A 57,671-nucleotide genomic window follows, 5' to 3' on the forward strand; every position below is an offset into this window, starting at 1 on the left:
GCGTGCCATCGCCAGAATGGGTGGCGTTTATTCATCAACAGGCGCTTGAAGTGTCTGGAGTCACGGATGTCGTCGATACCGTGAAAGGGGCCGCCGGTTCAGAAGATGCGACGTTGATGATGGCTCGCGTGCAGGAACAAGGCGGTAAAGCGTCTTATATGGTATTCGGCACCGAATTGAGTGCCGGGCATCATAACGAGAAGTTTGATTTTGATGAAAAAGTGATGGAAGTTGCCGTCAGCACTATGGCGCGCCTCGTTCTTAATTTCCCGTGGCAGCGAGGTGTGTAATGCGTTCAATTTATCAGTTTGTTGATGACGCTATTGAAGCGAAGCGTGGCGAGTTTACCGCCATTGCCGATGATATCTGGGATCATCCAGAAACCCGTTTTGAAGAGCACTGGTCTGCGGAACGTCTGGCTTGCGCGCTGGAGGCTGAAGGTTTTAGCGTCGAACGCAATGCAGGGAATATCGAAACCGCATTTGTGGCAAGTTTTGGTTCGGGCAAGCCCGTTATCGCGCTGCTCGGTGAATACGATGCGCTCGCGGGCTTGAGCCAGTGTTCAGGCGAAGCGTCACCTGAGCCGCTGGTTGAAGATGCTAACGGCCACGGCTGCGGCCACAATTTGCTGGGTACGGCGGCCTTTGCCGGCGCGGTAGCGGTGAAAAACTGGCTTGAACAATATGGCTGCGGCGGCACCGTGCGTTTTTACGGCTGCCCAGGCGAAGAAGGCGGTTCCGGCAAAACGTTTATGGTGCGCGAAGGCTTATTTGACGATGTTGACGCTGCCGTCACCTGGCACCCGGAAGCGTACGCCGGAATGTTTAGCACCAGTTCACTGGCCAATATTCAGGTGGCTTATCGCTTCCACGGAATTGCGGCACATGCCGCAAATTCGCCACACCTTGGCCGCAGCGCGTTAGATGCCGTCACGCTGATGACCACCGGCAGCAACTTCCTCAACGAGCACATAATTGAAAAAGCCCGTGTGCATTACGCCATCACTAATACCGGTGGGATTTCGCCAAACGTGGTGCAGGCGCAAGCCGAAGTGCTGTATTTGATTCGCGCCCCGGAAATGGCGCAGGCACAGCATATTTTCGAGCGCATCAATAAAATTGCCGAAGGCGCTGCGCTGATGACGGAAACCACGGTGAATGTGCGCTTTGATAAAGCCTGTTCGAATTACCTGCCCAACCGCCAGCTTGAAAGCGTGATGTATGAGGCGTTACAGGCGCTTGGCGTGCCGCAATGGAGCGAAGAAGAGCTCGCATTCGCTAAAAAAATCCGCGCCACGCTGACTGAAAACGACCTGCAAAATAGCTTAAATAATATTGCTAATACCTCCAATGAAGAGGGAAAAGTCTTTGCGCGTCGCCACCGTGAAACGTTGTTGATTGACGAAATCGCGCCGTATCAGCCCAATGACAAAATCCTGCCCGGTTCAACGGATGTGGGTGATGTGAGCTGGAAAGTGCCGGTCGCACAATGTTTTAGCCCGTGCTTTACCGTTGGCACTCCGCTGCACACCTGGCAGTTGGTGAGCCAGGGGCGCACTTCCATCGCACACAAAGGAATGTTGCACGCAGGCAAAGTCATGGCTGCGACTGCACTGCAATTATTTATCAGTCCACAGACGCTGGAAGCTTGCCAAAGTGAGTTGCACGCACAACTTGCCGAACGCCCGTACCAGTGCCCGATCCCAGCAGGTGTGACGCCGTCACCTTTAAAATAATCTAATAAAAACACAACATCACAACAGATAGAGGCCCGCCCATGAGTCTTTCATCCTTACCGACCCCTTCCGGCTCTGGCAAGCTGTACGGACTGGTAGAAAAAATTGGCAATAAAGTGCCCCATCCTTTTTTGCTGTTCGTGTATTTGATTGTTGTTTTGTCCGTGAGCACCGCCGTGCTTTCTGCGTTTAACGTCAGCGTTCGTAACCCTGCGGACGGCAATCTGGTGCAGGTTAAAAACCTGTTGAGCGCCGAAGGGGTGCACTGGTTTTTGCCTAACGTGATTAAAAACTTCAGTGGATTCGCACCATTAGGGGCCATTCTGGCCCTGGTTTTAGGTGCAGGTCTGGCCGAACGTGTGGGGTTGTTACCGAGTTTGATGGTGAAGATGGCCTCGCATGTTAGCGCGCGTTATGCCAGCTATATGGTGCTGTTTATCGCTTTCTTTAGCCATATTTCGTCTGACGCGGCGTTGGTTATCATGCCGCCGATGGGCGCGTTGATCTTCCTGGCCGTGGGTCGCCATCCGGTAGCCGGTTTGCTGGCAGCGATTGCAGGGGTTGGCTGTGGTTTTACGGCGAATTTACTGATTGTGACGACCGATGTGTTGCTTTCGGGGATCAGTACCGAAGCGGCGCACACCATCGACCCGCTGATGCACGTTAGCGTGATTGATAACTGGTACTTTATGGCGACGTCTGTGATTGTGCTGTCGATTGTTGGCGGGCTGATTACCGATAAAATCGTCGAGCCGCGTCTGGGTACCTGGCAAGGCGAAAACAAAGAAAAGCTGCAACAACTTGATGATGTTCAGCGCTTTGGTTTGCGTGTTACCGGCATTGTGTCGCTGCTGTTTATTGCGGTTATCGCTTTGCTGCTGGTGCCAGAAAACGGCTTACTGCGTGACCCGGTAAAAGGCACGATTATTCCGTCGCCATTTATTAGCGGAATTGTGCCGCTGATTATTCTGTTCTTCTTCGTCATCTCCCTGGCCTATGGCATCGCCACGAAGAAAATACGCAAGCAGGCCGATTTGCCGCAACTGATGATTGAACCGATGAAGGAAATGGCCGGTTTTATCGTGATGGTGTTCCCGTTGGCGCAATTTGTGGCGATGTTCAACTGGAGCAATATGGGCAAGTTTATGGCCGTCGGGCTAACCGATGTGCTGGAAGGTTCCGGGCTGAACGGTATCCCCGCGTTCCTCGGCCTGGCATTGCTTTCGTCATTCCTCTGTATGTTTATTGCCAGCGGCTCGGCCATCTGGTCGATTCTGGCACCGATTTTTGTGCCGATGTTTATGCTGCTGGGTTTCCACCCCGCTTTCGCGCAAATTCTGTTCCGTGTGGCGGATTCTTCCGTGATCCCCCTGGCACCAGTGTCACCGTTTATTCCATTATTCTTAGGCTTCCTGCAACGCTATAAACCTGAGGCTAAATTAGGGACCTATTACTCCTTAGTATTACCTTACCCCCTCATCTTTTTGGGTGTCTGGTTGCTGCTACTGGTGGCGTGGTATCTTGTTGGCTTGCCGATAGGGCCGGGAGTTTACCCGCATCTCTAATTAACCGGAGCGAAGAATGCTGACACTGCTGGAAGACAAGATCGTTACCCCATTAGGGCCGTTATGGATAATTTGCGACGAGCAGTTCCATTTGCGGGCGGTGGAATGGGAAGAACATAGCGACAGAATGGTGCAGTTGTTGGGTCTTCATTACGGTGCTGGCGGCTATCAGCGCGTGGCTTGCGCAAATCCTGACGGGTTAAGTGACAAGCTACGCGATTATTTTGACGGTGATCTGGCCGTGATTGAAACGCTCCCTACCGCCACGGCGGGAACCCCCTTCCAGCGTGAAGTGTGGCAAACCTTGCGCTCTATCCCTTGCGGGCAGGTGATGCATTACGGGCAATTAGCAGACCAACTTGGCAGACCGGGTGCTGCACGTGCAGTCGGTGCCGCCAACGGTTCAAATCCGGTGAGCGTGGTGGTTCCCTGCCACCGCGTGATTGGGCGTAACGGCACGATGACCGGCTATGCGGGCGGCGTGGGACGTAAAGAATGGTTGTTGCGTCACGAAGGATATTTGCTGCTGTAGTTTCTTTATTGCAGAATTTTATTCTTAATTCTTCGTGGAATAATACGCATTAATATACAGTCCCAGTAATTTCAATAGGATAGCTCTATAACCCTGGCGTTATTGTTTGTTTAATTCTGATTGGGCATTCATCATACTTACGTGCTCAAGAAAAAGATGTTAAAATTGACCAATATCAATAACGCCGAGCATATCTATGATCCCTGAAAAGCGAATTATTCGACGCATTCAGTCTGGCGGTTGTGCTATCCATTGCCAGGATTGCAGCATCAGCCAGTTATGCATCCCCTTCACGCTTAACGAGCATGAGCTTGATCAGCTTGATAATATTATTGAGCGTAAAAAGCCTATTCAGAAGGGGCAGACCCTGTTTAAAGCAGGTGATGAGCTGAAGTCGCTGTACGCTATTCGTTCAGGGACCATTAAAAGCTACACCATTACCGAGCAAGGTGATGAGCAAATTACCGGTTTCCATTTAGCGGGTGATTTGGTGGGCTTTGATGCCATCGGCACCGGGATGCACCCAAGTTTCGCGCAAGCGCTCGAAACGTCGATGGTCTGCGAAATCCCATTCGAAACCCTTGATGATTTGTCTGGTAAAATGCCCAATCTGCGCCAGCAGATGATGCGTTTGATGAGCGGCGAAATTAAGGGCGATCAGGATATGATTCTGCTGCTTTCCAAAAAGAATGCAGAAGAGCGCCTGGCCGCATTTATCTATAACCTTTCACGTCGCTTTGCCCAGCGCGGTTTCTCGCCTCGCGAGTTCCGTTTGACCATGACGCGTGGCGATATCGGTAACTATCTGGGTCTGACTGTGGAGACCATCAGCCGTCTGCTCGGTCGTTTCCAGAAAAGCGGTATGTTAGCGGTGAAGGGTAAGTACATCACTATCGAGAATATTGATATTCTTTCTCAACTCGCGGGTCAATCGCGTAACGTTGCCTGATTTCTCTTTACCTATGCCGGATCACTAAATTTTAGTCGTTTATTGATCCGGCAATGGCTTATCACCTGTTTCATTCATCACATATAGGTTAGTCTTAATAAACAGACTGTGGTTAAGCAGTTGTAAGGAGACCTGTATGGCAAAGTATCAAAACATGCTAGTCGCGATAGATCCTAATCAGGACGATCAACCCGCCCTGCGGCGTGCTGTTTATTTGCATCAACGGATTGGTGGCAGGATCAAAGCTTTTCTGCCCATCTATGATTTTTCCTACGAAATGACCACCCTTCTGTCGCCAGATGAACGCACCGCTATGCGCAAAGGTGTGATTAGCCAACGTGCGGCCTGGATTAAAGAACAAGCCCAGTATTACATCGACTCGGGCGTACCGATTGAAATTAAAGTGGTTTGGCATAATCGTCCGTTCGAGGCGATTATTCAGGAAGTGATCGGCAGCGATCATGACTTAGTGCTCAAAATGACGCACCAACATGACAAACTTGAAGCGGTTATTTTCACCCCAACCGACTGGCATCTGCTGCGTAAATGCCCATGCCCGGTGTGGATGGTTAATGAAAAACCGTGGCCTGAAGGCGGTCGAGCTATTGTTGCCGTTAACCTGGCAAGTGAAGAGCAGTACCACAACGCTCTGAATGAAAAGCTGGTTAAAGAGACTATTCGCCTGGCCGACGATGTTAACCACACAGAAGTTCACCTGGTCGGTGCCTACCCTGTCACCCCGATTAATATCGCCATCGAACTTCCTGATTTTGACCCAAGCGTTTATAACGATGCGATTCGCGGCCAGCACCTGGTTGCGATGAAAGCGTTACGTCAAAAATTTGGTATCGATGAAAAAATGACTCACGTTGAAAAAGGATTACCTGAAGAGGTTATTCCCGATCTCGCCGAGCATTTACAGGCCGGTATTGTGGTACTTGGTACGGTGGGCCGTACTGGCCTATCCGCCGCGTTCCTCGGTAACACTGCCGAACAAGTTATCGACCATCTGCGTTGCGATTTGTTGGTCATCAAGCCTGATGAATATCAAACACCGGTAGAACTGGATGACGACGAAGACGATTGATTTGTCGTTCATGTAGTAAAGAAAAGCCCGTTCAAATTAATGAACGGGCTTTTTGTTTGGTGGAGTGCTGAACCTTATGCCAGATTTCCATGAGTGGCGGGAAATACTCCCGCCACTGTCCTCTGAAATTTTGTGCTTACGGCCTGATGCAGGCTAATGATGCCGCCACTTCCATGCCTCCTTTTCGATAGTGGAATTCACACAGTGAATCCCTCAACAGAAAAATAATCATGAGAATTGTCAAACAGATAACTATTACGCTGAACAACCTGTTCTTTGACGACATCTTCGCCTCCTGCGTTGCAAACACAAAATGAAGAGGCTACTATCATGGTGTCTAGCATGAGAGGGCCTCGGGTTGGTTTAACTAACTCGGGGCTTTTTTCTGTCTGCTTTTCACCATTGGGATCGAAGCCTACAGCTTCAGCACCCGGCTATACTTTACTCTTCGCCCTGTCTCTCGCATACATTATTTTTCCATAGATTCAGTGGGTTAAATGTAATATTGCATTCACGTTATTGATGTTCAGACGTAAAAAAACCGCCCCGAGAAGCGGTTTTGGAATACGGCTCGCAATCTTAGCGAACAACTACAGCGCTTTAAGAATCGCTTCCACACTCGCCTTGGCATCGCCAAACAGCATCTGAGTGTTCTCTTTAAAGAACAGCGGGTTCTGCACACCTGCGTAACCGGTGTTCATAGAACGCTTGAACACGATAACGTTCTGCGCTTTCCACACTTCCAGCACTGGCATACCCGCGATTGGGCTGCGAGGATCTTCGAGCGCTGCCGGGTTTACGGTGTCATTCGCACCGATAACCAGAACGGTATCAGTATCAGCGAAGTCATCGTTGATTTCGTCCATTTCCAGAACGACATCGTAAGGCACACGCGCTTCCGCCAGCAGAACGTTCATGTGGCCTGGCAAACGCCCTGCAACCGGGTGAATACCAAAACGAACCTTGATGCCACGTGCACGCAGTTTTTCGGTAATTTCAGCTACCGGATATTGTGCCTGCGCCACCGCCATGCCGTACCCCGGAGTGATGATCACCGAGGTCGAGTTTTTCAGCATATCCGCAGTGTCTTCCGCCGTGATTTCACGGTGTTCACCTGCTTCTTCGTCGTCACCCGTAGAGGAACCGTCGGTACCGAAACCACCAGCGATCACGCTGATAAAGGAGCGGTTCATCGCTTTACACATGATGTAAGACAGGATTGCACCAGAAGAACCCACCAACGCACCGGTGACGATCAGCAGGTCGTTGCTAAGCATAAAGCCCGCCGCTGCCGCTGCCCAACCGGAGTAGGAGTTCAGCATGGAAACAACAACCGGCATGTCTGCGCCGCCAATCGATGCCACCAGGTGCCAGCCGATAACCAGCGCGATGATAGTCATCACCAGCAACGCCAGAACCTGCAAGCCAACGCTTTCGGTACGCACGAAGATGATCAGCATCGCGAAGGAAACCACGATTGCCGCCAGATTCAGTTTATGGCGGTTTGGCAACATCAACGGTTTAGACGAGATTTTGCCGCGCAGTTTGCCAAATGCCACGATGGAACCTGTGAAGGTCACCGCACCGATGAAGATACCGAGGAACACTTCCGTTAAATGGATGTTTTCCATCACCGGCTCCAGACCCGGCGCATGATCCAGATAGCTGTTGAAGCCTACCAGAACCGCAGCCAGACCCACGAAGCTGTGCAGAATTGCCACCAGCTCCGGCATTTCGGTCATTTCAACTTTCTTCGCAAGGTGAATACCGATGGCACCACCAATTACCATTGCGACAATAATCCAGACAACATTGCCGGTTTCAGGCCCGAAAATGGTCGCGACTAACGCGATAGCCATACCCGCCATGCCGAACAAGTTACCTTGTTTAGATGTTTCGTGTTTTGACAGCCCAGCCAGGCTGAAAATAAACAGAATTGCGGCAACAATGTATGCTGCTGTAACTAATCCACCAGACATGTGTTACCCCTTAGTTCTTCCGGAACATTTTCAGCATGCGCTGAGTGACGGTGAAACCACCAAAAATATTGATACTGGCAATCAGCACCGCAATAAAGCTCAGGAAGCTAACCCAGCCACCGTGGCCAATTTGTAATAACGCGCCAACCACAATGATCCCTGAAATGGCGTTCGTGACCGACATCAGTGGCGTATGCAGAGCATGCGAAACGTTCCATACCACGTAGTAACCCACCACGCATGACAGCGCGAATACGGTGAAGTGACCGAGGAACTCTTTTGGAGCCACATCTGCTAGCCAGCCAAAAAGAATAATTGCCAGCGCCATGAACGCGTATTTACGCCATGGAGAAGCAGGCTTTTTCTCTTCTACCGGTGCAGCCACTTTCTTGGCAGCAGCCTGTGGTTGAGCAGACACCTGAATTGGCGGAGCCGGCCAGGTGACTTCGCCATCACGAATGACGGTCACGCCACGCACGACGACATCTTCAAAATCAACTACGGTATTGCCGTCTTTCTCTTTGCAGAGCAATTTGAGCAAGTTAACCAAGTTGGTGCCGTAAAGCTGGGAAGATTGCGTTGGCAGGCGGCCTGGCAAGTCGGTGTAACCGATGACCTTCACGCCGTTTGGCGTAACAGTCACCTGGTCGGCAACGGTATATTCACAGTTCCCGCCGTTTTGCGCGGCCAAATCGACGATCACGCTGCCCGCTTGCATGGAATCCACCATTTCGCGGGTAATAAGTTTTGGCGCAGGCTTGCCGGGGATCAGCGCCGTGGTGACGATGATATCGACTTCTTTTGCTTGTGCTGCGAACAGTTCCATTTCGGCTTTAATGAAGGCTTCGGACATGACTTTGGCATAACCATCACCGCTGCCTGCTTCTTCTTTAAAGTCCAGCTCAAGGAACTCAGCGCCCATACTTTGCACTTGTTCTTTCACTTCCGGACGCGTGTCGAACGCACGCACAATCGCACCAAGGCTGTTCGCCGCACCGATTGCCGCAAGTCCTGCAACACCTGCACCGATAACCATCACTTTTGCCGGAGGTACTTTACCCGCAGCGGTAATTTGCCCGGTAAAGAAACGACCAAATTCATGAGCAGCTTCAACAATTGCGCGATAACCCGCAATGTTTGCCATTGAGCTAAGAGCATCGAGAGACTGAGCACGAGAAATACGCGGCACGGAGTCCATCGCCATCACGGTGACATTTTTGGCAGCCAGTTTTTCGAGTAATTCTGGATTCTGGGCAGGCCAGATAAAACTCACCAGCGTCGAGCCCGCACGCAGCAGTTCGATTTCGCTATCCTGCGGAGCGTTCACTTTCAAAATAATGTCAGATTGCCAGACGTCAGCAGTATCTGAAATGGTTGCCCCAACGTGGACAAACGCCTCGTCATCGAAGCTAGCCAGTTTGCCCGCTCCGCTTTCGACTGCGACGCTGAAACCCAGCTTCAGCAATTGCTCCACTGTTTTTGGCGTGGCAGCCACTCGGGATTCACCCGCCCACCGCTCTTTTGGTACCCCAATACGCATAGTATTCCCTTCCATCTGTTTTTTTGTTGATGGTTTGTCAGACATCGTCCTGGCAATCGGCGTGGCCAAGTCCAAAACAATGAAAAAATACATCTGTAAAACTTTTTATAACCTACTGAAAATAACGCCTGTGATCCAGATCAGGCTCTCAGTATTTGTATCATTATCGTAAAAGTTTAGCGCTAAGCACTTCAGACAGCTATTTCTGACTGATTTTCATCTGTGAGACCTGATAATCCGCTTAAGCGAAGCCGCAATTCACGATTCTGCTCCGGTGCAAATTGCATATTTAACATTGTATTAACTAATTAAGTTGTAAGCTTTACCGCTTTTACTGGTCAAAGCGTTCTTTTATTAACATATAAATTTTAGTTATGAAAAATATCTGCAACCAACCGTTGCAACCCTAAAAATGCCGCAGACAGTTGCAGTGTTCAATGCCATAATCGGCGGCTAGCAAGTAACCCACAGAGAATGCGGTATTTGTATTCATTTTGCGCAAGGCGAAGGATTATTTTTATGAAGCTCAAGAACACCCTTCTGGCGTCAGCACTGATTTCCCTGACTACGCTGTCCGCTCAGGCAGCAACGGAACTGACTCCTGATCAAGCTGCTGCTCTTAAACCATTTGATCGCATTACCATCACTGGCCGTTTTAACTCGATTGGCGAAGCGGTAAATGCCGTGTCCAAACGTGCTGATAAAATTGGCGCAGCTTCTTTCTATGTTCAGGACACCAACGATACTGGCAGCAGCGGTAACTGGCGTGTGGTTGCAGATGTCTATCACGCTGATGCACCTAAGGCTGAAGAAAACACCAATCGCGTGATCAACGGCGTGACTGAGCTACCGAAAGATCAAGCTTATGCTCTTGAGCCGTTCGATACCGTGACAGTCCAGGGTTTTTATCGCAGTCAACCTGATGTTAACGCAGCAATCACCCGCGCAGCTAAAGAGAAAGGTGCAGATTCGTTCTACATCGTGCGCCAGATTGACGCAAACTCAGGTGGCAACCAGCGTATTACGGCTTTCATCTATAAAAAAGACGCCAAGAAACGTGTTCTGCAAAGCCCTGATGCGATCCCTGCGAACTCAGAGGCAGGTAAAGCTGCGCTGGCAGCCGGTGGCGCTGCGGCAGCCACAGTTGAAATCCCAGGCGTTGCAACAACCAGCACCCCAACTTCTGACGTTGGCCGTTTCTTTGAAACGCAAACCACGAAAGGTGGGCGTTACACTGTAACGCTTCCTGATGGCACCAAAATCGAAGAAGTGAATAAAATCACCGCGGCGCAAATGGTTCCGTTCGATAGTGTGAAGTTCACTGGCCACTACGGTAGCAGTACTGAAGTGTCTTACCAGGTGGCGAAACGTGCCGCTAAGAAAGGTGCCAAGTTCTACCACATCACCCGTCAATGGGAAGAGCGTGGCGGCAACCTGACTGTCAGCGCTGATTTGTACAAATAAGTTTTCACATAATCCTAAAAAGGGTGGCATTGCCGCCCTTTTTTTATTCCGCCGAGCATTTTATGGCTCATGTCATTGCAAGCAGCTCTTACACTCCGTAAAATCCCGCGCCTTAGTGTTACCCACCATTTTTATGCACAAAAGCATAATAATTATTCTGGGTTTTTAATTTGAATTTTACGGGACTGCTATGGAAAAGAAGCTTGGCCTCGCTGCGTTAACGGCATTGGTATTGAGTTCCATGCTCGGCGCGGGTGTATTTAGCCTGCCGCAAAATATGGCGAGCGTGGCGAGTCCCGCAGCATTGTTGATTGGCTGGGCGATTACCGGTGCGGGCATTCTGTTATTGGCACTGGCAATGCTGGTGTTAACCCGTCTGCGTCCCGACCTTGACGGCGGCATTTTTACTTATGCACGCGAAGGTTTTGGTGAGCTTATCGGTTTCTTCTCGGCCTGGGGCTACTGGCTTTGTGCCGTTATCGCTAACGTTTCGTACCTGGTGATTGTTTTCTCTGCACTCAGTTTCTTCACTGATACGCCAGAACTGCGCCTGTTTGGCGACGGAAATACCTGGCAGTCGATTGTGGGTGCATCGGTATTGCTATGGATGGTGCACTTTTTGGTGCTTCGCGGCGTGCAAACCGCAGCCAGCATTAATCTGGTCGCCACTCTCGCTAAGCTGCTACCTTTAGGTTTGTTTGTCGTCCTGGCCGCCATGGCTTTCAAACTTTCGACTTTTAGCCTCGATTTCAGCGGCATCGCGCTGGGTATTCCGGTTTGGGAGCAGGTCAAAAACACCATGCTGATTACCCTTTGGGTCTTCATCGGTGTGGAAGGTGCCGTGGTCGTTTCAGCTCGCGCCCGGAATAAAAATGATGTCGGTCGCGCCACCCTTCTGGCGGTCATTGCCGCGTTAGGGGTTTACCTGCTGGTGACATTGCTTTCGTTGGGCGTGCTTGCCCGCCCTGAACTTGCCGGAATGCGCAATCCTTCCATGGCTGGGTTGATGGTCGAAATGATGGGGCCGTGGGGTGAGATAATTATCGCCGCCGGACTGATTGTCTCAGTATGCGGGGCCTATCTGAGCTGGACGATTATGGCCGCCGAAGTGCCCTTTCTTGCCGCCACGCATAAAGCCTTCCCGAAAATTTTTGCGCGCCAAAATGAGAACAATGCGCCTTCGGCTTCTCTTTGGCTCACCAATATTAGTATCCAGATTTGCCTGGTGCTGATCTGGCTGACGGGTTCGGATTACAATACGCTGCTGACGATTGCCTCAGAAATGATACTGGTGCCCTATTTCCTGGTCGGTGCATTTTTGCTGAAAGTTTCGACCCGCCCGTTGCATAAAGCGATTGGATTGGGTGCATGTATTTATGGCTTATGGCTGCTTTATGCGTCAGGCCCAATGCATTTACTTCTTTCAGTGGTACTGTATGCGCCGGGTTTGTTAGTCTTCATGTATACTCGCAGTACGCATAAGCATGACATCAAACTGAATTTAAAGGAAAAATCAGTCATTTTCCTGATGCTGGTGGCAGCGTTCCCTGCAACGTGGATGTTGGTGAAATAAGTACATTAAGGAGTCGTCGATGGAGATTAAAACATCAGCTCGTCCCATTCTGATTACCGGTGCAGGTAAACGGATTGGCCTCGCGTTAGCACGACACTTTTTAGCCCAGCAACAACCTGTGATTATCAGCTACCGCACGCGGTATCCGGCGGTCGCTGAACTGGAACAGGCTGGCGCAATTTGTTTGTTCGGTGACTTTTCTACCAATGCCGGCATCACAAAATTTGCCGCTGAGGTAAAGCAACATTGCGACGGGCTGCGCGCCATTTTACATAATGCCAGCGCCTGGCTTGCGGAGTCACCCGACTTTTCCCCTGCGGAAACCCTGGCCGCCATGCTGCAAATTCACGTCAATGCGCCTTATTTGCTGAACCAATATCTCGAGCCGTTATTGCGCGGCCATGGCCGGGCGGGTTCCGACATTATTCATTTCACCGATTATGTCGTGGAACGTGGAAGCGATAAGCATATTGCTTATGCGGCCAGTAAAGCCGCGCTGGATAATATGACGCGCTCGTTTGCCCGTAAGCTGGCGCCCGAAGTAAAAGTGAATGCCATCGCGCCTGCGATGGTCATGTTTAATGAGCATGACGATGCCGAATACCGCAAGGCAGCGTTGAATAAGTCGCTGATGAAAATCGCGCCGGGCGAGCAGGAAATCATCGGGCTGGTAGAATACCTGTTGAATAGCGAGTATGTGACTGGGCGAACGCACGCCGTAGATGGCGGTCGCCCATTGCGTTAAATCTGTTTACCCATGATTTATGGTGTAAAAACATTTAGCAGTGTATGTTTCCCTTTTGATCTGAAGTGCCGGGCTATGAATAAAATCGTATACGTAGAAGACGATCCAGAAGTAGGAGCGTTGATTGCCGCTTATCTCGGCAAACATGACATTGATGTAATTGTTGAAAGCCGTGGCGACCGCGCCGAGGAGACGATTCAACAACAACGCCCTGACCTTGTGTTGCTGGATGTCATGTTACCCGGCAAAGATGGCATGACGTTGTGCCGCGATCTGCGTCCGCAATGGGATGGCCCGATTGTTCTTCTCACCTCTTTGGACAGCGATATGAACCATATTTTGTCGCTGGAGATGGGGGCTAACGATTATATTCTTAAAACCACTCCGCCTGCTGTTTTGCTGGCGCGTTTACGTCTGCATTTGCGCCAGCGCGTTTCGGCGCAACATACCGTTGAAAGCAATCCCAGCGCACTCAAACCCCACAAAGCCATGCGCTTTGGGACGCTATGTATCGATCCGGTGAACCGCCAGGTCACGCTCGGTGCTGAAAACATTACCCTTTCCACTGCGGATTTTGATTTGTTGTGGGAATTAGCCACTCATGCGGGGCAAATTATGGACCGCGACGCGTTACTTAAAAACCTGCGTGGCGTGACATACGATGGTCTGGATCGCAGCGTCGATGTCGCCATTTCGCGCCTGAGAAAAAAACTCTACGACAGCGCCACCGAACCCTTCCGTATCAAAACTGTGCGTAATAAAGGTTATCTTTTCGCACCTCACGCCTGGGAAAGTGAAGCCTGATGAAAAAGCTGTTTATTCAGTTTTATCTTCTGCTGTTCGTCTGTTTCCTGGTAATGACCATGCTGGTTGGCCTGGTCTATAAATTTACTGCCGAACGCGCGGGTCGCCAGTCACTCGATGATTTAATGAAAAGCTCGCTGTATTTGATGCGCAGCGAATTACGAGAGATCCCGCCACGGGACTGGAACCGCACGATTAAAGATCTCGATCTGAATTTGTCCTTTAAGCTTAATATTGAACCGATTGATAAATTCAAACTCGACGAAATGACCATGCACCATCTGCGTGCCGGGGAAATCGTCGCCCTCGACGATGAATACACCTTTATTCAGCGCATTCCTCGCAGCCATTATGTTCTGGCGGTCGGGCCGATACCGTATTTGTTCTTCCTGCACCAAATGCGGTTGCTGGATGTTGCGCTGATGGCGTTTATTGCGTTTTCTCTCGCCTTCCCGGTGTTTATCTGGATGCGTCCGCACTGGAAAGACATGCTTAAACTGGAAACCGCCGCGCAAAGATTAGGTACAGGCCATCTTGATGAACGCATTCATTTCGACAGTGCTTCAAGTTTTGAACGTTTAGGCGTCGCGTTTAACCAGATGGCTGACAGCATCAACGCGCAAATCGCCAGTAAGAAGCTGCTGATTGACGGTATTGCCCACGAGCTTCGTACACCGCTGGTGCGTTTGCGTTACCGCCTTGAGATGAGCGACAACCTGACCGAAGCCGAATTGCTGGCGCTCAATCGCGACATTGGTCAGCTGGAAGCATTAATTGAAGAGTTACTTACGTACGCCCGACTGGATCGTCCGCAAACCGAGCTACAACTGGCGCACGTGAATGTTCCGCGTTGGCTTGATGAACACATCGCCGATGTCAGAATTATTCATCCGCATCTCGATATTCAGCTTGATACGCCCGCCTCTGGCAATTTTGGCCTGATTGATCTGCGCCTGATGGAACGCGTCACCGATAACCTGATCAATAACGCCCTGCGCTATAGCAAAGAACGGCTTCGCGTGAGCTTGTGGCTGGATGCTGATACCGCGATTTTGCAGGTGGAAGATGACGGACCCGGCATTCCAGCTGAGGAACGGGAACGGGTATTTGAGCCGTTTGTGCGTCTGGACCCAAGTCGAGATCGTGCCACGGGTGGCTGTGGGCTGGGCCTGGCGATCGTTCATTCTGTCGCGACCGCGATGGAAGGCTCCGTGGTCGTCGATAGCGGTTCGCTGGGGGGCGCTCGCTTCCGCTTTAGCTGGCCGATAAAAACTGAATCCCCCTTGCCACTGGCATCCATCACACCTCGCCGCTAGAAATCACATTTTCACCTGCCCGACCAAAAACGGTGCAGGTGGTCAGGCTCTTCTCCCTGTGTTATAAATTATTAGTATGTTGTAACTAATGGAGGGTGAAATGGCAAAGTATGATTTGATTGATCGATTGAACGGTACTTTTCGTGAGCTTGAGCGCGACCTGCACCAGTTGCAGGAACAGCTTGATCGTTATCGTTTATTGGTTGGCCGTGTCTTTCAGTTACCTGCTGTAGATAAAGGTAAAGAGCACGATTCGGTGACTAAAATCGAGGTGACGCAACTGCTCGGTAAAGCGGCGCACCAGGCGACTCTCACCCATTTCACTCGTTTGTTCATTCAGCAACAGTCGGAGAAAACCAGCAGCAAAGCAGCGACTCGCCTGCCGGGAGCTCTTTGTTATCAGGTAGATGAAACCGAACGCAATCAGACTCAGAGGCTAGTTGGGCGGATTAATCAATTAAAACAAGAGCTGGAAAACATTATCAGCGTGGAGTCAGGTTTGCCCAGTGTGCAACGCTTTGAATGGGTTCACCGCCAGCTTCCAGGACTGATTACGCTCAACGCTTATCGCACGATTACGTTACTCGACAACCCTGACACGCTGAATTTTGGCTGGGCGAATAAACAAATCATCAAGAATTACACCCGCCGCGAAGTTATCGACATCCTGGAAAAGAGCCTGAAGGCGAATCGTTCGGTGCCGCCCTACACCCGCGAACAATGGGCTGAGCAAATCACGCGCGAGCTAAATTCAATCACCCGCCTTTCGGATAACGTGCGCCTGAAGATTAAGCGCCCGGTAAAAGTACAGCCCGTCGCCCGCGCCTGGTATCAGGAGCGCAAAAAGCAGGTGCAGCACGCATGCCCATCGCCTTTAATCGTGTTGTGTAACCGGGATAATGGCGAAGTGCCACCAGAGATGGGGGAATTATTGAATTACGATGCGGATAATATTCGCCATCGTTATAAGCCGGATGCACAGCCGCTACAACTGGTGATCCCGCGTCTGCATTTGTATTGCGAGGCATAAACGCAGACGCGGTAAAGTTTACTGCTTCATACTGCCGACCATTTCTTCCGGGCGTACCCACGCATCAAACTCATCCTCGGTGAGATAACCGAGTTTGAGTGCCGAGGCCTTCAACGTCAGCCCCTCTTTGTGGGCTTTCTTGGCAATTTCTGCGGCTTTATCGTAACCAATATGCGTATTAAGTGCCGTCACCAGCATCAGCGACTCATTGAGCAATTGTGTGATGCGATCGCGGTTCGGCTCGATACCCACCGCACAATGCTCATTGAAGCTTTCCATTCCGTCAGCCAGTAAACGCACCGATTGCAGGAAGTTATGAATCACCATCGGGCGATAGACGTTAAGCTCAAAATTGCCCGATGCGCCGCCCATATTGACCGCCACATCGTTGCCCATCACCTGGCAGCACAGCATGGTCATGGCTTCGCACTGCGTCGGATTAACCTTACCTGGCATAATCGAACTCCCCGGCTCGTTCTCAGGAATGGCAATTTCGCCAATCCCGCAGCGTGGCCCGGAAGATAGCCAACGCACATCATTGGCAATTTTCATCAGTGATGCAGCCAGCCCTTTTAATGCACCGTGAGAGTGAACCAGGGCATCACACGTAGCCAGCGCTTCAAATTTATTGGGGGCCGTCACAAACGGCTGGCCAGTAATTTCCGCCAACTCTTTTGCTACACGTACAGCGTATTCCGGGTGCGTATTCAGCCCTGTCCCCACCGCCGTGCCACCTAAGGCGAGTTCGGCAACATGCGGCAGGCTGTGTTCAACATGTTTTAGGCTGTGTTCAAGCATCGCGACCCAGCCTGAAATCTCCTGCCCGAGAGTTAACGGCGTGGCATCTTGCAAGTGGGTGCGGCCAATTTTTACGATGTCTTTGAAAGCCTCTGCTTTACCCTGCAACGTCTCTTTCAGCACGTTTAATTGCGGGATCAGTTGTTCACGCACCGCAATCAGCGCCGCAACGTGCATCGCCGTTGGAAAGACGTCGTTCGAACTTTGGCTCTTGTTCACGTCGTCATTCGGGTGGACTTTACGTTCCATGCCGCGCACCCCGCCGAGGATTTCACTCGCCCGGTTTGCCAGCACTTCGTTCATGTTCATATTGCTCTGGGTACCGGAACCGGTCTGCCAGATTGCCAGCGGGAATTCATCCGGATGTTTACCGGCCAGCACTTCGTCTGCCGCATCGATAATCGCCTTGCCGCGATCGGAAACCAGCAATCCCAGATCCATGTTCACCTTCGCCGCAGCGCGTTTGGTGAGCGCCAGCGCGTGAATCAGCGCGGTGGGCATTTTCTCCGTGGAAATGCGGAAGTGCTCAAGGGAGCGCTGAGTTTGCGCGCCCCACAGTTTATCTGCCGGGACGTCAATTGGGCCCATTGAGTCTTTTTCACTACGAACGGCTACCATTTCATTCTCCTTAGATTTGAGCATCCCCAAAGAATTTGGGGTAAAAAAAACCGCCCTTATGGGCGGCTTGAGTGTCTTACTTCACGCATCGCGTACATTGGGAGGCGTGTATTTTCTGGAAGAAGTCGTTGCCCTTGTCATCGACCAGAATAAAAGCTGGGAAATCTTCGACTTCGATTTTCCAGATGGCTTCCATTCCCAACTCCGCGTATTCGACACAATCCAGGCTCTTGATGCTTTGTTGCGCCAGCACAGCCGCCGGGCCGCCGATACTGCCAAGATAGAACCCGCCGTGTTTATGACAGGCGTCGGTCACTTGCTGGCTACGGTTGCCTTTTGCCAGCATCACCATGCTTCCGCCGTGGGACTGGAGTAAATCCACGTAGGAATCCATACGTCCGGCGGTGGTCGGCCCTAAAGAACCTGATGCATAACCGTCTGGCGTTTTAGCCGGGCCTGCGTAATAAACCGGGTGATCTTTAATGTATTGCGGCAAACCTTCGCCGTTGTCGATACGCTCTTTGAGTTTAGCGTGGGCAATATCACGCGCCACAATAATTGTCCCGCTCAGGGAAAGACGAGTGGAAACCGGGTATTGCGACAACTGTTTGAGGATCTCACTCATCGGACGGTTGAGATCGACTTTTATCGCCTCACCCTCGCCCGCCTGGCGTAATTCCTGCGGAATAAATTTGCCAGGATTGTGCTCAAGTTTCTCGATCCAGATCCCGTCGCGGTTGATCTTGGCTTTGATGTTTCGGTCCGCAGAGCACGATACGCCCATGCCTATCGGGCAAGACGCGCCGTGGCGTGGCAGGCGCACAACACGGATATCGTGAGCAAAATATTTACCGCCAAACTGCGCGCCCAGACCGAGGTTTTGCGCTTCTTTCAGCAACTCTTCTTCCAGCGGAACGTCACGGAACGCCTGGCCATGCTCGTTACCTTCTGTTGGCAGGCCGTCGTAATATTTAGTCGACGCGAGTTTCACGGTTTTTAGCGTTGCTTCGGCAGAAGTTCCACCAATCACAAACGCCACATGATACGGCGGGCAGGCAGCCGTACCGAGGCTGCGCATTTTCTCCACCAGGTATTCTTTCAGACGGCCCGGACTCAACAGCGCCTTCGTTTCCTGGTAGAGGTAAGTTTTGTTCGCTGAACCGCCACCTTTGGCGATACAGAGGAATTTGTATTCAGCGCCATCTACGCTGTAGAGGTCGATTTGCGCAGGCAAGTTAGTGCCTGTATTCACCTCTTTGTACATATCCAGCGCCGCGTTTTGCGAGTAGCGCAGGTTATCTTCAATAAAGGTGTTGTAAACGCCACGGGACAACGCTTCCTCATCACCACCGCCGGTCCAGACGCGTTGGCCTTTTTTACCCATGATGATGGCTGTGCCGGTATCCTGGCAGGTTGGCAAAATGCCCTTTGCAGCAATTTCGGAGTTACGCAGAAACTGGAGCGCGACATACTTATCGTTTTCGCTGGCTTCGGGATCATTGAGGATATCGGCCACCTGCTGCTGATGCGCCGGGCGCAACATAAACGAGGCATCGTGGAAGGCGTGTTGAGTGAGTAACGTGAGGGCTTTAGGGTCAACTTTCAGGACTTCCTGCCCTTCAAACTCTGATACGGAAACATAATCGCTGCTGAGCAGGTAGTATTCGGTTTCGTCTTTTTTTAACGGGAACGGTTCTTGATAATGAAAGTCTTTATTCGGCATTGTTCTCTCACTTACTACGTTAATTATTATCTTTTATACCCTTTAGATTCCAAGCCTGAGCCAACCCCGCTGTGGCTTGAAAGATAACGGGCCTAACATGCTACACAATTTTTTAACAAAAACTGAGACTAAACCGACTTTTTAATCCCCTGGTTACTTCACTGCGGATAATTGGTTTAATAGCAGTAACTTTGTTTAGATTACTATAGGGCTTACTGATGCAAAAACTCATTAACTCAGTGCAAAACTATGCCTGGGGAAGTAAAACTGCGTTAACAGAACTTTATGGTGTGGAAAATCCTGAAAATCTGCCAATGGCAGAACTATGGATGGGTGCACATCCAAAAAGCAGCTCAAAAATTCTTAATAACGGCCAGGTTCAATCGCTACGTGATGTGATTGACGCTGATAAGCCGACACTTTTAGGCAAGGCCGTTGCAGAGCGTTTTGGTGAGTTACCTTTTCTCTTCAAAGTGCTGTGTGCCGATCAACCGCTTTCCATTCAGGTTCATCCTAACAAAAAGGCATCTGAATTAGGCTTTGCCAAAGAAAATGCTGCGGGCATTCCACTGGATGCCGCCGAGCGCAATTATAAAGATCCAAACCACAAGCCAGAGCTGGTGTTTGCGTTAACGCCCTTCCTCGCCATGAACGCCTTCCGCGAGTTCTCCGATATCGTTTCTCTGTTACAGCCAGTTTCCGGCGCGCATCCGGCAATTGCTCATTTCTTGCAAGAGCCGAATGCTGAATGCCTGTCGCAACTTTTCGCCAGCCTGCTGAATATGAAAGGTGAAGAGAAATCGCTCGCACTCGGCGTGTTGAAAGCCGCGCTGAATAATCAGCAAGGCGAACCGTGGGAAACCATTCGCGTCATTTCCGAGTTCTACCCGGATGACAGCGGTTTATTCTCGCCTTTGTTGCTCAATGTGGTGAAATTACAACCAGGCGAAGCGATGTTCCTGTTCGCTGAAACCCCACATGCCTATCTCAAAGGCGTCGCTCTCGAAGTCATGGCGAATTCCGATAACGTACTTCGTGCAGGGTTAACGCCAAAATATATCGATATTCCGGAGCTGGTCGCCAACGTTAAATTCGAGCCAAAGCCAGCCGCAGAATTACTGACTCAACCTGAGAAGCACGCGGGCGAACTCGACTTCCCTATTCCGGTTGATGACTTTGCTTTCTCTTTACACGACCTGAGTACGCAGCAGGCAAGCCTTGCGCAGCCGAGCGCCGCCATTGTGTTCTGTACTGAAGGTGAAGCGGTGTTGAGCAAAGACGGGCAGCAACTGGTGCTTAAACCAGGCGAGTCGGCCTTTATTTCTGCGCAGGAATCTCCGGTTTCAATCAGTGGTGTGGGCCGCGTTGCGCGGGTTTATTCCAAAATCTGAGTTATAAGCAACTTACTGATCTTTTGAAGCAAGATTGCTAAGCTCTAGGATGAGTTTCTTAAATGCCTCTACCCAAGCATCTATACGATGCCGCGTAAAAGGTATTTCTTTCGCCTGCCGGAGGACTCCCGGCAGGTGCACTTAATATGGACTACGACAGAATGAAAAAATCACTGGTTGCTGTAGGTGTTATTGTGGCTCTGGGTGTGGTGTGGACGGGCACAGCCTGGTACACCGGTAAGCAGCTCGAAGGCCGCATGGCTGAAATGGTAAGTAACGCTAACGCCGAATTGAACAAAGCCTCGCCGGAAGCTGGTTTGACGCTGAGCTACCAGGATTATCATCGTGGACTGTTCCATAGTTCCATGCAGTTGGTCGTTAAACCGACCGCCGGGCAGACGAGCGCCATTCTGAAACCTGATCAAAGTATCGTCTTCAACGAAACAATCGATCACGGTCCATTCCCGTTCGCTCAACTGAAAAAATTCAATCTGATTCCTTCGATGGCATCAGTTCACACCACGCTTGTGAATAACCCAACCACTAAGCCTTTGTTTGATATTGCTAAAGGTCAGTCCTTTATTGATGCGCAAACGCGTATTGGCTACAACGGCGACACCTCTTCCGATATCGATTTGCTGCCATTGAATTACGAAAAAGGCGAAGAGAAAGTGGCGTTCAGCGGCGGTCAGTTCAAGGCCGATGTTGATGGTCAGGGTGACAAAATTGCCGTCAGCGGTGAAGCGCAAAGCGGGCTGGTGAATACTGTTAATGAATACGGTCAGCACGTGCAGATGACGTTCAACGGCATCAAAACCGACGGTGAAAGCTCGCGCAGCGAATTTGTCGAACGCATCGGCAGCCAAAAAGCCTCTATCGAGAAGCTCGCGGTGACTGTTGAAGGCAAAGAAATGGCGGTGTTCGAAGGTTTGAATATCAATGCTAAATCTGAGCTTCAGGAAGATAAAAAACATCTTTCAGGGCAAATTGATTACACCCTGAACTCGCTGAAAGTACAGAATAAAGATATTGGTAGCGGCAAGTTAACGATCAAAATCGGCAATCTCGACGGTGCCGCGGTGCATGAGTTCAGCCAGAAATATAACGCTGAATCGCAAAAACTACTGGCCGATCCGAATCTTGCGCAGAATCCAGAAGCTTATCAGCAGCGTATTGTGGAGCTGTTTGCTGCAAACTTGCCGATGTTGCTAAAAGGTGACCCGGTCATTACCGTTGCGCCGTTGAGCTGGAAAAATGCGAAAGGCGAAAGCAGCTTTAATCTTTCCCTGTTCCTGAAAGATCCCGCGCTGGCAACTGGCGAGCCAACCACTCCAGAACAGCAGCTTGATCGCGTCGTAAAATCACTCGACAGCAAACTGGTTATTCCAGTGGATATGGCAACTGAATTGATGACTCAGGTCGCGCAGCTTGAAGGCTACCAGCCGGCTGAAGCCGCAAAACTTGCCGATCAGCAAATCAAAGGCCTGGCAGCGATGGGACAAATGTTCCGCGTGACCACCATGGAAGACAACAAAGTCGTTTCCAGCCTGCAATACTCAAACGGCCAGGTCACACTCAACGGCCAAAAAATGCCTCTGGATCAGCTGTTAGGTATGTTTGGTATGGCGGCCCCTGGCGAACCAGAAGCGGCTCCAGTACCTGAACTGGAAACACCGGTCGTTCCGGCAGTGCCAGCAGTTCCTCAGCAGTAATTATTTGTTTTGCCCGCTGTCTAAAGCCTCCCACGGAGGCTTTTTCGTTTATCGCATCCTTCGATTCACATTCTGGCACTGGCGGTAACGCGCTTTTGTTTCCGTTGATGGGTGCTTTTTTGAAAATCTGTTTAAACGCAATCCCCCCCTCAGTAGCACAAACATAAATTATTTGTATCCTTAAGTGGCGAAATGTAACTCTTTGGTTATATTTAAAAAACGAAAATGCTTAGCAGTGATTCTTATCACTTGAGCGACCAAATAATTTCGAGATGTGATTACTCGAAGAAGCTGAGTAGTTAGAAGGTTTTAACATGAGGGATACAAATGAGACTTACGTTGATCGTCAAAAGTCTTGCACTGGCGGGGTTACTTTCCTCCACTGCACTGACACCTTTGTTCGCGCAGGAAGCACCCAAAGGTGCCACAGCGTCAACAAAGCAAGCTAACGATGCACTTTATAACCAGCTTCCTTTCTCCGATAACACCGATTTCACGAATGCCCACAAAGGCTTTATCGCCGCTTTACCTCAGGAGGTGATTAAAGGCGAGCAGGGAAATGTTATCTGGAACCCGCAACAGTATGCATTTATCAAAGAAGGGGAAAAATCCCCTGACACCGTAAACCCGAGCCTTTGGCGACAGTCTCAGTTGATCAACATTAGCGGTCTGTTTGAAGTGACTGAGGGCGTTTACCAGATCCGTAACCTCGATTTATCCAACATGACTATCATAGAGGGTAAAGAAGGGATTACCGTCGTTGACCCGCTGGTTTCAGCAGAAACAGCAAAAGTCGGCATGGATTTGTACTTCAAAAATCGCGGCAATAAACCTGTCGTCGCCATCATTTATACCCATAGCCACGTTGACCACTATGGCGGCGTGCGTGGTGTGGTTGATGAAGCGGATGTGAAATCCGGGAAGGTAAAAGTTTATGCGCCAGCAGGCTTCATGGAAGCAGCGGTCGCGGAAAACATTATGGCGGGCAATGTCATGAGCCGCCGTGCCAGCTATATGTATGGCAACCTCCTGAAACCTGAAGCCACCGGCCAGGTCGGCGCGGGTCTGGGCACCACCACCTCAGCGGGTACCGTGACGCTGATTGCCCCAACGAACATCATCGAGAAAGATGGCCAGAAGGAAGTCATTGATGGTCTGACTTATGACTTCATGCTGGCACCGGGTTCAGAAGCCCCGTCTGAAATGCTGTGGTATATCGAAGAGAAGAAACTCATCGAAGCCGCAGAGGATGTGACTCACACTCTGCACAATACTTACTCCCTGCGCGGCGCGAAAATTCGTGAACCGCTGCCATGGTCGAAATACATCAACGAAGCCATTGTGCGTTGGGGTGACAAAGCCGAAATCATTATGGCTCAGCACCACTGGCCGACCTGGGGTAACGAAAACGTGGTTGGCCTGCTGAAAAGCCAGCGTGACCTGTATCGTTATATCAACGACCAGACCCTGCGCATGGCCAACGAAGGCCTGACACGCGATGAAATTGCTGCCAACTTCAAACTGCCAGACAGCCTGGCGAAAACCTGGGCTAACCGCGGCTATTACGGCTCCATCAGCCATGACGTGAAAGCGACCTATGTGCTGTATCTCGGCTGGTACGATGGCAACCCGGCAACGCTTGATGAATTACCGCCGGAAGAAGCGGCTAAGAAATTTGTTGAATACATGGGCGGTGCCGATGCGATTCTTCAGAAAGCGAAAACCGACTTTGACCAGGGTAACTACCGTTGGGTTGCTCAGGTGGTAAGTAAGGTGGTGTTTGCCGATCCAAATAACCAGAATGCGCGTAACCTGGAAGCGGACGCACTGGAGCAACTGGGTTATCAGGCTGAGTCCGGCCCATGGCGTAACTTCTACCTGACCGGTGCTCAGGAGCTGCGCAATGGTGTGGTTAAAGGCCCGACGCCGAATACTGCAAGCCCGGATACCGTTCGTGCGATGACGCCTGAAATGTTCTTCGATTTCCTGGCGGTACATATCAACGGTGAAAAAGCCGGCAATGCCAAAGCGGTATTTAATATCGATCTCGGCAGCGACGGCGGCAAGTACAAGCTGGAGCTGGAAAACGGCGTGCTAAACCACACGCCTAATGCAGAAGCGAAAGATGCGGATGCCACGATTGCTCTGAACCGTGACACGCTGAATAAAATCATCCTGAAAGAAGAAACCCTGAAGCAGGCTGAAGATAAAGGCGAGGTTAAGGTCACAGGGAATGGTGCGAAGCTCGATGAGATGTTGGGCTATATGGACAAGTTTGAGTTCTGGTTCAATATCGTTACACCATAAATGAACACCCTGCGGCAGCGATGCCGCAGGGTGTTTACATCAGGGATATTAATTTAGTTTTTACGTATCACCAATCTCGCCGGCATAATCTGACTACGAGCTTCTTCGTTATCGTTTTGCACTCGTTTGACAATCCGCTGCCCGGCACTGCGCCCGATTTCTCGAGCCGGTGTTGACACCCAGGTTAAGGGCAAATCATCCAGTTCGTCGTCCATCACTTCCGCGAAAGCGGCCAGCGCCACGTGCCTGTCGTAGTAACTGTCGATACTTCCCTCGCCGCTTTGCCGCCCCGCTCGCAGTAAACCAAACCATGCGCCCATTGCCACAATGCTGTTATGGCAAAGCACGGCGGTAATGGTCGGGTTATGCTGCAACAACGTGGTAATGGCGTCTGCTGCCTTTTTCTGGCTCGGTTCGCATTCAATAATCCACTCGCTGTGGAATGGCAAACCGTATTGCAGCAGTGTGGCGCAGTAACCGCCGACGCGTTCGGCGCGAGTTAATGACGAACCGTCGCCACCCAGCCACGCAATCCGCTGGTGCCCGCGTTTGATTAAATGCTCCGTCACCAGCTGTGCGGCCTGCATGTTATCAGGCCTGATGATATCGGCTTCGTCGAGATAACTGGCGCGGGAGGCAAACACCAGCGGCAGGTTTTTTTGTTCGGCAATGGCGCGCATATCTGCACCCTGTCCTGCCGCGCCTGCCACAATAATCCCGTCCACGCCCTGCGCCACCAGCATGTCAAAGCAACGCTGCATATGCTGCCCTTGCGCACCGCTTTGCGTCAGAAACAACAGTTTGCCCTGCTTCTCCAGTTCATCCGTCAGGCCCGCAGTCAGTTCCGCATAGAAAGGGTTACAAAGATCGCGCACGATCAAACCAATCACACCGCTTTGACCGCCACGCAATGAAACGGCTTGCCGGTTACGCACAAATCCTAATTTTTCGATGGCTTCATTCACGCGTATCCCGGTCGCCGGAGAAATGCGACCTTTGCCGCTAAGCACCAGTGAAACTGTCGTGACAGAAACCCCTGCGGCTTCAGCGACTTCGTGAATGGTTATTTTCTTTTCTTGAATCGTCATTAGTCAGACGAATCCTCCATGAAGCAAATTGGGTGATAAAACGTTTAACCCGTATGAGCATATTAGGCACTGTACTGCGCTTTGGATCTGTGAACTAACACGCAATAAAGCTTGGTAAAACGTTTTATCATCCGTCTCGTTTTGTACCACTACTCATTTATTAACCAGGGTTAAAGGAGTCGTTATGGCGGCTAATACACCACAAAAAATTACGCTTTGGGAGTTTTTTCAAAACCTTGGCAAAACGTTTATGTTGCCAGTGGCATTGTTGTCATTCTGCGGCATCATGCTCGGTATCGGCAGTTCACTAAGTAGTCACGATGTTGTTACATTACTTCCGACATTAGGTAATCCCGTTTTACAACTGATTTTCACCTGGATGGGCAAAGTCGGTTCGTTTGCATTTAGTTTCCTGCCAATCATGTTTTGTATCGCCATCCCACTTGGCCTTGCACGTGAAAACAAAGGTGTTGCAGCGTTTGCCGGTTTTGTCGGTTACGCGGTAATGAACCTGGCGGTGAACTTCTGGCTAACCGCCAAAGGCATTCTGCCTACCACTGACGCAGCAATCCTGAAAGCGAACAACATTCAAAATATCCTGGGTATTCAGTCTATTGATACCGGTATTTTGGGTGCGGTCATTGTCGGGATCATCGTTTTCCTGCTTCACGAACGTTTCCACAATGTACGCCTGCCAGATGCTTTAGCCTTCTTCGGCGGTACGCGCTTTGTGCCAATCATTACTACCGTCGTTATGGGGCTGGTAGGTCTGGTTATCCCGTTGATTTGGCCTGTTTTTGCAGCCGGGATCAACGCACTGGGCAATATGATCAACAGCGCAGGCATGTTTGGACCGATGATCTTCGGGACGGGCGAGCGTTTATTACTGCCATTTGGCTTGCACCACATCCTTGTTGCGCTGATTCGCTTTACGGATGCTGGCGGCACGATGGATGTTTGTGGTCACAGCGTCAGCGGCGCATTGACCATCTTCCAGGCGCAGTTGAGTTGCCCGAGTGTTCATGGGTTCTCCGAAAGTGCGACCCGCTTCCTTTCTCAGGGTAAAATGCCTGCCTTCCTCGGGGGTTTGCCTGGTGCTGCACTGGCGATGTATCACTGTGCTCGCCCGGAAAACCGTCATAAAATTAAAGGCCTGCTGATTTCTGGTGTGATCGCTTGTGTGATTGGCGGCACCACTGAACCGCTTGAGTTCCTGTTCTTGTTCGTGGCTCCGGTTCTGTATGTTATCCACGCGTTATTGACCGGCCTTGGCTTTACCATCATGGCTGTTCTTGGCGTGACAATCGGCAATACCGATGGCAACGTTATCGACTTTGTGGTGTTTGGTATCCTGCACGGTCTGGCAACGAAATGGTATCTGGTGCCAGTGGTTGCAGCTATCTGGTTTGCGGCGTACTACGCCATCTTCCGCTTCGCCATTACTCGCTTCAATATCAAAACGCCAGGCCGCGATATTGATACCACCACCAGCGCTGAAAAAGCCATCGCCGGTCAGGTCGGTAAATCTGGCTACAATGTCCCAGCGATGTTGGCTGCCCTCGGCGGCGCGGATAATATTGTCTCACTCGACAACTGCATCACTCGTCTGCGTATGTCGGTGAAAGATATGGCTTTGGTGGACAGTGCTGCATTGAAAAATCTGCGCGCAATTGGTGTCGTGCAACTCAACCAGCATAATCTGCAAGTGGTGATTGGGCCGCAGGTCCAGTCGGTGAAAGATGAAATGGCGCATCTGATGCAAACAGCTCAGGCGTAAATCACAATGGGCGCTGCGGCGCCCTTTGTTGCAAGATGATATTGTTGCGAGGTGATATGTTCGATTTCTCCACCCCCGTTGACCGTCACGGAACCTGGTGTACCCAGTGGGATTATGTCGCAGACCGTTTCGGTGCCGCCGATCTCCTGCCCTTCACTATCTCCGATATGGATTTCCCTACCGCTCCGGTCATTCTCGACGCTCTGCAAAAACGGTTGTCTCACGGCGTCTTAGGCTATAGCCGCTGGAAGAATGAAGAGTTCCTCGGGGCGATTGCGCACTGGTACAGCGTCCGTTTTAACAGCGTCATTGATAAAGAATCGGTGGTGTACGGCCCGTCAGTGATTTATATGGTTTCACAGTTGATTCGCCAGTGGTCAGAACCAGGCGACGCCGTGCTTATCCACACTCCGGCCTACGACGCATTTTATAAAGCCATCGAGGGTAACAAGCGCCAGGTGTTTAGCGCGCCGCTGCATAAAACCGAAAGCGGCTGGATGTGCGACATGGCAGCGCTTGAAGCACAACTGGCAAAGCCTGAATGCAAAATCATGCTGCTGTGCAGCCCACAAAACCCAACCGGTAAAGTCTGGACGCGCGCGGAACTCGATACCATGGCAACGCTTTGCGAACGCCACGATGTGCGCGTCATTAGCGATGAAATCCATATGGATATGGTGTGGGAAGGCCACCGTCATACCCCGTGGAATGAAGTCGGGAAAGGCCAGTGGGCTCTGTTCACTTCGGGTTCCAAAAGCTTCAACATTCCGGCGTTAACGGGGGCATATGGCCTGATTAATGACGCCGATGAACGTCAAAAATACCTGAGTGTGCTGAAAGGCCAGGACGGTCTATCCTCACCCGCCATTCTTGCGGTGATTGCCCATATTGCGGCTTATCAGGAAGGCGCGGCATGGCTGGATGAACTGCGGACTTACCTGCAAAGTAATCTGCGTTTTGTGGCCGATGCGCTCAACAGTGAGTTTGCGCAACTGAACTGGCAACCGCCAGAGTCAACGTATCTGGCGTGGATTGATTTACGCCCGCTGGGTATTGATGACAATGCGCTGCAAACGGCGTTAATTGAGCAACAAAAAGTCGCCATCATGCCGGGATATACCTACGGCGAGGAAGGGAAAGGCTTCGTGCGCCTGAATGCCGGTTGCCCGCGAGTGAAGCTTGAAGAGGGCGTGAAACGCCTGATTGCGGCGATTAAGTCACTGCAATAGCATTACTTAGAAAATAAGGGGAGGAAACTCCCCTGGCTCTGCGTAGGTCGGATAAGCGATAGCGCCATCCGACAACACTGGCGAAAATGGTGGATGATGCTATCGCTTATCCCTCCTACAAAACCCGTTTATCACCTTTGTCAGCAATCAGCTAGGAGGCCACTTCCCTTTTAACGTGCGCAACATAGCTTTTTGGACGCATTTGTTTTTATAATTCCACACACCTACTTTTAATACAGTAACTTACCGTAGCGGACCGCACTCATACGCCACATGCTGCTTAAAGTCACCCCGAGTCATGCCTACCTTGCCGCACGTCGCTTGGCACAAAAATGTCACACCATTGCCACCACGCAATTAAATCTGTAGTGGGCAAGAAAACTAACCACGACATTAGCCGTAATATCTGACAGTTAACTTTGCTCCAGGCGTAAATTATCCCCACAGGCAAGCTGCGGTAAGTTTTTGATCACATAGCAAAATGGTACTATTGCTGGTTCGTAATGTAGGTTTTACGATGCCAGTCCGCACACGAAGGAGAAATCAGTAATGCCATATAAAGAGTAAGAATCTCAGTTCCATTTGCGATTACCTTACGAAGTACACGCAAAGAGCAACGATGTATAACCGCTCACTAAACGCCGAAATTCTGGCGACTAATGAAGACTCACTGGCAAGACCTTCTCCTGTGCTTGGGTATAGCGATGACGCAGAGCGCCTAGTAGATGTATAATCCGAGTCTGTGAAGAAAATGATTTTTAAAGCACCTACAGAAATTTATAGCAAGGATAAGAAATGAAAGCTCTTGTTGCTCTAGTTTTAATTTTCTCATCAGCATTTGTGCATGCAACTATGCGAGAAATGCAAACTGGAAACGATATGCTTTACAATATTAATCAAGCAAAGAAAGGCGATAGTTTTACTTCTATGTATATATCTGGATACATGAGAGGTATTTCTGATTACGCTCTGATTATTGGGGGTATATGCCCTCCTGATGGAGTTGATATGGACCAATACATCGACATAGTTGCCGATTATTTGAACAAAAATCCAATTAACCGTAACGAGCCATCTTCTATATTGGCGGCTGTAGCTATGGGAAAAGCTTTCCCATGTAAGAAAAAATAACAGGTCACTGACCTGGCATCGCATTTGCCTATTGGGGATATAATGAAGAAGATTTTACTAATTTCCGCCGCCATATTTGCTTTGGCTGCATGCACTACTACGACTGAGATAAATCGTGGCGAAGGTAAGAAACAATTCTTGATTGCTTGTGGAGCATCGACTCCCTGGAGCACCTGCTACGACAAGGCCAATGAGGTTTGTCCGTCTGGTTATAACGATGTCTCTAAATCTGGTGGCTTTAACCGCAAAGAATTAACAGTAGAATGCATGAAATAACTTCAATTTTAAAATGCAGGTGATAGGCATGAAGAAGATTTTAATCGTTGCAACTTTCTACCTTCCGGTGGCAGTTTCAGCAGCATCTATTGCTGAGTATCAAAACAAATGCGAGCAGCAGTTTAATAAGTTCCCCGAGATGGTTTCATGCCTGACCAGTAACATCAAATCAGATAGCTTCTATGCAACAGATCCGGACGCGAAGCTGTATGCTGCTCAGGCAAATAGCCTGGCTGGAAAGGTGAAGCGAAAATCCATGTACGAAGAAGATGCAGTGCTTGAGCTGCAACAGGACTACACGGACATGAATAATCGCTATCAGGCGAAACAGAGCGCAGAGCCAAAGGACAATTCATTTATCTCAATCATTAAAGACAGATTGCATAATGGAAATGCTCCGCGCCAAAATCAAACCACGATTATAAATACTCAATAGCCGTCCATGGCTTCATGTATTCATTGCTGAGATGCTTGGTTAGATATTAGTGGCCTCACCATTGTTGAAACCTGATTTAGCGCCTTTTCGTATGCTGGCTTGCTTTCATATACCCGCATCGTGAGTCAGTAGGCATACTTGGCACCCAACCACTTACCGGAACACTCAAAGAAAATTGACTCTATTTTTTCAACTAATGGAACAGAAATGTCCCATGCAGCAGACGTGCTGAAAATATCAGGAAGTTAACTTATTGTTGCATAGGTTGAATATGATGTTTTTACATCATGAGTGCGTAGCATTTATAATCTAACGCACTTTAATCAAAAAAAGAGTGCGACCATGATTGATACCACCCTGCCGCTAACTGATTTGCACCGCCACCTTGATGGCAATATTCGTGCACAAACCATTCTCGATTTCGGACGCCAGTTTAATTTGCCGCTGCCGGCGGATTCCCTTGAAGCCCTTCGTCCTCACGTACAAGTCGTGGAGACTGCGCCTGACCTGGTGAGTTTCCTGCAAAAACTGGACTGGGGCGTGAAAGTCCTGGCCGATCTTGATGCCTGTCGCCGTGTGGCGTGGGAAAATATTGAAGATGCCGCGCGTAACGGCTTGCATTATGTTGAACTGCGTTTTTCACCGGGCTACATGGCGATGACGCATAACCTGCCGGTTGCGGGTGTGGTGGAAGCCGTTATTGAAGGCGTGCACCAGGGCTGCCGCGATTTTGGTGTTGAGGCCCGTTTGATTGGCATTATGAGCCGTACTTTCGGTGAAGCTGCATGCCTTGCTGAACTCGAAGCGCTGTTGGCGCATCGCGATAGCATTACTGCTCTTGACCTGGCGGGTGATGAGTTAGGTTTCCCAGGAAGCCTGTTCCTGAACCATTTCAACCGCGCGCGTGACGCAGGCTGGCATATCACCGTTCATGCGGGTGAAGCCGCAGGCCCGGAAAGTATCTGGCAGGCGATTCGTGAACTGGGTGCCGAGCGTATCGGTCACGGTGTGAAAGCCATCGAAGATCCCGCATTAATGGATTTCCTGGCCGAACACGGTATTGGTATTGAGTCTTGCCTGACGTCGAATATCCAGACCAGCACCATCGCGTCGTTGGATAAGCATCCGTTAGTCACCTTCCTCGAGAAAGGCGTACTGGCGACGATTAATACCGATGATCCTGCGGTTCAGGGCATCGATATTATTCATGAATACACGGTTGCCGCACCGCAGGCGGGATTGAGTGCGGCGCAGATTCGCACCGCACAAGAGAATGGTTTGAAAATTGCTTTCTTGTCCGATGCAGAAAAGCAGGCGCTGATCGCTAAAGTTCGCGCGGCTTAAACCTGTTAAAGCTTGGGTCAGGAAACTGACTCAAGCTCTCTTTTTTCCTTCGCCGTTTTTTTCGCGTAGCGTTGTGCAAGCACCGCACAAACCATCAATTGCACCTGGTGGAAGATCATCAGCGGCAGCACCATCATCCCCACGGCACTCGCCGGGAACAGCACGTTTGCCATGGGCACGCCATTGGCCAGGCTTTTCTTCGAGCCACAAAACACAATGGTAATTTCGTCTGCCGTGTTGAACCCCATCAAGCGTGCTACCCAGGTGTTGATCACCAGCACAATCGCCAGCAACACGATGGAACAACCGAGCACGCCGAGCAGCGCGGTGCCATTTACCTGCTGCCAGATGCCTTCCACCACCGCTTCGCTAAATGCCACATACACCACCAGCAAAATGGATGAGCGGTCTGTCAGGCTTATCAATTTCTTATGTTTATCGACCCAGCGGCCAATCAACGGGCGCGACAAATGCCCCACCACAAACGGCACCATCAATTGTAGGACGATTTTCCCAATCGCATGCAGCGTGTCAGTGCTTCCTTCCTGAGTATTCATCAGCGCGCCGACTAAAACGGGCGACAGGAAAATCCCCAGAATGCTTGAAGCCGATGCGCTACACACCGCCGCCGCAACGTTGCCGCCCGCGACTGAAGTAAATGCAATGGCCGACTGCACCGTGGCAGGTAGCGCACAAAGATAGAGGAAGCCCATATACAGCGGCTGATTAAGAATGGCGGGCGAGAGAAAACCCATCGCCAGGCCTAATAATGGAAACAGCGCGAAGGTGCTGAGAAACACGACAAGATGTAATTTCCAGTGCCCCATTCCCGCCACAACGGCGTCGCGCGAAAGTTTGGCTCCGTGCATGAAAAACAGCAGCGCAATCGCGGCGGTTGTCAGATATTCGAACACCGTTTTGATGGTCCCTTCGCAGGGGAAGAGTGAAGCCACCACGACCACACCAATCATAATCAGCAAAAACGGGTCAATTTTCAGACGCTGCAACAAATTCATCCGGCTTCCTTAAAGCAAGTTTTACCCAGAGTATTAATAGTAATTGATACTGTTTTTGATGGTGTAACTTTCAACCTTTGGCGGTTCGACACTTTCGTCGGTAATGCGCAACACACATTCCAGCGGGTTGAAATGGCCATCGTAATCGCAGGTTTGCTTAACCACCGCAATCGCTTTGCCGTTGAGTGTACTTTCGGAGGTGTAATCGAGTTTTTTCTTATCGTCATTACCGGCTTTCGCGGTGATGGCGAGAGTGTCGGTTTTTGCCGTGGTCGTTTTACCTAAAGGATAGCCCTGCGCATCATATTGATAAGTAATGGCGGTGCCTTCGCCATGAGCCGCGACCACAAAGCCGTTATCGTCCGTCACATACGTTACGGCAGCGCCGGGTAATTCAGCCAGTTGGCATTTTCCTTGCAGCTTGACTCGCCTTTCCCGACTCACAGAATCAAGATAATAATTAGCGTCGAGCACCAGCGTGGCTCCGGTATTATTTTCCAGATCGTGAAATTCGAGTTCGTTGAAACACCCTTCCTCTGACACCAAACCCACCACGCGTTTAATCACTTCGCCCTTTTCATTGATGAGCGTTTGGCTGAAATCTTTAACCGGCCCGCGCAACGGATCGAAATCAAATTCATTGGAGAAACTCGCCATTTCAGGCGTGTAGGAAAGGGTACTGTTCTGATTGTCGCACCCGGCAATAGACCCCGCCAGGGCACAGAGGATAATGATTTTCTTCACGTAAATCCTGTCATCGACTTGATAGGTAACAATCATGATATAAGCAAATACAGCGATTTACACTAAAGCGACTATTCTTTAATAGCACTCTCAACATAAGGAAGAGATCATGAAACACTCGATTTGGCTGGGTGTATGTCTGTTAATCGCGACCACTCCAGTGTTAGCCGCGCAGACATCATGCGATAAAGTTAAGGCCGACATTCAGCAAAAGATTATTAATAACGGTGTCCCTGAGTCGGGATTTAGTTTGACGATTGTCCCTAACGACCAGGCCGACCAACCCGATGCGCAGGTCGTTGGGCATTGCGCGAATGATACGCAGAAAATCTTATATACGCGTACCAGCAGTGGGAACAATCCGGCAAGTGGCAGCACCACTCAGGATGGAACACAAACCGAGCCGCAGTAACCTCTTAAACCGGGGCATCACCGCCCCGTTCTTTTCCCCGCACCATACAAGTCAACTTTCATTCAAAACTCCGCACTAACTTTGACCCGTGTTAACAAACGCTACTCCTAAATGAGTAAAACTCATTCCTGACGAAAATATTCGCCTGATAAGCAATTTTTCGCGCCGCTGTCATTACACCTAAAACTACAAAAACAATGACATCCCGACCTGAGATAAAATGTCATGGAGTGAGCTATGTCGAACCAAAGTTGCCCTGATGGAATTACCCGTCGAAGCCTGGTGAAAACCAGCGCCATTGGTGGGCTTGCCCTTGCGGTTAGTGGTATATCCCTGCCCTTTGGCTTGCGGGCCGCAGCCACGGCTGTTGGCGCCGCGGTAAACCAAAATACTGAAGATAAAGTGGTCTGGGGCGCATGTTCTGTGAACTGCGGAAGTCGCTGCGCCCTGCGTTTGCACGTCAGCGATAATGAAGTCACCTGGGTTGAAACCGATAACACCGGGCATGACGTGTATGGCGATCATCAGGTACGCGCTTGTCTGCGTGGACGCTCGATTCGTCGCCGTATCAATCACCCGGAACGCCTGAACTACCCGATGAAGCGCGTAGGTAAACGCGGCGAAGGGAAGTTCGAACGCATCTCCTGGGATGAAGCGCTGGACACCATCACCAAAAGCCTGAAAGGCACGGTGGAAAAGTACGGCAACGAAGCGGTTTATATCAACTACACCTCAGGTGTCGTCGGCGGAAACATTACCCGCTCTTCGCCTTACGCCTCACTGGTTGCCCGCCTGATGAACAGCTACGGCGGATTTCTCAGCCATTACGGTACTTACAGTACCGCACAAATTGCTTGCGCGATGCCTTACACCTATGGCGGTAACGACGGCAACAGCACGTCTGATATTGAAAACAGCAAACTGGTGGTGTTGTTCGGTAATAATCCTGCCGAAACGCGCATGAGCGGCGGCGGCATTACCTGGTATCTTGAGCAGGCTCGCGAGCGCTCCAACGCACGCATGATCGTTATCGATCCGCGCTACACAGACACCGCAGCCGGGCGCGAAGATGAATGGCTGCCGATTCGTCCGGGTACGGATGCCGCCCTGGTTGCCGGTATTGCTCACGTTTTGATTCGCGAAAACCTCGTCGACCAACCTTTCCTCGATAAATACTGCGTGGGTTACGATGAGAAAACCCTGCCGGAAGACGCGCCCGCCAACTCGCATTACAAAGCCTATATTCTCGGTCAGGGCGACGACGGCGTAGAAAAATCCCCGCAATGGGCGTCGGCGATTACCGGTATTCCGGTAGATAAAATCATCAAACTGGCCCGTGAAATTGGCAGTACCAAACCGGCGTATATCGCGCAGGGTTGGGGGCCGCAACGTCAGGCCAACGGCGAATTAACCTCACGAGCCATCGCTATGCTGCCGATTCTGACCGGCAACGTGGGTATCAATGGCGGTAACAGCGGCGCACGCGAGTCCACCTACACCATCACCATTGAACGCATGCCGGTGTTGACGAACCCGGTGAAAACGCAGATTTCCTGCTTTAGCTGGACTGATGCCATCGCTCGCGGGCCAGAAATGACCGCCAAACGTGACGGTGTGCGTGGCAAAGATAAGCTCGATGTGCCCATCAAATTCATCTGGAACTACGCCGGTAACACCATTACTAACCAGCATTCCGACATCAATAAAACCCACGATATTCTGCAAGATGACAGCCAATGCGAAATGATTGTGGTCATCGAAAACTTTATGACTTCATCGGCGAAATATGCCGACATCCTGCTGCCCGATTTAATGACTGTCGAACAACAAGACATTATCCCGAACGATTACGCCGGGAATATGGGCTATCTGATCTTCATCCAACCGGCGACGGAACCGAAGTTTGAACGCAAGCCGATTTACTGGATTACAAGCGAAGTCGCCCGTCGCCTCGGGCCGGATATCTACCAGAAGTTTACCGAGGGGCGCACCCAGGAAGAGTGGCTGAAATATCTCTACGCGAAGATGCTGGCAACTGACCCTGCACTGCCGTCGTATGAAGAACTGCGCGCAATGGGAATATATAAGCGTAAAGATCCGAACGGGCATTTCGTCGCTTATAAAGATTTCCGCACAGATCCAGATGCTAATCCGTTAAAAACGCCGTCCGGTAAAATCGAAATCTACTCCAGCCAGCTTGCGAAAATCGCCGCCAGTTGGGAGTTGGAAAAAGACGAAACCATCAGTCCACTGCCCATTTACGCCTCCACTTTTGACGGCTGGGACGCCCCTGAACGCAGCACTTACCCGCTGCAACTTTTCGGCTTCCACTATAAAGCCCGCACCCATTCAAGCTACGGCAACATTGATGTCCTCAAAGCCGCATGTCGCCAGGAAGTGTGGATTAACCCGATTGATGCACAGGCTCGCGGTATTGCCAGTGGCGATATGGTGCGCGTGTTTAACAGTCGGGGTGAGTTGCGGATCCCGGCGAAAGTCACGCCTCGCATCATGCCGGGAGTGACCGCCATGGGCCAGGGCGCCTGGCACGAAGCCAATATGACCGGCGACCGCATTGACCACGGTTCGTGCATTAATACGCTGACCTCGCAGCGCCCTTCACCGCTGGCGAAAGGCAATCCACAACATACCAATCTCGTTGATATCCAGAAGGCGTAAGGAATAGCGAATGACAACCCAATACGGATTTTACATAGATTCCAGCCGCTGCACCGGATGTAAAACTTGCGAGCTGGCTTGCAAGGATTACAAAAACTTAGGCCCGGATGTCAGTTTCCGCCGCATTTATGAATATGCGGGCGGCGACTGGCAGCAAGACAATGGTGTCTGGCAGCAAAACGTGTTTGCTTATTACCTGTCGATCGCCTGCAACCACTGCGAAGACCCGGCGTGTACCAAGGTTTGTCCGAGCGGCGCGATGCACAAGCGTGAAGATGGTTTTGTGGTGGTGAATGAAGAAGTTTGCATTGGCTGCCGCTACTGCCACATGGCCTGCCCGTACGGTGCGCCGCAATACAATGCGGAGAAAGGCCATATGACCAAATGCGATGGCTGCTATTCACGCATCGCGGAAGGCAAGAAACCTGTTTGCGTCGAATCCTGCCCGCTTCGTGCTCTGGATATGGCTCCGATTGCTGAACTGCGTCAAAAATATGGCAACCAGGCGGCAATCGCGCCACTGCCTTCTGCACATTTCACCAAACCCAATATTGTTATTAAACCCAACGCCAACAGCCGCCCTTGTGGGGATAAAACCGGTTATCTGGCCAATCCTCTGGAGGTCTAAGATGGGAAGCGGATGGCATGAATGGCCGTTAGTGTTATTTACCGTACTGGGCCAGTGCGTGGTGGGAGCCGTCATTGTGATGGGGCTGGCGTGGAACTCGGCGAGTAATAATAGCGAGTTACAGCAAAAAATGGTTCGCTCCATGTTCTTTATCTGGGTGCTGATGGGCATTGCGTTTCTGGCATCGGTCATGCACCTCGGTTCTCCGCTACGGGCGTTTAATTCGCTCAATCGCGTTGGACAGTCGGCTCTGAGCAATGAAATTGCCAGCGGTTCCGTGTTCTTCGCGGTGGGCGGTTTCTGGTGGCTGATAGCCGTACTGAAGAAAATGCCGCTGGCGATTGGCCGGATATGGCTTGCCGCAACGATGGTTTTGGGGCTGGTTTTTGTCTGGGCGATGACTCGCGTTTACCAGATTGACACCGTTCCGACCTGGCACAATAGCTATACCACGCTGAGTTTCTTTACCACCGTGGTGCTGGGTGGCCCGCTGCTTGGGACTTTGCTGTTACGCGCCGTCGATTATTCCTTCCACCCCATAAAACTCGCTGCGCTGAGCGTGCTGGCGTTATTTGTGGCGGTGGCGATTATCGTCCTGCAAGGCAGTGAACTCTCGGCGATTCAAAGTTCCGTTCAGCATGCCAGCGCCCTGGTTCCTGATTACGCCTCGCTTCAGGTCTGGCGCATCGCACTGTTAGCGCTCGGTTTAGGCTGCTGGATTTGCCCGCTTTTACGCCGTGTTCAGCCTAAAACTCCTGGCTTGTTGATAGGGTTTATCCTCATCGTTGTCGGTGAATGTATTGGTCGCGGGATTTTTTATGGCCTGCATATGACCGTCGGCATGGCGGTGGCTGGTTAATTGGTACAAAATGCGCGGGAAAACCCGCGCAATTAAGGAAGAAAAGAATGTCTAAAAGTACGTCGGCAACAACACAACGCCTGGCGACCATCGCCCTGACAGGCAGAGTCCTGGGTGCGCTTTATTATCAAGAACCAAAAAGCCGGGACGTCGCCTCGCTATACGCCTCACTGGCTGACCCGAAATGGGCCGAGCAATGGCCAGTGCAGCACGATGAACTGGCAGCGATTGCACAACGCATGACCGACGGGTTGGATTATTCGAAAGAATCACTTAGCGAAGCCTGGCAACGCCTGTTTATTGGCCCTTACGCATTGCCTGCCTCCCCGTGGGGTTCGGTTTATCTCGATAAAGAAAGTGTCTTGTTTGGCGATTCAATGCTGGAACTGCGCCGCTGGATGCGCAAAAACGATATTTCCAATGAGCAAGAGAGCAATGAACCGGAAGATCACATTGGTTTGTTATTGATGCTGGCGGCCTGGCTTGCTGAAGAAGGCTTGCAGCAGAAAGTCGATGAACTGCTGGCGTGGCACATTCTGCCGTGGAGCGGGCGTTTTCTGGAGCTGTTTATCGCCCATGCCGAACACCCGTTTTATCAGGCATTAGGTGAGCTAACCCAAATCACCCTTGCTGACTGGCGCACAGACCTGCTGATTCCGGTCGCAACCAAAGAACTACACGCCTAAGAATCTGAGAAGCGGTGGATGTCATCCACCCTCTAAAATCATCTCTCGTAGGTCGGATTAGCGTAGCGACATCCGACACTTACCAAAACAATCAAAGTTACACCGTAACTTCTATCAATCCATTTTAAGACAATTCTTTACCTTCCTCCTCAAGCGAGGCGGCACAAGGCCAAACCTGTTATTCCCCCAGAAATCATAAGCCTGCTAAATTCCACATAAACTGGAATCATTCCCGTCACGTTGCTATAGGTCAAAACACCCTGCCGACACAAGGCATAACAACAGGCGACCCGCGCGGTGGCTATAACACGTGCAACAGGGAGACACACTGCAATGCAAAATTCATCACTCGTTAAACGCGCCTTCGCAGGTGCATTGGCACTGATCGTCGTGCTCGGGCTGCTCGTCTGGGGAATTGGCCCGGAGACGATCAAAGCCCGTCAGGTCGATTTGCTCTATCTTGGGCAACAGCACCTGATTTTAGTGTTTAGCTCGATGGCGCTGGCGCTGTTAGTCGGTGTCCCGAGCGGCATTCTGCTCAGTCGCCCTGCCGCCCGCCGCTGGGCCGAATACGTGATGCAAATATTTAACGTCGGTAATACGCTGCCCCCGCTAGCCGTGCTGGCGCTGGCGATGGTGTTCATCGGAATTGGTGACAAACCGGCGATCATCGCGCTGTTCCTCGCCTCACTTCTGCCAATTGTTCGTAATACCTATTCGGGTTTATGCGGCGTTCCGGCTTCGCTCATTGAAGCCGCCAACGGTATCGGCATGACGAAATGGCAGCGTCTGCGCCAGGTCGAGTTACCCAACGCCTGGCCTGTCATTCTGTCGGGGATCCGTATTGCGACGGCAATTAATGTGGGCACCGCGCCACTGGCATTTTTGATTGGTGCCAGCAGTTACGGCGAACTGATTTTCCCGGGGATATATCTTAACGATTTCCCGACCCTGATATTAGGTGCCGCCGCCACAGCCCTGTTTGCCCTGATTCTTGATATTGCACTTGCGGGCTTAGGTCGTGTTTTAAGTCCCCACACAGCGAAATAACAACAATAAAAAGGAGCAAATAATGACATCCATTAAACCCCTGATTGCGGGACTGGCCGCAACGCTACTCCTGGCTGGCACAGCCAAAGCAGAGCCGATTGTGCTGGCGACGAAAAGCTTTACCGAGCAGCATATTTTGTCGGCAATGACCACGCAGTACCTGCGTAAAAAAGGCTTCCAGGTGACTCCGCAAACCAACATCGCCACGGTGATTTCGCGTAACGCGATGATTAACAAACAGGTCGATATGACCTGGGAATACACCGGCACCTCGCTGATTATTTTTAACCACATCAACAAACGTATGAGTCCGCAGGAATCCTACGACACGGTTAAAAAGCTTGATGCGAAACTGGGACTGGTGTGGCTAAAACCGGCAGATATGAACAACACCTACGCTTTTGCGATGCAGCGTAAACGCGCTGAAGAAGAGAACATTAACACCATGTCGGAGCTGGTAGCCAAAGTAGAACAGGTTCGCAAAACTGACCCGAATAACAACTGGATGCTCGGCCTTGACCTGGAATTCGCCGGGCGTAGCGACGGTATGAAACCGTTACAGCAAGCTTATAGCATGCCGCTCGATCGCCCGCAGATTCGCCAGATGGACCCAGGTCTTGTGTATAACGCGGTGCGCGATGGCTTCGTTGACGCGGGTCTGATTTACACCACCGATGGCCGCGTAAAAGGCTTCGATTTGAAAGTGTTGAAAGATGATAAAGGTTTCTTCCCAAGTTACGCCGTCACGCCTGTGGTGCGCAAAGAGACGCTGGCAGCCAATCCTGGTCTTGAAGATGCCCTGGACACCCTCTCCGGCCTGCTCAACAACGACGTGATCTCCACCCTGAATGCCAAAGTGGATATCGACCATGAAACCCCACAAAAAGTGGCGCAAGAGTTCCTGCAACAGAAAGGTTTGCTCTAAGGAGGCATCATGGAAACGTTGAATTATATGATGGATAACGCAGGGTATCTGGGCAGTTTAACGCTGCAACACCTGTGGTTAGTGCTTTTAGCTGTCGGACTGGCGATTGTGATTGGCGTGCCGCTGGGCATTTTAATCGTGCGCCACAAATGGCTCGCCACACCCGTGTTGGGTATTGCGACTATTGTGCTGACCATCCCTTCTATCGCCCTGTTCGGGCTGATGATCCCGCTGTTTTCCATGGTTGGGCAAGGGATTGGCGTGTTGCCTGCGATCACGGCCGTTTTCCTCTATTCATTGCTGCCGATTGTCCGTAACACGCACACCGCCCTCGACAGTCTGCCGCCAGGTTTGCGTGAAGCCGGACGCGGTATCGGCATGACGTTCTGGCAACGCCTGCGCTGGGTCGAAATCCCAATGGCTCTGCCGGTGATTTTTGGCGGTATCCGAACCGCCGTGGTCATGAACATTGGCGTAATGGCCATCGCTGCCGTTATCGGCGCAGGCGGTTTGGGTTTGTTACTGCTTAACGGCATCGGAAGTAGCGACATTCGCATGTTGATTGCTGGTGCCGTCATGATTTGTGTTTTGGCTATTGTGCTTGATTGGTTATTGCACCGTTTACAGCTGGTGCTGACTCCTAAGGGGATTCGATAATGATTAAACTAGAAAACCTCACGAAACAGTTTGTTCAGAAGAACGGTCAGACTTTTAACGCTGTGGATAATGTCAGCCTGAATGTGCCGGAAGGCGAAATGTGCGTGCTGCTCGGCCCATCCGGCTGCGGCAAAACCACCACGCTGAAAATGATCAACCGCCTGATTGCCCCGACCGGCGGCAATATTCTGATTAACGGTAAAAATACCAACGAGCTGGATACCGTGACGCTGCGCCGCAATATTGGCTATGTAATTCAGCAAATCGGCCTGTTCCCGAACATGACGATTGAAGAGAACATTACCGTGGTGCCGCGCATGTTGGGTTGGGATAAAGCCCGATGTAAAGAGCGTGCCAGCGAATTAATGAGCATGGTGGCGCTCGACCCGAGCAAGTTCCTGAACCGTTATCCACGTGAAATGTCAGGCGGCCAGCAACAGCGTATCGGCGTGATTCGGGCACTTGCGGCTGATCCTCCGGTGCTGCTGATGGATGAGCCTTTTGGCGCCGTCGACCCGATCAACCGCGAAACGATTCAGAATGAATTTCTGGAAATGCAGCGCCAGTTGAAGAAAACCGTCATGCTGGTCAGCCACGATATCGACGAAGCGCTGAAATTAGGCGACCGTATTGCCGTGTTCCGCCAGGGCAAAATCGTGCAGTGCGCCAGCCCCGATGAGCTGCTTGCTAAACCGGCCAATGAATTTGTTGGCTCGTTTGTCGGCCAGGACCGCACGTTAAAACGCCTGCTGCTGGTTCAGGCCGGGGATGTGACGGACCAACAGCCGACTATTACCGCTCGCGAATCCACGCCGCTGCCGGAAGCGTTCGCCACCATGGATGACAACGATATGCGTTCGATTACCGTGGTGGACAGCGAAGGCAAACCGTTAGGTTTCGTGAAACGCCGGGAAGCGCGTGGCGCAACCGGAGCATGTGCCGATATCCTGCACCCGTTCCGCATTACCGGATGCGCCGAAGATAACCTGCGTATCGTGCTTTCGAAACTCTATGAGCACAACATGGTGTGGATGCCCATTACTGACGAAGATGGCCGTTACAGTGGCGAGATTTCGCAGGATTATATTGCCGATTATCTCAGTTCAGGCCGAACGCGTCGGGCGTTAAATATTTATCAGCCATAATTCATCGTTGTCGGATGGTGTAAATGGTGGATGACGCTTGCGCTTATCCGCCCTACAATGCTTGCTATGCACCGCTTACACCACTTCCCCGACATGAAAGGCATGTTACGACGGCTTATTTTTGCCGTCTGGATTGGCATCGCCTCAGCGGTGGTGGTCTGGCTTTTCCGCCAGTCGATGTATCTCCTTGAAGGCCTGTTTTTGGGCGACCACAGTGGAAGCCTGGTCGCCGCTGCCGCGGCGTTACCCTCATGGCGACGTTTACTGACACCGGCACTCGGCGGTTTACTGGCTGGGACATTACTCTGGAGTTGGCAACGCGCCACACGTCAGCGTCCCTGCGCCCCCACCGATTATATGGAGGCCATTGAAACGGGCGACGGTCGGTTAGATGTTTCCGCAAGCCTGGTCAAATCGGCGGCGTCGCTGATTGTGGTGGCCAGCGGAAGCGCCATTGGCCGTGAAGGTGCAATGGTGCTGCTGGCAACCGTTTTTGCTTCGGTATTCGCCCAGCGATGTTCAAACAAAGATGAATGGAAATTATGGGTGGCCTGCGGTGCCGCCGCCGGGATGGCAAGCGCCTATCACGCGCCGCTGGCGGGCAGTTTGTTTATCGCAGAGATTCTGTTTGGCACCTTGATGCTCGCCTCACTCGGCCCGGTGGTTATTGCCGCCGTCAGCGCTTTGCTGGTTACTCATTTATTGAATGACCAACAAGCGCTGTTATATGTGGTCCGCACGTTAAACGCTCCGCAGCCCATCCAATATTTGCTGATGGCGACATTCGGTTTAATAGCCGGGATTGCTGGGCCACTGTTCCTGTGGTTGATGTCGAAAAGTAGTCAATTTTTCCAGCGTTTGCACTTAACGCCGCCATTACAACTGGCGCTGGGCGGATTGCTGGTCGGGCTGCTTTCATTGATCACGCCGCTGGTTTGGGGAAATGGCTACAGCGTAGTGCAGTCGTTTCTTTCGCAGCCTCCGGCATTGCTCTTCGTTGCCGGGATTCTGGTTTACAAACTGGCTGCGGTGCTGGCAAGTAGCGGTTCGGGTGCGCCAGGCGGCGTATTTACCCCGACGCTATTCGTCGGTGCTGCACTGGGAATGGTCGTGGGTCAATGGTTTGGGATCTGGACGTGGAGCGGTGACAACGTGGCGATATTGCTGGCTTTAACCGGTATGGCAACCCTTCTGGCGGCTACTACTCATGCCCCGATTATGTCAACGCTGATGGTGTGTGAAATGACCGGGGAGTTTTCATTGCTCCCCGGATTACTGCTGGCATGCGTGATTGCTTCAGCACTTTCGCGCTGGTTACGCCCGCAAACGGTCTACCATCAAAGCGCCGCTAAGGCGGGATAAATCGATGTAGTGCGCCAGTTCGCGCTGCTCTGCACGTGGCAAGTAAGGCAACTCACCCACCAGCGGCGCTGGCAATTTTTTGCTTAAGACGTCGATGATTTCGGCGTAATGTGCCAGACCCGGATTGATACGGTTAGCGACCCAGCCCATCAACGGCAGGCCGTCATTGGCGATGGCCTGCGCCGTCAGTAAAGCGTGGTTAATACAGCCTTCCTGAATGCCCACCACCATCAACACCGGTAATTGCTCCTGAACCACCCATTCAGATAATGGGCGTAAATCATTCATCAGGCTACGCCAGCCGCCCGTACCTTCGACCACAACGTGATCCGCTTGCGCAGTTAAGCGTTGTAGCCCATCAGACAGCAGCGAATAGTTAATCTGACAATTGTGGCTAACGCTGCTCTCTTCTTCGCTCAGCGCGATAGGATTGATGGCTTCGTAAGGCACGTCGACAGTGGAAACACTTTGCAGGACTAACGCATCTTTATTGCGAAGTCCCTCTGGCGTCTCTTTACTGCCTTTGGCTACCGGCTTAAAGCCGACGACGCTTTTGCCGCTGGCTGCAAGAGCCTGCAACAAAGCGCGAGAAACCACAGTCTTCCCGACTGCGGTATCGGTACCCGTTATAAAGAAACGCGTAAGCATGACGAACTCCCGAGGTAATGCTCAAAGTGATTAAAAATTGAATAATTCAGGAGTGAAAGTCTAAAAGAATAGTGATTTGACCAGTTTGAGATAGCGCAATTTTTAGTGGATAAGCCTTCGACATTAGCCTTGCAGCAGACGAATTAATAACGAACCGTTATACATTGCGTCTTTTACCAGCGCTGCCCCCGCCATGGTTCCACGGTGATTGTACTGTGTGCTTTCGACGTAAGTATGTTCGCTATAGGCGGGCAACGCCTGCTGGCGAATACAGTCTGTAATAGCCGGATGCAGAATATCCGCGGCCCGGTTAAACGGCGAACCAATCAGGATTTTTTGTGGATGGAACAAATTGACCATGATCGCCAGAATTCGGCCGACGTTGGTTCCGATACCCAGAATGATATCTTTCGCTAATAAGTCGCCGTTTAAAGCGGCATCGCACAGTGACTCAACCGTTAGCGGCTGTTTATGCAGCATAGAACCCATAGACTGACTCATACGAAGCTGCGCCAGCTCCAGCACGCTGTCGACACTGGCGATAGTTTCCAGGCAACCATGGTTGCCGCAATAACAGCGCTTTCCGTAAGGGTCAACCTGCGTATGTCCGATTTCGACCAGGCTGCTGCTCCCGGCATGAAGCAAACGCCCGTCGGTAATCACACCTGCGCCGACGTTATCATCAATCACCACCTGAATGACGTCTCGCGCCCCTTTTGAGGCACCAAACAGCCCTTCTGCCATCGTCCATGCGCTGATGTCGTGTTGGATATAAACCGGCACCCCGGTGTAATTTTCCAGAATCTCGCCCAGCGGCATATCGCAAACTTCGTAGAACGGCATACGGTGCACAATGCCGCGCTTGGTATCAATAATCCCAGGCATGGTGATGGCAATGGCGGTGAGGCGTTCGAGTTTATGTTGATGGCGGATAAAGAATTGATCGATTTGCGCGATGATGCGCTCGACCAGCGGTTGTGTGTCTTCCACCGCCAGCACGACGGTGTCTTCGACAATCAACTTGCTGCTTAAATCATGCAGGCCGAGTGAGATTTCCCCGCGACTAATACGCACAGATAAATAGTGCCATGCTTCCGTTTCCAGCATCAGCCCCACAGCAGGACGCCCCCGGCTACCCGGGTCCTGAATTTCCGTCTCTTGCACCAGGTGGGCTTCAATCATCTCACGAACAATTTTCGTGATGCTGGCTGGAGCCAGTTGCGCCAGGCGAGAAAGATCGATGCGCGACACCGGCCCATGGGTATCAATCAAGCGATAAACTACGCCAGCGTTAGTTTGCTTGATCTGATCAATATGGCCCGGTTGGCTATCAGCAACCACTTGCGACTCCCTTTATTTTCGCGCTGCGAAATAAACTTTGGGCTATGGTGAAACACTTCAAGTGAAGGAGTCAAATATTTACCCAGGGTTGTGATTTACCGCACATATTCCGCCGATTTACGGCTCTTTTAACGCCGTAATTGACTCAGTTAACAAGGCGGAGATCCGAAGTGCGGCGGCAGAAAGCTCGCGATGTTTCGGCCAGACCAGCCACATTTCCGATTGCGCTTCGGCCTCCTTCAACGGCAGCCATACTACTTCGGATAAACGCACCCGTTTAAATGACGCCGGAAGTATCGAAACGCCCAATCCTGCGGACACCAGGCCAATAATCGTCATCGCCTCGCCCACTTCCTGGGTGATGTAGGGCGAAATCCCATGGCGTTGCAGCAGACCGAGAATATCGTCATACAGGCCCGTTCCCACATGCGGGTCAAAAAAGACAAACGGCTCCTGCGCCAGTTGTTGCAGGGAAATGGCTGAACACGCCGCCAGAGGATGATCACGATGTACCATCGCCATCAGCGGTTCACGCAATACCACACTCCAGGCGAGCGTGTCCGGAAGGCGCGTGTTGCGCATCAAACCCAGCTCCAGCTCACCGTCATTTAATGGCGCGATTTGCTCACGAGTATTTATTTCCCTCATCTGGAGATGAATATCCGGGTAAGTACGACGAAAAGTCGACAGGCTATCGGACACCGTCTTAATAAAAGGTGCCGATGAAGTGAAACCGATACGCAGTTCCCCCGTTTCGCCCTGATGCAATCTCGCGGCGCGCCCTGCTGCTGCATCCACCTGGTTTAAAATCTGCCGCGAATCGAGCAAAAACTGACTGCCCGCCGCCGTCAGGCTAACGCTACGGTTGGTGCGCGCCAGTAAACGCGCGCCGATTTGCTGTTCAAGGATTTGAATTTGCTGGCTAAGAGGAGGCTGGGAGATACGCAAGCGTGCGGCAGCACGGCCAAAATGTAGCTCTTCAGCAACGGCAATAAAGTAGCGCAGATGACGCAGTTCGATATTCATACTTTAAACATATCAATTGAGATTATTAATATATTAGACAGAACATTCATGTTTTTCTACTCTGAGAATGAGACCACACCTGCACAATAAGGACCCATTTTGAGTCGTACAACCGTCGTCAACACCGCCCCGGCACAGGACGTTGACGAAAGAGTTTTGCCCCAGCCGACAAGCTTTATCAAACGTGGTTCACCTCAGTTTATGCGCGTCACACTGGCGCTATTTTCTGCCGGACTCGCCACCTTCGCTCTGCTTTATTGCGTCCAACCCATTTTGCCGGTTTTATCGCATGAATTTGGTGTATCCCCTGCCAGCAGCAGTATTTCGTTATCCGTTTCTACCGCGATGTTAGCCATCGGCCTGCTGTTTACCGGGCCACTTTCCGATGCAATAGGTCGTAAACCCGTGATGGTAACAGCGCTTTTGCTGGCATCAATTTGCACGCTCCTTTCGACCATGATGACCAGCTGGCACGGCATTTTAATCATGCGGGCGCTGATTGGGTTGTCGCTCAGCGGTGTGGCGGCAGTCGGCATGACCTATCTGAGCGAAGAGATTCACCCAAGCGTGGTGGCCTTTTCGATGGGGTTGTATATCAGTGGGAACTCCATCGGCGGCATGAGCGGACGCTTGCTGAGCGGTGTGATTACCGATTTCTTTAACTGGCGCATTGCCGTCGCCGCGATTGGCTGTTTCGCACTCGCCTCCGCGTTAATGTTCTGGAAGATTTTGCCCGCCTCAAAGCATTTCCGCCCTTCTTCTTTGCGGCCAAAAACACTGTTTATCAACTTCCGCCTGCACTGGCGTGACAAGGGTTTGCCGCTGCTGTTTGCCCAAGGTTTTCTGCTGATGGGGGCGTTCGTGACGCTGTTTAATTACATCGGTTATCGACTGATGCAAGGGCCATGGTATTTAAGCCAGGCGGTGGTGGGATTGCTATCGGTGGCTTATTTAACCGGCACCTGGAGTTCCCCAAAAGCGGGCGCGATGACGGCTAAATTGGGTCGCGGTCCGGTGATGATTTTCTCCACCGCCATCATGCTGACTGGCCTGTTGCTAACGGTGTTTTCCCCCCTGCCGGTTATTTTTACGGGAATGCTGCTCTTTTCAGCAGGATTCTTCGCTGCGCACTCGGTCGCCAGCGGCTGGATTGGCCCACGGGCTAAACGCGCAAAAGGCCAGGCTTCTTCCCTGTATTTATTCAGTTATTACCTGGGTTCAAGCCTTGCCGGGACACTCGGCGGCGTGTTCTGGCACCAGTTTGGTTGGGCAGGTGTGGCGAGTTTTATCGGCTCGCTGTTGGTCTTGTCATTACTGGTGGGGGCGCGTTTGCATCATCGCGCACAATAAGCGGCTGACAGCCTCGTTTTAGTGGATGCTTTTTGCTATTTTCACAGGCGAAAATCATCTCTTCTCGAGGCCATATGGAAAAGCAAAATTACAACCACCTCACCCGCACCTTCCAGCGTCTTTCAAGATTTGAGCATCTTTCAGCCATCGCTGGCTGGGATATGTTCACCAACATGCCTCCCAATGGTAGTGCCGCGCGAGGCGAGGCTTTGGCTGAACTCAGCGTTTTGCGCCACCAGATCCTGACGGATAAAAAAATTGCCACGCTGTTGCAGGCGGCCGTTCAAGAAAACCTGAATGATGTTGAGCGTGCTAACTTGCGTGAAATGACGCGCCAGTACCAGGAGGCCATTTTACTGCCTGCATCCCTGGTGGAAGAGAAATCACTGGTCGGCACACGCTGTGAACATGGCTGGCGTACCCAACGCCCGGCCAACGACTGGCAGGGTTTTTCGACCAATCTGAAAGAAGTGGTACGCGTCAGCCGCGAAGAAGCAAAACTGCGTGCCGATGCGAAAGGGAAATCCTGCTACGACGCGTTGTTAGATATCTACGAACCCGGCATGACCAGCGCTAAACTCGATGTGTTGTTCGGAGATTTACGCACCTGGCTACCCGAGCTGCTGCAAAAAGTGGTTGATAAACAAGCGAAAGAAACAGTTGTTACGCCGACTGGCCCGTTTGCCACCCAGGACCAACGCGAGCTGGGTCTGGAAACCATGAAGCTGTTGGGTTTTGATTTTAACGGCGGCCGGCTCGATGTCAGTGCGCATCCCTTCTGCGGCGGCGTGCCACAAGATGTGCGTATCACCACGCGCTATGATGAATCTGACCTGGTTAGCGCCCTGTTTGGCGTAATCCACGAAACGGGTCACGCGCGTTACGAACAAAACTTGCCGCGGGAATGGCTCGGCCAACCCGTCGCACTGGCGCGTTCCACGGCTATCCACGAATCACAAAGTCTGTTCTTCGAAATGCAGTTGGGCCGCAGTAAAGAGTTCCTGAAACTGTTGCTGCCGATGGTCACTACTCGCTTTGGCAAACAACCTGCGTTTGAAGCCGCTAACTTTATTGCCGTTAATCAACGCGTTGAACGTGGATTTATTCGCGTCGATGCCGATGAAGTCAGCTATCCGGCTCATGTCGTTTTACGATATGAAATCGAACGTGCGCTGATTGATGGCGATATCGAAGTGGAAGATATCCCGGCATTGTGGGATGAGAAAATGCAGCATTGGCTGGGGCTTTCGACCAAAGATAACTTCCGCAACGGCTGTATGCAGGATATTCACTGGACGGACGGCGCGTTTGGCTATTTCCCGTCGTACACGCTGGGTGCGATGTATGCCGCGCAATTGTTCAATTCCGCAAAACTGGCCCTCCCGCAGCTTGAAAGCGATATCGCAGAAGGTAACTTCACCGCGCTGTTCGACTGGTTACGCCAGAATATCTGGCAGCACGGCAGCCGATTCACCACTTCAGAGTTGATTACCAATGCAACCGGCGAAGATCTTAACCCGTTGTATTTCCGTAAACATTTAGAAGCGCGTTACCTTTAGTGTTCCCCGCCTTTCCGCGCCCCAAATAATTTGGATTGTAGAAAGGCGGCAAGCGCATCAACCATTCAAAGTATGACGGGCGCAGTGTACAAACCGTTACACGCCGATACCAATCACTCACTGAAGCCTTTGATCCACAAGTCTATAGTTCATCTCAACGGCCCCGCAGTGGGGTTCAAACATTGACCCAAAGTAATTCGAGTTGCAGGAAGGCGGCAAGTGATCGAGTCCCGATGAGCTTACTCTGGTAAGTGATTCGGGTGAGTAAATGAAGCCAACACACCAGCAACTTGAAGAACGAAGGGCATAAACAAATTCGAGGATGTCGAGATGAATAAAGTATTAGCTCTGGTGGTTGCCGCTGCAATGGGTCTGTCTTCTGCTGCTTTCGCTGCTGAAACTACAGCCGCTCCGGCTCCTGCAGCAACTTCTTCTGCTGCTCATGCTCCAGCTGCAAAAACCACTCACCACAAAAAACACAAAAAAGCTGCTACCGAGCAAAAAGCTCAGGCCGCTAAAAAACACAAAAAAGAAGTGAAGAAAACTGAAGCAGCTAAACCTGCACAAACCGAGCAGAAAGCTCAAGCGGCTAAAAAGCACCACAAAAAAGCAACGACCAAAACTGAAGCAACAAAACCAGCTGCTCAGAAAGCGCAAGCTGCTAAAAAACACCACAAAAAACCAGTAGCTAAAACTGAAGCAGCCAAACCTGCAACTCAGCCAGCTGCATAAGGTTATCGGGGTTAACCCGTAGGCTAAAAACACCCGGTTCGCCGGGTGTTTACTTCCGGAGTCTGGATGATGTTGCGACGCTATAGTTTTGAAATCATCCTCACGCTGCTCATTCTTTGCGGCATTATTACGCTAAGCTTCTGGCTTTAATGACTTTTCACTCCCACTTTTTGTGCGACCCGTCTATAGTTAGACCATTCATCTCGTTTCTATAAAAATCAAAATTAATCGCCCCATCAGAGAGTGATATGCGCAAAAAAGTTGTGATGTTGTTAGGAGTGCTGTGTTTTTTACCCGCCCTTTCCCATGCCGATGACGATAGCGCGGCCGACGTCAAAACGCTTTTTTTTGGTAAGGATGACCGTACACACGTTAATGACCCTGCAACACCGCCCTGGGATGCCATTGGTCAGCTCGAAACGGCCAGCGGTAATTTGTGTACCGCGACTTTAATTTCCCCTCATCTGGCGCTGACTGCCGGACACTGTTTGCTGCAACCGCCTCGCGGCAAGCCTGATAAAGCCATTGCATTGCGTTTTGTCTCTAATAAAGGCAAATGGCGTTATGAAATTCATGATATTGAAGGCAGAGTTGAATCGACCCTTGGCCGTCGCCTGAAACCGGATGGGGAGGGTTGGATTGTGCCGTCGGGTGCCGCACCTCATGATTTTGGCCTGATTATTTTGCATAACCCGCCTTCAGGAATTACCCCGTTGCCACTGTTTGAAGGGGATCGCGACGCACTCACTGAAGCGCTTAAAAGTCAGAGCCGCAAAGTCACGCAGTCAGGTTATCCGGAAGATCATCTTGACGACCTGTATACCCACAGCGATTGCCTGGTTACAGGTTGGGCGCAAAAAACCGTGCTTTCGCATCAGTGCGATACATTGCCGGGAGATAGCGGTTCGCCATTGATGTTAAAAACAGAAAGTGGCTGGAAGTTGATTGCGGTACAAAGCTCCGCACCTGCCGCCAAAGACCGTTACCGTGCCGATAACCGGGCGATTTCAGTGACAGGTTTTCGTGACCAGCTACAAGTTTTAGCCAATCAGTAATTCCACCGCCCGGCCAATATGCCGGGCGGTTTTGCTTTTATGCCAGTTTGATGAGCACCATTCCCACCAGCAATAAAACCAGCCCAATCCATCCCTTACGATTTAGCCGTTGGCCGAACAAAATCCAACCCGCTGCCACGGTAGCCATGATGCCGAAACCGCCCCACAGGGCGTAAGCCACCGAAAGTTCGATACCTTTTACCGCCTGCGCCAGCGCGCTAAAAGCGGCCAGCACCGCACACAGCGACAACACACCGTAGCCAAAACGACGGAAACCATCAGAGTGCTTTAAGAGGATGTTAGCGACAATTTCCAACACGATTGCCAGCAGTAACCACAACGCGTGAATCCATTCAAACGACGGCATGTTCCCTCTCCTTCGCAGGTTTTGGGGTGCGTGGTTTTTTGGTGCTGGTGCCTGATTTAATCAGTGCAATCCCGACCACCAGCGTCGTCAATCCCATTATTTTAAGCGGTGAGATTGACTCATCAAACAATAAGACGCTGAACAGGGTGATGAATAAAATGCCGATCCCTTCCCACATCGCGTAAGCCACGCCAAGTGCGATTTTTTTAACCGAAAATGAAAGTAAAATATAAGACAGCGCGATCATTAACAGCATGAAAATATAACCGAGATTATCATCGCTGACGCTCGACCATTTCATGGATAATGTGCCGGTAATTTCAGCAGCGATAGCAAGCGCTAATAAAATCCAATAGATCATGATTTCTCTCCTGACAGAGAAAATAGCCTAACCACAGCTTGCAAATGTGCTTAATAAAGCCTGCAAGCCAAATAAAATAAGTGTGATTTTTATCCCGAAATTATTCGAGATACTGCCAGGCAAAGGGATCTATAGCGCGTTGCGCCAGTGTTGTTCACCGGATAGGGAGAAAGCAGAAGAGAAAGATGGGGCTTGATGGGTCAGTAACGTTCTGAACAGCTTGTTCGTAAGCATAATGTCCATAATTTTCACAACATATCCGCGGTGTTGCTTCTCATCAGTTGCGGATAGTAAATTGTCCTCAGTAGTCAAACACCCTGAATTTGTACCATATTTCAGGATGTGCCGCTTTCCCTTTTCAATTCTTTACGCTCAGGATCAGGGAAAATAAGTGTATACCCCTTCTTTTCTCGCCCGTATTATAAGCTCCATTAAGGAACATTCTATTCAGACGGGATCATCAATAATGGCAAAACCCATTATTACACTCAGCGGTTTAAAAGCCGTCATTATGTTCGGGATGATTGTCATCATTCTGGTGGGCATAAAAATAGCCGCAGAGATTATCGTGCCATTTATTCTGGCGCTGTTTATTGCCATTATCCTCAATCCGATGATTCGCCGTCTGGAGCGTGTCCGTGTGCCGCGCGTGATGGCGATTGTGCTCGTCATTTCAGTGATCGTTTGTTTTGTGGTGCTTTTACTCGCCTATCTTGGCACCACGCTGAATGAACTCACGCGCACTCTGCCGCAATATCGCTCGTCGTTAATTTCTCCGCTGCAAACGCTGGAACCCTGGTTACAACGTGCAGGGATTTCCGTTTCGGTCGATGAACTGGTGAAATACATCGATCCGAATGCCGCGATGACGCTCGTCACCAGCCTGATTACCCAGCTTTCTAACGCCATGACATCCATATTTTTGCTGCTGCTCACCGTGGTGTTTATGCTGACCGAAGTGCCGCAGTTGCCGATAAAACTTCAGCAATTGATGTCGCGCCCGGCGGAAGGTATGGGAGCGATTCAACGTGCGCTGGATAGCGTCAGTCGCTATCTGGTGCTAAAAACCGCCATCAGTCTGGTCACCGGTTTGGTGGTGTGGATCATGCTCGCGATGCTCGATGTGCGTTTTGCCTTTGTCTGGGCGCTGCTCGCCTTCTCGCTTAATTACATTCCCAATATCGGTTCCGTTCTGGCCGCAATCCCGCCTGTCGCGCAGGTTCTGGTATTCAGTGGGTTATATGAAGCGTTGCTGGTGGTGGCGGGTTATCTGGCGATAAACCTGGTATTCGGCAATATCATTGAGCCACGTATGATGGGACGCGGGTTGGGTTTATCAACACTGGTGGTGTTTTTGTCGTTGATATTTTGGGGCTGGCTGCTGGGACCTGTGGGCATGTTGCTTTCGGTTCCGCTGACTATCGCGGTGAAAATTGCACTGGAGCAAAACGAAGGTGGCAAAAGCATTGCGGTGCTGCTCAGTGATGTGACCAAAAACTAAGAATGCGGAGCCGTTCGCTTTATTGAGAGCGGCTCCAACATGAGATTAGAGGCTGTAACCCGGTTTTTTGGCGAGAGTGTCTAGCTGTGGAGCAATCTCTTTATCGTAGACCTCTTCCTTCCAGCGATCTTTCTCGATTGGCGTTAACGCCACGGAAAGCGATTCATCCGTTGAACTGAAATGCTTCTTAAGCACGTCACAAATATCGTTAGCCAGTGCGTGTTTTTGCTCGTCAGTCAGTTCACGTGGAAAGTGTTTTACAGTGATATGCGGCACAATAATTCTCCTGGTTAATCTATTTTCATTTACGGTAAACGTTAAAACCGACACGCGGCCGCAAACTCTTCGCGGCTGAAACCGTGGCGTTTATCGTCAACGCGCAGCCCGAATTTGTCCATCAGCAATTGATATAATTCATCAGCCTGTTCAATGATTCGCGGTTCGCCTTCGTTAAATTGCCAGTCGATTTGTGTCAACATCGTTCCATCGACATTTTTCAAACACAGCATTAAATGATGACGAAAATGGGACGCAGGCCAGGTCGATACATAGTGATTGCCGGCCTCGTGATCCGAGGGATACTGGAAACTCAAATCGAAACGGTACAGCGGCTGCCATTCGTCTTTATGTTGGATACTGAGTAAATAATCGTTTTCGACAAGAGTTAAGCGATATACGCCGTGCGGAGTGGTTTGGGCGATGTCCGCTTCGAGGCGCACTGGAGCCGTTAAAGATTTGCCACCAAACCCAACATCGGCAATAAAACGCTGCTGGTTTATCGTCACTAGCAACAGGCGATGGGTGCGCGACGGCATTTCTGGGGGCAGAGACATCAGCACTCGCGCCCCTAAATCCTCGACTTCAAAGCCGATGTCTTCAAGGGCTGCACGCAATAAACCATTTTGCTCGAAGCAATAACCGCCACGGCCCGCCACCACTAGTTTATTGAATATGTCATCAATCCCCAGGTTAATTTTGCGCCCGAGCAGGACATCTAAATTTTCAAACGCAATCGTGGAAATATGAAGTAAATGAATACGTTGCAGCGTTTCTAAATCAGGCGTTGCGACGCCATCGAAACCAATGCGTGTAAAATAGGCCTGTCGGTCAAAAGTCATCATCTCAATACCTTGAAAGCGAATGTCTTCACTATAATGCGTTTTTTGGGCGGCAAATGATCGATAATGCCTTCCCTACACCGGAACATCAGCGCCAGAAGGAAGCCGCCATGAAAACTAAATCGATGACACTTTACGATGTGGCGAAACACGCAAACGTCTCTTATCAGACCGTGTCGCGAGTCATTAATCAGGCGGAACATGTATCGGAAAAAACACGGCGTAAAGTAGAAACCGCCATGCAGGAACTCAATTACGTTCCTAATCGCGTCGCGCAGCAACTGGCCGGGAAACTGAGCCATACCCTCGGGCTGGTCACCAGTAATTTGTCTTTGCATGCCCCTTCGCAAATTGCCGCGGCGATTAAATCTCAGGCCAGCAAACTTCACTTTAACGTGGTGATGTCGATGATTGAGCAGCCCGATTTAAATGCCTGTAAAAGTGCGGTGAACGGTTTGCTTTCCCAGCGAGTCGATGGACTGATCGTTAACATCCCGCTGGAAGATGAGCAGGCAAAAGCTATCCGCGCGATGTGCGGCACTGTTCCGGTGTTGTTCGTGGATGTTTCCCCTGAACTGGCAACCCACAGTATTACGTTTGATGCCGTCACGGGTGCGCATTTGGCGGTGGAACATCTCGTTGTGCAGGGTCACAAGCAGGTCGCCTTACTTTGCGGCCCGCAGGATTCGGTATCCGCTCGTCTGCGTCAGCAAGGCTGGCAACAGGCGCTGGCGAAACATCACCTGAACGCGGTGGCACAGCTGCAAGGCGACTGGAGTTCGTTGTCCGGTTATCTGCAAACACTGGCGCTAATCAGTCTCAATACTCCATTCACCGCCCTGCTGGTCGCCAACGACCAAATGGCGTTGGGTGCGTTGCGTGCGCTCAATGAGTCGGGTTTGTCCGTCCCGAAGCACGTTTCGGTCGTCGGTTATGATGATACCGAAGACAGCGCCTGTTTTATCCCGCCGCTCACCACCATCAAGCAGGACTTTAAAGCGCTGGGCTCTGCCAGTGTCGACCGACTGATTGCCCTGATTCACAACGGCGACCTTCCCTTGCAGGCGACAGTGCTGCCGGTGACGCTTATCAAACGCAAGACCACCGCTGCTCCCCACTCGGAAACCGAGTCACCGCAAGCGTTAGCCGACGCGTTGACGGCTCTTGCCCGCCAGGTTGCACGCCTGAAATGATTTTGTGAATCGACTCACCTGACCGTGTTTTGCTGCTTTACATCTGTGTGAGTAAAAACCATATTAATGATAATTGTGAGCGCATCACAAATATGCAAAGGAACATTCGATATGACGATAAAATCGGCAACCGTCGCGGCTTCACTGGCTGCAATTCTTGGGCGACGTGACTGGGAAAACCCGGCGGTGACGCAAGTAAACCGCCTGCCTGCACATCCCCCTTTTGCCAGCTGGCGTTGTGAACAGGCGGCGCGGAAAGACACGGTTTCTGAAAGTACCGTTAGCCTCAACGGGAACTGGAAATTTAGCTATTTCACTCAGCCAGAGCGTGTTCCGCAGAGTTGGATTGCCGCCGATTTGCCCGATGTGCAGACTTTACCCGTCCCCTCAAACTGGCAAATGCACGGCTTTGATGCGCCCATTTACACCAATGTGAACTATCCGATCCCCGTCACCCCGCCGCTGGTTCCTGAAGAGAACCCAACCGGTTGTTACTCGCTCACATTTAATATGAATGAAGCGTGGATCGAGAGCGGCAAGACGCGCATTATTTTCGACGGCGTCAATTCTGCCTTTCATCTGTGGTGCAACGGGGCCTGGATTGGCTACGGCCAGGACAGCCGCTTGCCTTCTGAATTTGATTTAAGCGATGTGCTGCATGCAGGAGAGAACCGGATCGCCGTGATGGTATTGCGCTGGTGCGATGGCAGTTATCTGGAAGATCAGGACATGTGGCGCATGAGCGGGATTTTCCGCGATGTCACGCTGTTGCACAAACCGGCCACTCATCTGAGCAATGTGCGAGTGAGTACGCATCTTAATGAAGATTTCAGCCATGCAGTGCTGGAAACGCAGGTCACAGTCCAGGGCGAAAATACAGACTCGGTGCAGGTTTCAGTGCAGTTGTGGCGCGGCGAGCATTGTGTTGGCGAAAGGCAGCAGAAACTCGGCAGTGAGATTATTGATGAACGTGGTGCATATCACGACCGCACGACGCTGAAACTCCTGGTCGCCAATCCGCTTTTGTGGAGTGCCGAACTTCCGCATTTGTATCGCGTGGTGGTGGTGTTACGGGATGGCGCGGGCGGCATCATTGAAGCGGAAGCCT

General features: G+C 51.1%; 56 protein-coding genes (2 of these 56 cut by a window edge). 40 read left to right on the top strand and 16 right to left on the bottom strand.

Annotation, left to right across the window (positions count from 1 at the left end; all coding sequences use genetic code 11):
* The 6 genes from DY231_RS13130 to uspE all read left to right on the top strand — a co-directional run.
* Positions 1-290 carry the end of a M20 family metallo-hydrolase gene (locus tag DY231_RS13130; RefSeq protein WP_115628910.1) on the top strand. The gene continues 1,021 nt to the left of window position 1, outside the view, so only the last 290 of its 1,311 coding nucleotides appear in the window; its start codon lies off the left edge, out of view; it ends in the stop codon at positions 288-290.
* Positions 290-1,735: a M20 family metallopeptidase gene (locus tag DY231_RS13135; RefSeq protein WP_115628912.1), complete on the top strand. Its 1,446-nt coding sequence runs from the start codon at positions 290-292 to the stop codon at positions 1,733-1,735. Before DY231_RS13130 ends, DY231_RS13135 begins: the two co-directional genes overlap by 1 nt.
* A 41-nt stretch (positions 1,736-1,776) precedes the next feature.
* Positions 1,777-3,300 (top strand): p-aminobenzoyl-glutamate transporter, encoded by a 1,524-nt coding sequence (gene abgT / locus DY231_RS13140; protein ID WP_115628914.1) that lies wholly within the window; start codon positions 1,777-1,779, stop codon positions 3,298-3,300.
* A gap of 16 nt (positions 3,301-3,316) precedes the next feature.
* Positions 3,317-3,832, top strand: a complete 516-nt coding sequence (gene ogt, locus DY231_RS13145) for a methylated-DNA--[protein]-cysteine S-methyltransferase (RefSeq protein WP_115628916.1) — start codon at positions 3,317-3,319, stop codon at positions 3,830-3,832.
* A gap of 196 nt (positions 3,833-4,028) precedes the next feature.
* Positions 4,029-4,781 (top strand): fumarate/nitrate reduction transcriptional regulator Fnr, encoded by a 753-nt coding sequence (fnr, locus tag DY231_RS13150; RefSeq protein WP_034495059.1) that lies wholly within the window; start codon positions 4,029-4,031, stop codon positions 4,779-4,781.
* A 136-nt stretch (positions 4,782-4,917) separates the two neighbouring features.
* Positions 4,918-5,868 carry a universal stress protein UspE gene (uspE, locus tag DY231_RS13155; RefSeq protein ID WP_115628918.1) on the top strand — a complete coding sequence of 317 codons (951 nt, stop codon included), beginning with the start codon at positions 4,918-4,920 and terminating at the stop codon, positions 5,866-5,868.
* Positions 5,869-6,004: 136 nt separating this feature from the next.
* On the opposite strand, the gene DY231_RS13160 is transcribed toward uspE, so the two are convergent.
* From DY231_RS13160 to pntA, 3 genes are all read right to left on the bottom strand, one after another.
* A complete protein-coding gene (locus tag DY231_RS13160) occupies positions 6,005-6,154 on the bottom strand; it encodes a Hok/Gef family protein (protein WP_072011160.1) in 150 nt (49 codons plus the stop codon).
* 304 nt (positions 6,155-6,458) lie between these two features.
* Positions 6,459-7,847: a Re/Si-specific NAD(P)(+) transhydrogenase subunit beta gene (gene pntB, locus DY231_RS13165; protein WP_034495055.1), complete on the bottom strand. Its 1,389-nt coding sequence runs from the start codon at positions 7,845-7,847 to the stop codon at positions 6,459-6,461.
* A 10-nt stretch (positions 7,848-7,857) separates the two neighbouring features.
* Positions 7,858-9,387 (bottom strand): Re/Si-specific NAD(P)(+) transhydrogenase subunit alpha, encoded by a 1,530-nt coding sequence (gene pntA, locus DY231_RS13170; RefSeq protein ID WP_115631839.1) that lies wholly within the window; start codon positions 9,385-9,387, stop codon positions 7,858-7,860.
* A gap of 519 nt (positions 9,388-9,906) precedes the next feature.
* Here pntA and ydgH point away from each other — a divergent pair.
* The 6 genes from ydgH to tus all read left to right on the top strand — a co-directional run bounded on the left by ydgH (position 9,907) and on the right by tus (position 16,319).
* A complete protein-coding gene (ydgH, locus tag DY231_RS13175; RefSeq protein WP_115628920.1) occupies positions 9,907-10,851 on the top strand; it encodes a DUF1471 family protein YdgH in 945 nt (314 codons plus the stop codon).
* 190 nt (positions 10,852-11,041) lie between these two features.
* Entirely contained in the window at positions 11,042-12,424 is a 1,383-nt protein-coding gene (locus DY231_RS13185) for an amino acid permease (protein WP_115628922.1), read from the top strand.
* Between the two features lie 19 nt (positions 12,425-12,443).
* Positions 12,444-13,169 (top strand): dihydromonapterin reductase, encoded by a 726-nt coding sequence (folM, locus tag DY231_RS13190; RefSeq protein ID WP_115628924.1) that lies wholly within the window; start codon positions 12,444-12,446, stop codon positions 13,167-13,169.
* Between the two features lie 75 nt (positions 13,170-13,244).
* Positions 13,245-13,973: a two-component system response regulator RstA gene (gene rstA, locus DY231_RS13195; protein ID WP_115628926.1), complete on the top strand. Its 729-nt coding sequence runs from the start codon at positions 13,245-13,247 to the stop codon at positions 13,971-13,973.
* Positions 13,973-15,289, top strand: a complete 1,317-nt coding sequence (rstB, locus tag DY231_RS13200) for a two-component system sensor histidine kinase RstB (protein WP_115628928.1) — start codon at positions 13,973-13,975, stop codon at positions 15,287-15,289. The genes rstA and rstB overlap by 1 nt, the downstream gene beginning before the upstream one ends.
* Before the next feature lie 100 nt (positions 15,290-15,389).
* The gene (gene tus / locus DY231_RS13205; protein ID WP_115628930.1) at positions 15,390-16,319 is read left to right on the top strand and encodes a DNA replication terminus site-binding protein; all 930 of its coding nucleotides are present in this window, start codon (positions 15,390-15,392) and stop codon (positions 16,317-16,319) included.
* Positions 16,320-16,337: 18 nt separating this feature from the next.
* On the opposite strand, the gene fumC is transcribed toward tus, so the two are convergent.
* On the bottom strand, positions 16,338-17,735 hold the full coding sequence (gene fumC / locus DY231_RS13210; protein WP_115628932.1) for a class II fumarate hydratase: 1,398 nt from the start codon (positions 17,733-17,735) through the stop codon (positions 16,338-16,340).
* 76 nt (positions 17,736-17,811) lie between these two features.
* Positions 17,812-19,458, bottom strand: coding sequence for a class I fumarate hydratase FumA (gene fumA / locus DY231_RS13215; protein ID WP_115628934.1), 1,647 nt, complete (start codon positions 19,456-19,458; stop codon positions 17,812-17,814).
* A 218-nt stretch (positions 19,459-19,676) separates the two neighbouring features.
* On the opposite strand from fumA, the gene manA reads away from it, so the two are divergent.
* The 3 genes from manA to DY231_RS13230 all read left to right on the top strand — a co-directional run bounded on the left by manA (position 19,677) and on the right by DY231_RS13230 (position 24,868).
* Complete coding sequence (gene manA / locus DY231_RS13220) at positions 19,677-20,849, top strand: mannose-6-phosphate isomerase (RefSeq protein WP_115628936.1); 1,173 nt, start codon at positions 19,677-19,679, stop codon at positions 20,847-20,849.
* Between the two features lie 161 nt (positions 20,850-21,010).
* Positions 21,011-22,561: a YdgA family protein gene (locus DY231_RS13225; protein WP_115631841.1), complete on the top strand. Its 1,551-nt coding sequence runs from the start codon at positions 21,011-21,013 to the stop codon at positions 22,559-22,561.
* Between the two features lie 327 nt (positions 22,562-22,888).
* Entirely contained in the window at positions 22,889-24,868 is a 1,980-nt protein-coding gene (locus DY231_RS13230; protein ID WP_034495040.1) for an alkyl/aryl-sulfatase, read from the top strand.
* A gap of 53 nt (positions 24,869-24,921) precedes the next feature.
* Here DY231_RS13230 and DY231_RS13235 read toward each other — a convergent pair whose 3' ends face one another.
* A complete protein-coding gene (locus DY231_RS13235; RefSeq protein ID WP_115628938.1) occupies positions 24,922-25,956 on the bottom strand; it encodes a Mal regulon transcriptional regulator MalI in 1,035 nt (344 codons plus the stop codon).
* 184 nt (positions 25,957-26,140) lie between these two features.
* Here DY231_RS13235 and malX point away from each other — a divergent pair, with 184 nt between their 5' ends.
* From malX to add, 7 genes are all read left to right on the top strand, one after another.
* Positions 26,141-27,733, top strand: a complete 1,593-nt coding sequence (gene malX / locus DY231_RS13240; RefSeq protein WP_115628940.1) for a maltose/glucose-specific PTS transporter subunit IIBC — start codon at positions 26,141-26,143, stop codon at positions 27,731-27,733.
* A gap of 56 nt (positions 27,734-27,789) precedes the next feature.
* Complete coding sequence (locus tag DY231_RS13245) at positions 27,790-28,962, top strand: MalY/PatB family protein (protein WP_115628942.1); 1,173 nt, start codon at positions 27,790-27,792, stop codon at positions 28,960-28,962.
* Between the two features lie 619 nt (positions 28,963-29,581).
* Positions 29,582-29,695: an Arc family DNA-binding protein gene (locus tag DY231_RS13250; RefSeq protein WP_115628944.1), complete on the top strand. Its 114-nt coding sequence runs from the start codon at positions 29,582-29,584 to the stop codon at positions 29,693-29,695.
* 62 nt (positions 29,696-29,757) lie between these two features.
* Positions 29,758-30,093 (top strand): Rap1a/Tai family immunity protein, encoded by a 336-nt coding sequence (locus tag DY231_RS13255; RefSeq protein WP_115628946.1) that lies wholly within the window; start codon positions 29,758-29,760, stop codon positions 30,091-30,093.
* 42 nt (positions 30,094-30,135) lie between these two features.
* Positions 30,136-30,369: a hypothetical protein gene (locus tag DY231_RS13260; protein WP_115631842.1), complete on the top strand. Its 234-nt coding sequence runs from the start codon at positions 30,136-30,138 to the stop codon at positions 30,367-30,369.
* Between the two features lie 28 nt (positions 30,370-30,397).
* A complete protein-coding gene (locus DY231_RS13265; RefSeq protein ID WP_115628948.1) occupies positions 30,398-30,805 on the top strand; it encodes a hypothetical protein in 408 nt (135 codons plus the stop codon).
* A gap of 342 nt (positions 30,806-31,147) precedes the next feature.
* Positions 31,148-32,149, top strand: coding sequence for an adenosine deaminase (gene add, locus DY231_RS13270; RefSeq protein WP_115628950.1), 1,002 nt, complete (start codon positions 31,148-31,150; stop codon positions 32,147-32,149).
* A gap of 17 nt (positions 32,150-32,166) precedes the next feature.
* Here add and DY231_RS13275 read toward each other — a convergent pair whose 3' ends face one another.
* Entirely contained in the window at positions 32,167-33,165 is a 999-nt protein-coding gene (locus DY231_RS13275) for a bile acid:sodium symporter family protein (RefSeq protein WP_115628952.1), read from the bottom strand.
* A gap of 33 nt (positions 33,166-33,198) precedes the next feature.
* The gene (locus DY231_RS13280; RefSeq protein WP_172588692.1) at positions 33,199-33,909 is read right to left on the bottom strand and encodes a YnfC family lipoprotein; all 711 of its coding nucleotides are present in this window, start codon (positions 33,907-33,909) and stop codon (positions 33,199-33,201) included.
* 109 nt (positions 33,910-34,018) lie between these two features.
* Between DY231_RS13280 and DY231_RS13285 the strand changes: the two genes are divergently transcribed.
* The 10 genes from DY231_RS13285 (at position 34,019) to clcB (ending at position 44,312) form a co-directional block, all read left to right on the top strand.
* On the top strand, positions 34,019-34,321 hold the full coding sequence (locus DY231_RS13285; protein ID WP_034495027.1) for a DUF1161 domain-containing protein: 303 nt from the start codon (positions 34,019-34,021) through the stop codon (positions 34,319-34,321).
* A 237-nt stretch (positions 34,322-34,558) separates the two neighbouring features.
* Positions 34,559-37,000 carry a selenate/tellurate reductase subunit YnfE gene (gene ynfE, locus DY231_RS13290; RefSeq protein ID WP_115628956.1) on the top strand — a complete coding sequence of 814 codons (2,442 nt, stop codon included), beginning with the start codon at positions 34,559-34,561 and terminating at the stop codon, positions 36,998-37,000.
* A 10-nt stretch (positions 37,001-37,010) separates the two neighbouring features.
* Positions 37,011-37,628 (top strand): DMSO/selenate family reductase complex B subunit, encoded by a 618-nt coding sequence (locus DY231_RS13295; protein ID WP_034495025.1) that lies wholly within the window; start codon positions 37,011-37,013, stop codon positions 37,626-37,628.
* A gap of 1 nt (position 37,629) precedes the next feature.
* Positions 37,630-38,487: a dimethyl sulfoxide reductase anchor subunit family protein gene (locus DY231_RS13300; protein WP_115628958.1), complete on the top strand. Its 858-nt coding sequence runs from the start codon at positions 37,630-37,632 to the stop codon at positions 38,485-38,487.
* A 47-nt stretch (positions 38,488-38,534) separates the two neighbouring features.
* The gene (gene dmsD, locus DY231_RS13305; protein WP_115628960.1) at positions 38,535-39,173 is read left to right on the top strand and encodes a Tat proofreading chaperone DmsD; all 639 of its coding nucleotides are present in this window, start codon (positions 38,535-38,537) and stop codon (positions 39,171-39,173) included.
* 333 nt (positions 39,174-39,506) lie between these two features.
* Positions 39,507-40,223: an osmoprotectant ABC transporter permease OsmY gene (gene osmY, locus DY231_RS13310; protein ID WP_115628962.1), complete on the top strand. Its 717-nt coding sequence runs from the start codon at positions 39,507-39,509 to the stop codon at positions 40,221-40,223.
* 22 nt (positions 40,224-40,245) lie between these two features.
* Positions 40,246-41,148, top strand: coding sequence for an osmoprotectant ABC transporter substrate-binding protein OsmX (gene osmX, locus DY231_RS13315; RefSeq protein ID WP_115628964.1), 903 nt, complete (start codon positions 40,246-40,248; stop codon positions 41,146-41,148).
* Positions 41,149-41,157: 9 nt separating this feature from the next.
* Positions 41,158-41,805 (top strand): osmoprotectant ABC transporter permease OsmW, encoded by a 648-nt coding sequence (gene osmW / locus DY231_RS13320; RefSeq protein ID WP_034495020.1) that lies wholly within the window; start codon positions 41,158-41,160, stop codon positions 41,803-41,805.
* Positions 41,805-42,950: an osmoprotectant ABC transporter ATP-binding protein OsmV gene (osmV, locus tag DY231_RS13325; protein WP_115628966.1), complete on the top strand. Its 1,146-nt coding sequence runs from the start codon at positions 41,805-41,807 to the stop codon at positions 42,948-42,950. Before osmW ends, osmV begins: the two co-directional genes overlap by 1 nt.
* A gap of 66 nt (positions 42,951-43,016) precedes the next feature.
* Entirely contained in the window at positions 43,017-44,312 is a 1,296-nt protein-coding gene (clcB, locus tag DY231_RS13330) for a voltage-gated ClC-type chloride channel ClcB (RefSeq protein ID WP_115631843.1), read from the top strand.
* Here the strand turns inward: clcB and bioD are convergent.
* From bioD to ynfL, 3 genes are all read right to left on the bottom strand, one after another.
* Positions 44,265-44,960, bottom strand: a complete 696-nt coding sequence (gene bioD / locus DY231_RS13335; RefSeq protein ID WP_115628968.1) for a dethiobiotin synthase — start codon at positions 44,958-44,960, stop codon at positions 44,265-44,267. The genes clcB and bioD overlap by 48 nt on opposite strands.
* A gap of 123 nt (positions 44,961-45,083) precedes the next feature.
* Entirely contained in the window at positions 45,084-46,301 is a 1,218-nt protein-coding gene (gene mlc / locus DY231_RS13340) for a sugar metabolism global transcriptional regulator Mlc (protein WP_115628970.1), read from the bottom strand.
* Positions 46,302-46,418: 117 nt separating this feature from the next.
* Positions 46,419-47,327 (bottom strand): multidrug efflux transcriptional activator YnfL/SxtR(Kp), encoded by a 909-nt coding sequence (gene ynfL, locus DY231_RS13345; RefSeq protein ID WP_115628972.1) that lies wholly within the window; start codon positions 47,325-47,327, stop codon positions 46,419-46,421.
* 99 nt (positions 47,328-47,426) lie between these two features.
* Between ynfL and ynfM the strand changes: the two genes are divergently transcribed.
* The 5 genes from ynfM (at position 47,427) to DY231_RS13365 (ending at position 52,023) form a co-directional block, all read left to right on the top strand.
* On the top strand, positions 47,427-48,677 hold the full coding sequence (gene ynfM / locus DY231_RS13350; protein WP_115628973.1) for a multidrug efflux MFS transporter YnfM/SxtP(Kp): 1,251 nt from the start codon (positions 47,427-47,429) through the stop codon (positions 48,675-48,677).
* A gap of 74 nt (positions 48,678-48,751) precedes the next feature.
* Complete coding sequence (locus DY231_RS13355; RefSeq protein ID WP_115628975.1) at positions 48,752-50,236, top strand: carboxypeptidase M32; 1,485 nt, start codon at positions 48,752-48,754, stop codon at positions 50,234-50,236.
* A gap of 330 nt (positions 50,237-50,566) precedes the next feature.
* Positions 50,567-50,968, top strand: a complete 402-nt coding sequence (gene asr / locus DY231_RS13360; protein WP_115628977.1) for an acid resistance repetitive basic protein Asr — start codon at positions 50,567-50,569, stop codon at positions 50,966-50,968.
* Between the two features lie 69 nt (positions 50,969-51,037).
* Complete coding sequence (gene ydgU, locus DY231_RS25740) at positions 51,038-51,118, top strand: small membrane protein YdgU (protein WP_458573714.1); 81 nt, start codon at positions 51,038-51,040, stop codon at positions 51,116-51,118.
* A gap of 98 nt (positions 51,119-51,216) precedes the next feature.
* A complete protein-coding gene (locus DY231_RS13365) occupies positions 51,217-52,023 on the top strand; it encodes a trypsin-like serine peptidase (protein WP_115628979.1) in 807 nt (268 codons plus the stop codon).
* Positions 52,024-52,060: 37 nt separating this feature from the next.
* Here the strand turns inward: DY231_RS13365 and mdtI are convergent, their stop codons facing one another.
* From mdtI to DY231_RS25745, 3 genes are all read right to left on the bottom strand, one after another.
* The gene (gene mdtI, locus DY231_RS13370; RefSeq protein ID WP_115628981.1) at positions 52,061-52,390 is read right to left on the bottom strand and encodes a multidrug/spermidine efflux SMR transporter subunit MdtI; all 330 of its coding nucleotides are present in this window, start codon (positions 52,388-52,390) and stop codon (positions 52,061-52,063) included.
* Entirely contained in the window at positions 52,377-52,754 is a 378-nt protein-coding gene (mdtJ, locus tag DY231_RS13375; RefSeq protein WP_172588734.1) for a multidrug/spermidine efflux SMR transporter subunit MdtJ, read from the bottom strand. Before mdtJ ends, mdtI begins: the two co-directional genes overlap by 14 nt.
* Positions 52,755-52,880: 126 nt before the next feature.
* On the bottom strand, positions 52,881-52,994 hold the full coding sequence (locus DY231_RS25745) for a protein YdgV (protein WP_502305911.1): 114 nt from the start codon (positions 52,992-52,994) through the stop codon (positions 52,881-52,883).
* A 223-nt stretch (positions 52,995-53,217) separates the two neighbouring features.
* On the opposite strand from DY231_RS25745, the gene DY231_RS13380 reads away from it, so the two are divergent.
* Entirely contained in the window at positions 53,218-54,252 is a 1,035-nt protein-coding gene (locus DY231_RS13380) for an AI-2E family transporter (protein WP_034495008.1), read from the top strand.
* 45 nt (positions 54,253-54,297) lie between these two features.
* Here the strand turns inward: DY231_RS13380 and pptA are convergent, their stop codons facing one another.
* Positions 54,298-54,528: a tautomerase PptA gene (gene pptA / locus DY231_RS13385; protein ID WP_115628985.1), complete on the bottom strand. Its 231-nt coding sequence runs from the start codon at positions 54,526-54,528 to the stop codon at positions 54,298-54,300.
* Positions 54,529-54,569: 41 nt separating this feature from the next.
* Positions 54,570-55,370 carry an arylamine N-acetyltransferase family protein gene (locus tag DY231_RS13390; RefSeq protein WP_115631844.1) on the bottom strand — a complete coding sequence of 267 codons (801 nt, stop codon included), beginning with the start codon at positions 55,368-55,370 and terminating at the stop codon, positions 54,570-54,572.
* A gap of 110 nt (positions 55,371-55,480) precedes the next feature.
* Here DY231_RS13390 and DY231_RS13395 point away from each other — a divergent pair, with 110 nt between their 5' ends.
* Both DY231_RS13395 and DY231_RS13400 read left to right on the top strand, forming a co-directional pair.
* Complete coding sequence (locus tag DY231_RS13395) at positions 55,481-56,563, top strand: LacI family DNA-binding transcriptional regulator (protein ID WP_115628987.1); 1,083 nt, start codon at positions 55,481-55,483, stop codon at positions 56,561-56,563.
* A 111-nt stretch (positions 56,564-56,674) separates the two neighbouring features.
* Positions 56,675-57,671, top strand: the beginning of a protein-coding gene (locus DY231_RS13400; RefSeq protein WP_115628989.1) for a beta-galactosidase. The gene runs 2,099 nt beyond the window's last position; only the first 997 of its 3,096 coding nucleotides appear in the window; the start codon lies at positions 56,675-56,677; its stop codon lies beyond the right edge, outside the window.

Source organism: Buttiauxella agrestis, assembly GCF_900446255.1.
GTDB classification, from domain to species: domain Bacteria; phylum Pseudomonadota; class Gammaproteobacteria; order Enterobacterales; family Enterobacteriaceae; genus Buttiauxella; species Buttiauxella agrestis.

What these genes read in the sequence shown, in the direction of transcription:
- DY231_RS13390 (WP_115631844.1), bottom strand. Translation starts at nt 55,370, where the DNA reads ATGACTTTTGACCGACAGGCCTATTTTACACGCATTGGTTTCGATGGC.
- DY231_RS13355 (WP_115628975.1), top strand. Translation starts at nt 48,752, where the DNA reads ATGGAAAAGCAAAATTACAACCACCTCACCCGCACCTTCCAGCGTCTT.
- ynfE (WP_115628956.1), top strand. Translation starts at nt 34,559, where the DNA reads ATGTCGAACCAAAGTTGCCCTGATGGAATTACCCGTCGAAGCCTGGTG.
- DY231_RS13250 (WP_115628944.1), top strand. Translation starts at nt 29,582, where the DNA reads ATGTATAACCGCTCACTAAACGCCGAAATTCTGGCGACTAATGAAGAC.
- malX (WP_115628940.1), top strand. Translation starts at nt 26,141, where the DNA reads ATGGCGGCTAATACACCACAAAAAATTACGCTTTGGGAGTTTTTTCAA.
- bioD (WP_115628968.1), bottom strand. Translation starts at nt 44,960, where the DNA reads ATGCTTACGCGTTTCTTTATAACGGGTACCGATACCGCAGTCGGGAAG.
- DY231_RS13275 (WP_115628952.1), bottom strand. Translation starts at nt 33,165, where the DNA reads ATGAATTTGTTGCAGCGTCTGAAAATTGACCCGTTTTTGCTGATTATG.
- osmV (WP_115628966.1), top strand. Translation starts at nt 41,805, where the DNA reads ATGATTAAACTAGAAAACCTCACGAAACAGTTTGTTCAGAAGAACGGT.
- DY231_RS13300 (WP_115628958.1), top strand. Translation starts at nt 37,630, where the DNA reads ATGGGAAGCGGATGGCATGAATGGCCGTTAGTGTTATTTACCGTACTG.
- osmY (WP_115628962.1), top strand. Translation starts at nt 39,507, where the DNA reads ATGCAAAATTCATCACTCGTTAAACGCGCCTTCGCAGGTGCATTGGCA.
- DY231_RS13255 (WP_115628946.1), top strand. Translation starts at nt 29,758, where the DNA reads ATGAAAGCTCTTGTTGCTCTAGTTTTAATTTTCTCATCAGCATTTGTG.
- DY231_RS13245 (WP_115628942.1), top strand. Translation starts at nt 27,790, where the DNA reads ATGTTCGATTTCTCCACCCCCGTTGACCGTCACGGAACCTGGTGTACC.
- add (WP_115628950.1), top strand. Translation starts at nt 31,148, where the DNA reads ATGATTGATACCACCCTGCCGCTAACTGATTTGCACCGCCACCTTGAT.
- rstA (WP_115628926.1), top strand. Translation starts at nt 13,245, where the DNA reads ATGAATAAAATCGTATACGTAGAAGACGATCCAGAAGTAGGAGCGTTG.
- DY231_RS13380 (WP_034495008.1), top strand. Translation starts at nt 53,218, where the DNA reads ATGGCAAAACCCATTATTACACTCAGCGGTTTAAAAGCCGTCATTATG.
- manA (WP_115628936.1), top strand. Translation starts at nt 19,677, where the DNA reads ATGCAAAAACTCATTAACTCAGTGCAAAACTATGCCTGGGGAAGTAAA.
- pntB (WP_034495055.1), bottom strand. Translation starts at nt 7,847, where the DNA reads ATGTCTGGTGGATTAGTTACAGCAGCATACATTGTTGCCGCAATTCTG.
- DY231_RS13185 (WP_115628922.1), top strand. Translation starts at nt 11,042, where the DNA reads ATGGAAAAGAAGCTTGGCCTCGCTGCGTTAACGGCATTGGTATTGAGT.
- ogt (WP_115628916.1), top strand. Translation starts at nt 3,317, where the DNA reads ATGCTGACACTGCTGGAAGACAAGATCGTTACCCCATTAGGGCCGTTA.
- osmW (WP_034495020.1), top strand. Translation starts at nt 41,158, where the DNA reads ATGGAAACGTTGAATTATATGATGGATAACGCAGGGTATCTGGGCAGT.
- DY231_RS13365 (WP_115628979.1), top strand. Translation starts at nt 51,217, where the DNA reads ATGCGCAAAAAAGTTGTGATGTTGTTAGGAGTGCTGTGTTTTTTACCC.
- DY231_RS13260 (WP_115631842.1), top strand. Translation starts at nt 30,136, where the DNA reads ATGAAGAAGATTTTACTAATTTCCGCCGCCATATTTGCTTTGGCTGCA.
- tus (WP_115628930.1), top strand. Translation starts at nt 15,390, where the DNA reads ATGGCAAAGTATGATTTGATTGATCGATTGAACGGTACTTTTCGTGAG.
- DY231_RS13265 (WP_115628948.1), top strand. Translation starts at nt 30,398, where the DNA reads ATGAAGAAGATTTTAATCGTTGCAACTTTCTACCTTCCGGTGGCAGTT.
- uspE (WP_115628918.1), top strand. Translation starts at nt 4,918, where the DNA reads ATGGCAAAGTATCAAAACATGCTAGTCGCGATAGATCCTAATCAGGAC.
- pntA (WP_115631839.1), bottom strand. Translation starts at nt 9,387, where the DNA reads ATGCGTATTGGGGTACCAAAAGAGCGGTGGGCGGGTGAATCCCGAGTG.
- DY231_RS13295 (WP_034495025.1), top strand. Translation starts at nt 37,011, where the DNA reads ATGACAACCCAATACGGATTTTACATAGATTCCAGCCGCTGCACCGGA.
- abgT (WP_115628914.1), top strand. Translation starts at nt 1,777, where the DNA reads ATGAGTCTTTCATCCTTACCGACCCCTTCCGGCTCTGGCAAGCTGTAC.
- rstB (WP_115628928.1), top strand. Translation starts at nt 13,973, where the DNA reads ATGAAAAAGCTGTTTATTCAGTTTTATCTTCTGCTGTTCGTCTGTTTC.
- DY231_RS13285 (WP_034495027.1), top strand. Translation starts at nt 34,019, where the DNA reads ATGAAACACTCGATTTGGCTGGGTGTATGTCTGTTAATCGCGACCACT.
- ydgH (WP_115628920.1), top strand. Translation starts at nt 9,907, where the DNA reads ATGAAGCTCAAGAACACCCTTCTGGCGTCAGCACTGATTTCCCTGACT.
- DY231_RS13225 (WP_115631841.1), top strand. Translation starts at nt 21,011, where the DNA reads ATGAAAAAATCACTGGTTGCTGTAGGTGTTATTGTGGCTCTGGGTGTG.
- DY231_RS13135 (WP_115628912.1), top strand. Translation starts at nt 290, where the DNA reads ATGCGTTCAATTTATCAGTTTGTTGATGACGCTATTGAAGCGAAGCGT.
- dmsD (WP_115628960.1), top strand. Translation starts at nt 38,535, where the DNA reads ATGTCTAAAAGTACGTCGGCAACAACACAACGCCTGGCGACCATCGCC.
- clcB (WP_115631843.1), top strand. Translation starts at nt 43,017, where the DNA reads ATGCACCGCTTACACCACTTCCCCGACATGAAAGGCATGTTACGACGG.
- fumA (WP_115628934.1), bottom strand. Translation starts at nt 19,458, where the DNA reads ATGCCGAATAAAGACTTTCATTATCAAGAACCGTTCCCGTTAAAAAAA.
- ydgU (WP_458573714.1), top strand. Translation starts at nt 51,038, where the DNA reads ATGTTGCGACGCTATAGTTTTGAAATCATCCTCACGCTGCTCATTCTT.
- osmX (WP_115628964.1), top strand. Translation starts at nt 40,246, where the DNA reads ATGACATCCATTAAACCCCTGATTGCGGGACTGGCCGCAACGCTACTC.
- mdtI (WP_115628981.1), bottom strand. Translation starts at nt 52,390, where the DNA reads ATGCCGTCGTTTGAATGGATTCACGCGTTGTGGTTACTGCTGGCAATC.
- DY231_RS13395 (WP_115628987.1), top strand. Translation starts at nt 55,481, where the DNA reads ATGAAAACTAAATCGATGACACTTTACGATGTGGCGAAACACGCAAAC.
- DY231_RS13230 (WP_034495040.1), top strand. Translation starts at nt 22,889, where the DNA reads ATGAGACTTACGTTGATCGTCAAAAGTCTTGCACTGGCGGGGTTACTT.
- ynfL (WP_115628972.1), bottom strand. Translation starts at nt 47,327, where the DNA reads ATGAATATCGAACTGCGTCATCTGCGCTACTTTATTGCCGTTGCTGAA.
- asr (WP_115628977.1), top strand. Translation starts at nt 50,567, where the DNA reads ATGAATAAAGTATTAGCTCTGGTGGTTGCCGCTGCAATGGGTCTGTCT.
- DY231_RS13160 (WP_072011160.1), bottom strand. Translation starts at nt 6,154, where the DNA reads ATGTCGTCAAAGAACAGGTTGTTCAGCGTAATAGTTATCTGTTTGACA.
- DY231_RS13235 (WP_115628938.1), bottom strand. Translation starts at nt 25,956, where the DNA reads ATGACGATTCAAGAAAAGAAAATAACCATTCACGAAGTCGCTGAAGCC.
- folM (WP_115628924.1), top strand. Translation starts at nt 12,444, where the DNA reads ATGGAGATTAAAACATCAGCTCGTCCCATTCTGATTACCGGTGCAGGT.
- fumC (WP_115628932.1), bottom strand. Translation starts at nt 17,735, where the DNA reads ATGGTAGCCGTTCGTAGTGAAAAAGACTCAATGGGCCCAATTGACGTC.
- fnr (WP_034495059.1), top strand. Translation starts at nt 4,029, where the DNA reads ATGATCCCTGAAAAGCGAATTATTCGACGCATTCAGTCTGGCGGTTGT.
- DY231_RS25745 (WP_502305911.1), bottom strand. Translation starts at nt 52,994, where the DNA reads ATGGACATTATGCTTACGAACAAGCTGTTCAGAACGTTACTGACCCAT.